We start from the raw sequence: 57,671 nt of genomic DNA on the forward strand, positions 1-57,671 counted from the left end.
ACGTACGCCGTCGACGGTGGCAGCCGCAGCGCGAGCGAGCCGCCCGCGCGCAGTCCCGCCTCCGCAAGGCGCGCCTGCCGGTGCGCGACCATCCGACGCAGCGCGGCCCGGTCGATCGGCCCGCCCGAGTGCAGGCAGACCTCGTCGCCCGCGCCGCGGAGCAGGATCTCGTCGACCCATTCGGGACTCGTTGCCAGGGCGAACCCGGTCGACGCCAGGCCTTTTGTCATCAGGTCTCCCGCCTGGTCGCGCACATTTCTCGAAACAGTTGCGCAACAGTTTCCGCTCAGTCGCGGAACGAGTGGATGAAATCGTACTTCACGGCTCGCCGGGAGCACCATCGGCCAATCGGCCGCGACCGGTGCCGGTGGCCGAACGCCGATCATTGATCAATTTCCGCAGCCGGTCCAGGCCGAGGTCGATCTGCGCACCGGAAACGGCGCTGCAGGAAAGGCGCAACGATCGGACATCGGTGACCGAGTCGTAGAAATGTCCCATTGGCGTCCACAGGACGCCGTAGTCGCGCGCGGAGCGTTCCAGGAGCCGGTCGTCCACCGCGAACCCGACGGTGACCACGACGAAGAACCCGCCCGCGGGCACGGTCCACGTGACGTCCGGATCCCGCGGGAAGCGCTCGGCCAGGCCGTCCACGATGCGCCGCAGGTTGCCCGCGTAGAGCGCCCGTTCGCGCGCGTTCGCGGTGGCGAGGCGGCAGCCGTGCGCCAGGAGCCTGCCGCCGACGACGGCCTGCGCGATCGGCGAGGTGTTCACCGTCAGCATGCTCTTGATCTTCGAGAGCTGGTCGGCGAACAGGCCCACCGCGCCGTCGGCGGCGGCCACCCGCTGGTCGGCGAGCACGTAGCCGACACGTGCGCCGGGCAACACGGTCTTGGCGAAAGAGCCCAGGTAGACGACGCGTCGTCGCCGGTCCAGGGCCTTGAGCGTCGGCACGCGGTCGGAGTCGCCGTGGAACAGGCCGTACGGGTTGTCCTCGAGCAGCAGGACGTCCTCGGCCTCGGCGACCTCCAGCAGCCGTCGCCTGGTCTCCAGGTCCATGCTCAGGCCGGACGGGTTGGCGAAGTCCGGCATCACGTAGCAGGCGCGCGGCCGGCGGCCGGCCGCGCGTTCCCGGCGGATCACGGCCACCAGGTCGTCGAGGTCGATCCCGTGCTCGCCGGTGCGCACCGGGCGCACCGGCAGGTCGACCAGCCGCGCCGCGCCGGTCAGCCCGACGTAGGTCGGCGACACGGCCAGCAGCACGTCGCGCTCGTCGGCCCGCAGCGCGCGCAGGACGAGGAACATCGCTTCCTGGCAGCCCGCGGTGACGACGACCGATTCCGGGTCGACCGCGATGCCCTCGTCCAGGAGCACATTCTTCGCGACCAGTTCGTGGATGATGCCCTTGGTCCGACCGTACTGCAATACGGTGCGCCGCACCTGTTCCCCGGTCTGGCCGAGTTCGTCCGCGAGATATCGGCAGAACGCATCCAGATATCGGGGCACGTCGGCCAGGTCGAAGAACTCCTCACTGGGCCTGCCGGCGGCCAGCGGTATCGCGTCCGGATAGCGGATCGCGACCTCGTTGAGGAAATTCATCGAGTTGAGCGCCGGGTCTTCCAGCGCACCGAACAGCGTGCCGGTGGCCAGGTCGGCGTCGTGGTCGTTCACCGGAACCGGACTTCCAGGCGGTCGTGGCCGCGGAGCATGAAGTGGTGGCGCGGGCCCGGCGGGGCGGCGAGGGCGGGGAACGGGAACCGGGCGACGAGGCGGGACAGCGCGATCCGGCCCTCCGCCCGGCCCAGGGCCGCGCCGACGCAGAAGTGCGGCCCGGCGCTGAACGCGTAGTGGTGGTTGTCGGTGCGCGAGGGGTCGAACCGGTCGGGGTCGGCGAACCGACTCGGGTCGCGGTTGGCGGCGGCGGTGAGGATGAGGACCGTGCGACCGCGCGGCACCTCCACGCCCTCGACCTCGGTGTCCTTCGTCGCGTAGCGGATCGCGAAGTGGACCGGCGGGTCGAAGCGCAGGACCTCTTCGACGCACGACGACGCGGTGGCGGGATCGGCGCGCAGGGCGTCGAGCGCGTCGGGGTGCGTGAGCAGCAGGTGCAGGCCGTTGCCGAGCAGGTTCGCCGTGGTGCGGAACCCGGCGTTGAACACCACGACCAGGTTGGCCAGCAGCACGGGTTCGCTCAGCGCGTCGGACGCGGCCAGCACGGAGATCAGGTCGTCCTCGGGTGCGGCACGGCGGGCGGCGACCAGACCGGCGAAGTAGGACGTCAGCTCCTCGGCTGCGGTGTCCGCGGCGCGCAGCTCGCGGAGGCTGCGCTGGCCCAGTTCGAGGATGGCGTCGAAGGTCCTGACCCGGTCGGGGAACGCGGCCCGGTCCCGCTCCGGGACGCCCAGCACCTCGCCGATGACGTCGCTGGGCAGGCGCAGCGCGAACCGGGTCATGAAGTCCACCGGCGCCCCGCCCGCGTCGGCGAGCCGGTCCAGCAGGTGGTCGGTGATGCGGGTGATCATCGGTTCCAACGCGGACACGCGGGTGGAGCCGAACGCCTGGCCGAACACGCGCCGGGTGCGGGCGAGGTGGTCGCCGCTGTCGTTGAACAGCGAGTGCTGCATCGTCCGCACGGCCGGGTGCGCCCGCCACCGGGTGCTGCCGCGGTCGAGGTACTCGGCGTCGAGCACGTGGAAGTCGGGGTCGCGCAGGACCCGGCCGACCGCCGCGTGGCCGTGCACGATCGCCGCGTGCTTGCTGCCGTGCGGCAGCCCCACCACGGGTCCGTGCTCGTGCAGCCGGGCGTAGACCGGGTACGGGTCGCGGCGGCCGTCCTCGCTGAGCAGCTCACCCAGCCACGTCGTGCTCACCGCTGGTCCCCTCCCCCGGTCCGCCGGCGGTCCCGCGCCGCCATGACCGCGTGCAGCAGGTCGTCCAGCTCGTCGTCGGACAGCCCCGCCAACCCGGCTTCGACGTCGGGCGCGAGCTGCGCCGCCACGACCTCGGCGAGGGCCGCGACGGTGGGCGAGGTGAAGATCCGGTCCAACGGCAGCGTGACGCCGTAGGTCTCGGCGACCCGGGCGGCGAACCGCACCGCGGTCAACGACCCACCGCCGAGGCCGAACAGGTTGTCGTGCACCCCGACCGGCCCGGAAGCGTGGACCAGCTCGGCCCACATCAACGCCATGGTCCGCTCGATCTCCACCTGCGTGGGCAAGCCGCCGGCAGCCGGATCGGGAACGGAAGTCCGCACGAACCCGCGATCGGCAGCCCCGCCGTCCGCGGCCGGTTCCGAAGCGGTCGACCGCGCGAACCCGCCACTCGCAGGTTCGACCCGATCCCCGGCCGGTCCCGCGGCGGCCTGCCGCACGAGCCCTCGCCCCACCGGCCCGACCCGATCCGCGGCCGGTCCCGTCGTCGGCGCGGCAGGCGGTGGGGGCAGGGTGCGGGCCGGGGTCAGGTCGGCGTGCTCCAAGGTGGCCACCAGTGACGTCAGCAGCCAGTCGGCGACGTGCGGCGCGACGCGGTGCACCAGGGTCAGCTCGCCGCCCTCTCCCCTGATCAGGTCGAGGTCGGCCGCGGTGCTCGGGAAGCGCACGGCTCGGCTGCGCACCCCGGGCAGCTCCGGCACCGGCGTCACGGGCGGCTCGGGGGTGAACCTCACCGCGTGGCCGGGCAGGTGCGCACCGAGCCCTTCGGCGAGCACGTCGAGCGGCACCTCGTCGTGCGCCAGGGCGGTCGCCATGGCGTCCCCCGCCCGGGCCACCAGCTCGGCGAACGTCGGCGAGCCCGCCGGCGACACCCGGACGGGCACCACGTCGGCGAACGGGCCGACGACGGGCTCCAGCTCCACCCGGATGCGCCCGCTCACCGGCACGCCCACCACGACGTCCGCCTGCCCGCCGTACCACGACAGCACCACCGCGTACCCGGCCAGCACCGCCGCGGCCGAGGGCGCGCCCGGCACGACCGCCGAGACCGACGCGACCGGCCCGCCGGCGAAGGACGGCATCGCGGGCACGTCCGGGAACACCTCGCGCCAGTGGCCCAGCCGGCGGTCCAGCTCCTCGCCGCGCAACCGTTCCCGCTGCCACACCGCGTAGTCCCCGTAGTCCATCCACGGCGAGGTGACCACGTCACCGCGGTAAGCCGCCGACAGCTCGGCGAGCACGATCCCCAGCGCCCCGCCATCGGCCACCACCGGGTGCGCCACCAGCACGAACAGCGCCAGCTCCGCGCGCACCCGGATCAGCGCGACCCGCACCAGCGGCGGGTGTTCCAGGTCGAACGGCCGCGCGACGAGGTCGGCGGCGACCGCTTCCGCCCGGGCCACGTCGTCGGGAACGGCGATGTGCTCGACCACCACACCACCCACCGGCGACACGACCTGCTCGGCGGCGACGATCCCCGTCCGCAGGACCGCGTGCCGGGCCACCACGTCGTCCACGGCGCGTTGCAGCGCCACCGGGTCCACCGGCCCGTCGAGCCACGCCGCGACCGCCAGGCGCGACGACGACGCCAGGAACCGCCGCTGCGCGAACGACAACGGATACCGCACGAGCTACCTCCCGCGGGTCGCGTCCGCCAGAACCCGTTGACGCATCAGGAACTTGCGCACCTTCCCGGTCGGGCCGACCGTCAACTGCCCGTCCGGCACCACGGCGACCCGCCGCACGGTGCGCGCCACCGCCTCGCCCAGCGCGGCCCGCACGGCGTCACCCCGGTCGAGCGCGGGGTCCGCGCCCTCGTGCAACACCAGCAGCACGTCGGTGACCGGGGGACCGTCCTCCTGCCGGGTCGCGATGACCGCGCAGTCGCGGACGTCCGGGCACCGGGCCAGGACGCGCTCCTCGGACAACGCCGTGTACAGCCAGTCGCCGCCGCCGAGGTCCACCGCGTCGTTGGCCCGGTCGAGGTGGTAGTAGTAGCCCTCCTCGTCCCGGTACATCAGGTCGCCGGTGAGGTAGTAGCCGTTGAGCCGGTTGCGGTAGGTGGCGGTCGAGTCGTTCCAGTAGCCGGGGGCCAGCGTCGGCGACTTGAGCCCGCACTGGCCCACCTGGCCGACCGGCACCTCCTCGCCGGTCGTCACGTCCAGCAGCGCCACCTCGGCGAACGGGTACGGCTTGCCGACGCACCGGTCGTAGCGGTCGCTGCCGGGCCGGTGGGTGATCGCGAACGCGCTGTGGCCCATCTCGGTGGAGCCGAGCGTGTCGATGAACTTCGAGCCGGGCGCGTCGACCACGCCGTCCGGGGTCCAGACCGGGTGGCTGCCGACCGCGACCAGCCGCCGGATGTGCGCCTCGTGCGCGCAGTCACCGGTGCTGGACCAGTTGCGGACCGAGCCCAGGTCGCGGCGGGACAGGTCGAACCGCGCCAGCTCCGCCCACGTGACGGCGAAGCCGAACACCCCGGTCGGCCGCCACCGCTCGATGGCGTCCAGCACCACCTCACCGCTGCGCTCGAACGGCCCGCCCTGCGCGGACAGGCACAGCAGCTCGTAGCCGTTGCAGAGCGCCTGGTTCACCACGATGATCCCGGCGGCGTGCGCGGCGGGCAGCACGGACATCTCGCGCACCTGCCCGTGCGGCCTGGCTTCGGTGAGCCGCACCGCGCGCACGGCGGCGAACAGGCTGTGGTGCGAGTGCACGACCGGCGTCGGCGTCCGGGTCGTGCCGGAGGAGTGCGTGATCGCCACGGGGTCGTCGTCGTGGTGGCGGTAGGGCGGCGGGGCCTGGCGCGGGTCGCCGGAGCCGATCTCGGCCGCGTCGCCCAGCACCGGCACGCCCAGTTCGTGCTCCCGCAGCGCCGCGTGGTCGGCGTCGAGCACCACGCCCACCCCGCGCAGCCGGCGCACGAACTCGGCGGCGACCTCGATCGGCATGCCGCCGTTCATCAGCGCCGGGATCGCGCCGAGGTGGTTGAGCGCGAAGAAGGTGAGGAAGACGTCGGCGGCCGAGGTGACGAACACCGCGACCGGGTCGCGTCGGCCGATCCCCTTGCGGGCGAACCACTCCGCGCGTGCGGCGACCCGTTCGGTGAGATCGCGCAGCGACAGCGGGGTCCACGCGGGTATGCCGTCCACGTCGACGTCGAACGTCATCCGGGGCGCGTCGAGGTCCGCGCCGTGCTCCAGCAGCATGGGCAGCACGTTGCCCGCGCCGACCCGCATGTCCTGCGCCAACGCGGTGCGCAGGTTGGCCCGACTCATGGGACCTCCCGGTCGAGGAAGAGGGGTGCCGCCGGCGGTCTCGGCGGGCCGGGGTTCCGCGTCGGCGGCGGTGCGGGGGGTGGACGGTGCGCGCGGCCCGTCGGCTGCGAAGGGGACCACCGGTCTCGTGAACCGTCCGGTCGCGGGCTCACCACCGACACTAGGTAAGCGTTTCCCCGCCGGCAATCGGGCTTTCGGACGCTTTTGGACGGTCAGGGCCGCGGTGGTGGCGCGGCCAGGTGGGCGGTGAGCCCCGCGCCGATCCGCGCGGCCGGCGCGGGCAGCAACATGTGCTCGTGCTTGCAGTCCACCGTGACCACGTCGATCGGTCGGCTCACGTGGTCCTGCCACGCCGCCAGCTTCACCTCGGTGCTGCGCGGGCTGTCGGTGGCGGCGAAGAACAGCACCGGGCAGCGGACCCGGCCGGGCCGGTGCCGTTGCGCCACCGCCACGTTGTTGCGGATCACCCTCGGCAGGGCGAGCAGCTGCCGGTCCGGCCACTCGTGCAGGCCCAGGCCCGGCCGCGCCCTGATCACCGCCAGCATCCGGCCCACCGGGTCCGGGTCGTCCGGCTCGATCACCGGCTGGTAGCCGAACTCCCGCAGCACGAAGTCGCACAGCAGCCACAGGTTGTCGTCGGCGACGCTGAGGGTGTTCGGCAGGTCCGGGATCGCGTCGGCGATGGCGAGCAGGCCCACCTCGTGGCCGCGCCGCTCCAGCTCCTCGGCCACGGCGTGTGCCGTGTTGCCCCCGTTCGACCACCCGAACAGGTGATACGGACCGTGCGGCTGGGTGATCCTGATCTGGTCGGCGAAGTCGCGGGCCAGCTCCGCCATGTCGACCGGGAGGGGTTCCGGTCTGCGCAACCCCCGCGACTGCAGGCCGTACACCGGGTGGTCGGCCACGAGGTGCGGCAACAACGCCAGGTAGCACCAGCTCGCGCCGACCAACGGCGGCGCGCAGAACAAGGCCGGCCCGGACCCGCCCTCCCGCAACGGCAGCACGAGGTCCAGCACCCCGCCCGCGGCGCGGATGTCGGCCCGGCGCTGCCTGGCCCACGCGAACTCCTCAGCCGCCGGTAACGCGCTCACCGTCGACCCGTCCACCCGACCACCCTCCCCGGTCACGCCTCGGCCGCCAACGCGACGAGGTGGGCGGCGGCCGAGGCCGCTCCCCCGGCGGCGGCGAACTCCGCCGCGATGCGACGCGCGTTGTCCCGGTAGACGGGCTCGTCCAGGACCGCCCGGACGGCCGCGTCCAGCTCGGCCACGGTCACGTCGAGGATCGGCACCTCGATGCCGGCCTTCGACCGCGCCACCTGCCGCGCCAACGCCACCTGCTCGGCCCGCACCGGCGCGACGACCATCGGTACCCCGAAGGTGAGCGCCTCGTTCACCGCGCCGCCCGCGTGGCACACCAACGCGTCCAGCTTCGGCATCAGGTCCAGCATCGGCACCAGCTCGGCGGTGATCGCGTTGTCCGGGAACGACTCCGCGGCCACGCCGGAGGTGACGAACACCGCCTGCACCTCGTCCGCCATGGGCGCCAGCACGGCCGCCGCGCGCTCGTAGAAGTCGCCGATCATGTGCCCGACCAGCGTGCCGACCGTCACCAGCACGTGGCGGCGGTCGGGATCCCACCGGTGCCAGGGGAAGTCGGGCGCGTTCGGCCGGGGACCGAGCGCCGCGCCCGTGAGCACCGTGCGTTCCGGCAGCTCCACGTCACCCACCAGGCCGCGGGTCATCAACGCGATCACCAGGTGCGGCGAGAACCTCGGGTCGACGGGCGCGTCGGCGGGCAGTCCGGCCATCGCCACCACCCGCGCCACCCGGTCGGCGACGAAGGCGTCGAACTCCGGCAGGTCCGCGGGCGGGGTCAGTTCGAGCGTCCCGGTGCACAGGGTCGCCCACCGCACGCCGCGGCGGTGCGCGACGAGCCCACCGGCCAAGGCGTACTGCTCGGTCACGACGACGTCCGGCCGGTGCGCGAGCACCGCCTCGTCGACGGGACCGATCGTGAAGCGCGCGAACGGGATCAGGTAACCGTCCCAGAGGGCGCGCAGCCCGGCCATGCCCACCTCGTCGTAACGGCGGTAGGCGCGCACGCCGGTGGGGTGCACCGTCGCATCCGGACCGACCAGCGGGCGCAGCACGTTCTCCGGGCCGCACCAGACGACGTCGTGCCCGGCGCGGGCGAGTTCCTGCCCGATCGCGAGCATGGGGTAGAGGTGGCCTTGCAGCGGCAGCACGACGAGCAGGAACCGCGACACCACAACATGGTGGCACACATTGACGTTCACCGGAACGACGTGGTGGGATCCCGAAGTGTGACCGCTCTCGACGCGGTGTCGGTGTACACGCCGGCTTTTCGCGTTCCCCTCGAAGACCTGGCCGAACCGCTCGGTCTCACCGACATCCAGGTCCGGCTCTTCCGGCGGTTCCACGGGCTCGACCGGATCCGGTTCGACCCGGACCGGTCGCTGGGCGAGCTGCTGCGCGCCGCGGTCGACGGGCTGACCGCCTTGCGCGGCCGGGAAGACCGCGTGCGATACGTCGTCCACGGCCGCGCGATGCCCGTCGTGGCCCCGTACCCGCACAACCCGCTGCACGACCTGTGCCGCGAGCTGGGGCTCGGTCACGCCCTGGCTTTCACCGTCACGCAACAGAGTTGCGCAAGTGGCCTGCTCGCGGTCGAGCTGGCCGGGCGGCTGCTGGCCGCCGACCCGACCGAGGGCGCGCTGGCGCTGGTGCTGACGGGCGAGAAGGCGTTCACCCGCGACGCCCAGCTGCTGCCCGGCACGTCGTTGTTCGGCGAGGGTTCGGCCGCGTGCCTGGTCAGCGCCGACGGTCCGCGTGACCGGTTGCTCTCCTACGCCTGCGCCCAGCGCGGCGAGTTCGACGCGGAGTTCGGCGAGCAGTCCGAGCGGTTCCAGCGCGAGTACCGCTCGTCGCTGGCCGAGGTCATGCGCCGGGCGGTGGCCGAGGCCGGTCTGGCGCTGGACGACATCCGGCTGGTCCTGCCGCACAACGTGAACGTCGTGACGTGGCAACGCCTGTGCCTGCTGATGGACTTCCCGGTCCAGCGCGTGCTGCTGTCGAACGTGCCCGACCACGGCCACCTGTTCTGCGCCGACGCGTTCGCCAACCACCGCACGGCCACCGAAGGCGGCCTGCTGCGCGAGGGCGACCACTACCTCGTCGCGACCGTCGGCGCCGGAGCCGGGGCGACGTTCTCCGCGATGGTGTTCCAGCACTGATCCCCGAAGTCACGTCCAGGAGGCCGACATGACCGCACCCGACGCCCAGCTCGACGTGGAACTACGGCACCGCGTGGTCGAGGCCATGACGACCGTGCTCAAGCGGTTGGTGGGGCACGAGGGGCCCATCACCGAGGACCTGGACATGGCCGACGGGCTGGGCGTCAGCTCCTCGATGGGCTTGGAGCTGCTGTTGGAGGTCGAGGAGCAGGTGGGCATCCAGATCGACGTCGAGAAGATGCGCCCGGACGAGCTGCGCACCGTCGGCGAGCTGGCCACGTTCATCACCGGCCACAGCCGGCCCTGGTGACCGGGGATGCGCCTGATCCGCGCCCGGCGCAGGAGTTTCGCCGGTGACGCCGAAGTCCTCGCCGACGACGATCACCGCGCCGAGGTGACCGCGTACTTCGCGGACATGGCACGTCCCTTCGGGACCGAAGCCGTTCCCGGGCTGTCCGGCCACTCCTACGGCGAGATGGCCCGGGCGTTGGTGGGCGCGGTCGTGTCCGCGGCGGAACCGGTCGACCTGCTGGTGCTGGCGTTCTCCGTGCACGACGTGTGGCCGGGCCGGGCCACGGCGACCTACCTCAGCCACCTGTGCCCCGGCACACCGCTGTCGTTCGCCGTGTGTGACCAGGGCACCGCGTCGCCGTTCACCGGTCTTCGCCTCATCCGCGACTACAACGTGCGGCGGGCGTTGCTGGTCGTGGTGGAGCAGGCGTGCCTTCCTTATCCCGCGGTGGCTCCGCTGCCGGCCGAGCACCGCGGGGTCGCCATGCTGTACGGCGACGGCACGGGCGCGCGGGCGACCGACCTGCGCCAGCACACCGATGTGGACGCCGGAGCCGTGCCGGACCTCGCCGCACGGGCGGTGGCCGAGCTGTCGGCCGGTCGCGACGCCCGGGTCGTGCTGAGCGACGCGCTCGCGGCCGTGTGGCCGGAGCACCCGGCCGTGCCGGCGGGCCAGCCCATCACCGGTGTCTGGTGGCACCTGGCGGAGGCGTTCGACGGTCCGGCCGACCTCGTGGTGGTCGGCGATTACGACCCCGACCTGCGCTACCTGAGCTTCGCGGCGGTCGCGGGGCTCGGCTGACCCGCGTCACGCCCCAGTCGTCGAGTCGACAGTGGACGGTCGGGCCGTGACCCCGGTGGGCACGCCGGGGTCGAAGGCGGCCCGCACCGCCACCTCCTCCACCGTGCGCAACAAGGTCTCCGCCTGCACGGCGGTGAACGCGGTCGCGTCGTAGACCAGTTGCAGGTACACGGTCTCCGGTCGGTCCTCGACCGCGACGAACAGCTGCTCGGCCACGTCGTAGCGGTGCCCGTCCCACTTCACGAACGTCTCCGGCAGCTTGGCCCGGATCGCCGCCGGCGTCACGTCGGCGTCCTTGGCCATCGCGTCCGTTCGCGGCCGCGTGCTGAACCTGCGGTCGCTGATCCGGCAGGCGACCGCCGCCGGGTGACCGCGTTCGGCGTCGAGGCGGGCGACCAGCTCGTCCAGTTGGTCGGGGTCGTAGTACGCGTGCAGCCACGCGACCGTCGCCGCCTGGCGCGCCCGGCCGACCACGTCGTCCACCGTGCCGTCGAGGTCGAGGGTGAGCACGGCGTTCTGGCTCAACGACCCGATGACGTCGGCCAGGCCGGGCCGGAACCTGTTGCCGGTGACGAGGTTCGCGGTGAGCGGGGTGACGCCGGTGACGGACCCGATCGCGACGGCGATCAGCGCGAGCAGCACCGCCGAGGTGTCGGCCCGGGTCCGTCGGGCGATCGCGAGCACGGCCAGGTGCGCGGCGGGCGAGTGGAACCGCGCGATGCGGCACCGTTCGCCCGGCCGGGTCTGCTTCGGGCCGCCGAACCCGGTCGGCGGCAGGCGTCGCAGGTGTCCCTCCCAGTACCGCATGGCCCGGTCGCTGATCCGCCGCGCCCGCGGCGACTGCTCGCGCCGGGCCAGGTCCGCGGTCCACGGCGCGTGCGGGTCCACCCGGCGGCCGACCAGCTCGCCGAGCCCGAGGTCGGCCATCACCAGCAGGGCGGCCGTGCCGTCGGCGACCAGGTGGTTCATCGCGAGCACGAGGTAGGCGGCCTCGCCGCGGTGCCGCATCACGGCCAACCGCACCGGCCACGGCTCGACCGGCTCCACCAGCCAGTCGACCCAGAGCCGGTTGCCGTAGTCGATCGCCTCACCGCGGTCCAGTTCGTCGGCGAACGTCACGACCTCCACGTCGACCTCGCCGGAACCGGCCACGACCTGGCACGGCCTGCCGTCGGCGTCCACGCCGAGCCGGGTCCGCAGCGCGGGGTGCTTGCCCATCGCGCGGCCGAGGCGTTCGGCCAGGCCGTCGACGGTCGCGCCGTCGGGCACGGGGTGGGCGCCGCTGATGTTGTTCGACCAGCCGCTGGCCCGCACGTCCCGCAGGATCGCCTTCTGCCCCCAGGTCAGCGGCGCCACGCCTGCGCCGGGCCCGGAGAACCGGACCGCGATCCGGTCGAAGGTGACCCGCTCAGCCACCGGCGCGCCCGAGGATCACGCTCACGTTGTGGCCGCCGAAGCCGAACGAGTTCGACATGACCGCGGCCACGTCGGTGGTGCGCGGCTCGCCGCGCACGTGGTCGAGGTCGCACGCCGGGTCCGGGTCGTCCAGGTTGTGCGTCGGCGGCAGCACGCCCTTGCGCAGGGCCATGATCGCGATGGACGCCTCCACGACCCCGGACGCGCCGAGCATGTGCCCGGTGACGCCCTTGGTGGAGCTGACCGGCGGCATGTCGTCGCCGTACACGCCCCGGATCGCCATCGTCTCGGCTGCGTCGCCCGCTTTCGTGCCGGTGCCGTGCGCGTTGAGGTAGCCGATGTCGGCTGTGGACAGTCCGGCATCCCGAAGTGCCAGCCGCATGCTCTCCGCCGCGCTGGAGCCGTCCGGGCGGGGCGTGGTCGGGTGGTAGCCGTCGCTCGTCGCGCCCCAACCGAGCACCTGCGCGTGGACGGTCGCGCCCCGCGCGCGGGCGAACTCGGCCCGTTCGAGCACCAGTACGCCGGCGCCCTCGCCGAGCACGAAACCGTTGCGGCGGCGGTCGAACGGTCGGCTGGCGGCGGTCGGGTCGGCCCATCCGCGCGCGAGGGCGAGCGCGTTGCCGAACGCGTCGGCGAAGGTCGGGAACAGCGGGGCCTCGGTGCACCCGCACACCACCACGTCCGCCTCACCGGACCGCAGGATGCGCACGGCTTCGCCGATCGACTGCCCGCCGGCCGCGCACGCCGTGCCGGAGGAGGACGTGTACCCGCGGACCCCGAACTTGATGGCGACCCGGGCCGCCGCCATGTTCGGCAGCACGCCGGGCAGCATGAACGGGCTGATGCCCAGGCGACCCCGTGTCGAGCGCTCGACGGCTTGCCGCGCCAGGGTTTCCAGGCCGCCCACGCCGGAGAGCACGATCGCGACGCGGTACGGGTCGACGTCCCGCCCCACCTCGATCGCGGCGTCGGCCAAGGCGTCTTCGGCAGCCCGCACCGCCATCACGATCGAGCGGTCGACTACCCGGGCGTCCTTCGGCGGGATCACGCTCTCCGGGTCGATGGCCGGGCCGATCGCGGCCACGTCCACCACACCGTGCAGCGCGTGGCCCTCCGGCGGGCGCACGAGCGCGGACCGGCCGGCGCAGACCGCGTCGAACACCTCCTCCACCACCGTGCCGACCGGGCTGACCAGCCCGATCCCCGTCACGGCAACGCCGCGGCTCACGTCGCGGAGGCGGTCTGCACGCGCCGCGCGACCTCGGCGCAGAACTCGCCGACCGTCATGGCCGCGAACATCTCGGCCTCGTCCTCCTCGAACCGGACGCCGAAGTGGTCCTCGACCCGCAGGGAGAGCTCGGCCAGGGCCAGTGATTCGAGGTCGGCTCCGGCCGGGCCCAACACCGTGTCGTCGTCCATGTCGGCGGTGCTGTACTTCATGACCGTCAACGATTCGAAAAGGAACTGGCGGATCTCTGAAGTCATGGCGAGCGCTTCCCTTCTCCGGGAGGTCAACGGGAATGTGCCCGACCGGGGTCGAGGCCGTCAAGCACGACTTCCGCCCCGCATACGGGCTATGGACCGCGGTTCGGCGCAGACCGCAGAATGTGCCCATGCCGCCGGCGACGCTCGATCTCGTGACGCACGAACAGGCGCCGCCGCGGGCGCCGGCCGTGCACCTCGTCGGCGGTCGGACGCTGTCTTACGGCGATTTGGCGGAACTGGTCCGTCAGGCCGAAAGGGCGTTGCGCCACGACGGCAAAGCGTTGGTGCTGTGCGCGGGCGACCGTGACCTGCCGACGCTGGTGACCTATCTCGCGGCACTGCGACTAGGCCACACGGTCGCATTCCTGCCCAGTTCTTCCGAAATTGTTTCGAAGTACCGACCGGAGTTCGTCGTGCCCGCCGCGGACGGTGCGGAAAATCTGCCCGACCTCGGTTACGAACCCGTCGGCCGGTTGTTCGACGGTTCGAAAATGTTTCGCCGCCGGGCGGCGGGGCCGGCCGACGACATCTTCGCGGACACGGCGTTGTTGCTGGCCACCTCGGGCACGACGGGCAGCCCGAAAGCGGTGCGCCTGTCCTACGGCGGGCTGGCGGGCAACTCGGCCGCGGTCGTCCGCGCACTGGGCATCACCGCCGCCGAGCGCGCGCCGACCACGTTGCCGATCACCCGCGCCTACGGCCTGTCGATCGTGAACAGCCACCTGCTGGCGGGCGCGAGCATCGTGCTCACCGACCGGTCACCGCTGTCGCTGGCCACGTGGGACCACTTGACCAGGGCGGGCGCCACGTCGTTCGCCGCCGTGCCGACGACCTACGCGGCGTTCGGCCCGGCGCACGAGAACCTGTTGGCGCGCACACGGATCCGCACGATGACGCAGGCGGGCGCATGGCTGGGCGACGAGCTCACGTTGCGGTTCGCGGAGCTGATGCGACGGCGGCAGGGCCGGTTCTTCCCGATGTACGGCCAGACCGAGGCGACCTCGCGGATCGCCTGCCTGGACCCGGCCGACCTGCCGGACCGCCTCGGTTCGGTCGGGGTCGCGGTGCCCGGCGGCACCATCACGGTCGAGCAGACGCGGGTGCACGACCGCGCGCGGCCCGGCGAGGGCGCGGTCCACTACCGGGGACCGGGGGTCATGCTGGGGTACGCGACCGGGCGCGAGGACCTGGCCCGGGGCGCGGAGGTGGACGTCCTGGACACCGGTGACCTCGGCTACCTGCGTGACGGCTACCTGTACCTGACCGGCCGCACCAAGCGCATCGTGAAGGTGCTCGGCGTCCGCACGAGCCTGGACGACCTGGAGCGGCTGGTGGAGCGGCCGGACCACCCCGCCGCGGTGGTGGGTGGTGAGGACGACGTGGTGTACCTGTTCGGTGCGGGCGACCCGGCCGTGCACGAGGGGCAGCGCCGGCGGCTGGCCGAGGCGCTGGGCGTGCCGGCCAAGCACGTCGTGGTCCGCCACGTCGACCGCCTGCCCCAGACAGCAGGCGGCAAGGTCGACTACCGGGCGCTGACGGCGGCCGTGCGGACGCGGGAGGTCGGACCGTGGAACTGACCCACTGGCGGCTGTTGGCCGAGCGGGGTGCCGACCTCGTGCTGTGCCTGGACTTCCCGGGCGGGCGGGCCGCGGCGGGCTTCGCCGAGCTGGCGGCCGGCGTCACGGCGGACGCCTGCTTCCTGCACATAACCCAGCCGGGCGAGGGTGCGCTGGGCGCGTGCGTCGACCGCTGGGTGGCGGAGGTGTCGTCGACCGGCCGCCCGGTCCGCGCCGTGCTGGGCTACTGCGCCGGGGCCGCCCTGGTGCCCGCGGTCGCCGACGCGGTCGCCGAGTCCGGCCCGACGCCCGCGACCGTGCTGTTCGACGCCGTGACGACCAGCGCCGGCTCGATCGCCCACGAGTTCACCAACGCGCTCGCGACCTCGGCCGACCACCTGACCGCCGACGAGCTGGACGGCGCGCGGTCGTTGGCCGACGGTCTGGTCGAGGCGCACCCGGACGACCTACCCCGCATCGCCGCCGCGCTGGTCGAGCACTACGACGGGTTGATGGGCGAGGTGGCCCGCAGGCTCTCGCTCAACGAGTTCTTCCGGCGGCAGCTCACCGGCGGGTTCACCGCGTACGTGGAGTTCCTGCTCCTGGCGGGCCAGGGCGGTTTCGACGCCCGCCGCGGCACACCGCTGTTCGTGTCCTCGAAGGACCGCCAGCCACCCGCCGACGCCACCCGCACGCTCGCGCTGGACGTGTCGCACACCGACCTGCTGCGCGAGGCCGAGGTGCACGGCCTCGTCGCCGAACTGCTGATGGGAGAGCGCACATGGTGAGCATGGCCGAGATAGCCGCCGTGCTGTCGGCGCATCCGGGCGTCGGCCGGGCCGAGGTCGCGGTCGTGCCCCATGACGGGCGGGACGTCACCGTCGCCGCCGTGGAGCTGATGGAGTACCTGAGCGGGCCGGTGCTGCGCAACCACGTGCGGCGGCAGCTCGGCGAGGACTGCGGGCTCAACGGCGTGCTGGTCGTGGATCGGGTGCCGTTGGCGGGCGGCGCGGTGGACGTGGAGGAGCTGGCGGCGGCGGTCGCGGACGGTCGGTGCGCGCTGTTCGAGGACCCGCGCGACGACGTGGAGCGGCGGGTCGCGGAGATCTGGTCGGCGCAGATGGACGTGCGGCCGGTCGGCGCGACCGACGACTTCCTGGAGCTGGGCGGTGATTCGCTGTCCGCGCTCGGCATCATCGCCGCCATCGAGGCGGAGTTCGACCGCCCGCTGGACGTGTACGAGTTCATGAGCGCGTCCAGCGTCCGCCGGCTGGCCGAGATGCTGCGGTAGCGATGAGCCTCTCCGTGCAGGAGCGGATCACCGCGATCGCCCGCGCCGAGCCCGAGCGGACGGCGCTCGTCGGGTTCGACGCGGACCTGGCCGAGCAGTCCGTGACGTGGCGGGAACTGGCCGAGTCCGTCGCGGACGGGGTGGCGGCGCTGCGGGCGGCGCTCGACCCGGGCGTCGAGTCGTGCGTCGTCGTGGAGGCGGCCAACACGGTGGCCGCGGCCACCGCCATCGCGGCGGCGCTGGCGGCCGAGGTCGCCGTCTTCCCCCTCAACCCGGCCACGCCGCAGGCCGAACGGGACGTCCTGTTCGGACTGCTCGGGCGCAGGTTCGGCCACGTGCACGTGGTGGGCGGCCCGTCACCGGTCGCGACCGCGCCGGTGCCGCACGGCGAGCCGGTCGCGTACCTGCTGGCGACCGGCGCGAGCACGGGCGTGCCGAAGATCTCGGCGAAACCCGGTCCCCTGCGCTACGACCCGGCCCGCACACCGTCGCTGGTGATCCGGCAAACCGGCTGGCGGACCGGTCAGCGGCAGCTCATCGTCGGCCCGCTGTACCACGCCGTGCCGTTCACGGTGTTCGTGGACGCGTTGCTGGACATGAACACCGTCGTGCTGCAACCGTTCTTCGCTCCCCAGTGGACGGTGGAGCTGCTGCGGCGGCACCGGGTCGAGTGGGTGCAGTTGACGCCGACGCACATGCGCGAGATCCTCAAGCTCGCGCGCCCGGACCGGGAGAGCTTCGAGAGCCTGCGGGCGCTGCTGCACACCGCGGCCCGTTGCGACGACGACACCAAGCGCGGGTGGATCGACCTGCTGGGCCCGGAACGGGTCTTCGAGCTGTACGGGGCGACCGAGGGCATCGGCGTGACGCTGGCCCGCGGTGACGAGTGGCTGGCCCGGCCGGGCACGGTCGGGCGTGGCGTGCTGACCCAGTTGCGCGTCCTGGACGACTCCGGCCGGCCGGTGCCGCCGGGCGCGTCCGGCACCGTGTTCATGCGCACGCCGCAGCGCGTCGGCCGGTCCGACTACGTCAACGACCAGGTGGTCCGCGCCACCCCGGACGGGTTCGCCACCGTCGGCGACCGCGGCCGGGTCGACCCCGACGGCTACCTGTACCTCGAACCCCGCGCGCACGGCACGATCAACGTGGGCGGGGAGAAGGTCGACCCGGACGAGGTCGAGGCCGCGCTGCTGGCCCACCCGGCGGTGGTCGACGCCGTCGCCGTCGCCGTGCCCCACCCGGCGCTCGGGTCGGTCGTCGGCGTGCACGTGGTGCTGCGGCCGGAGGCGAACGTCCGCAAGGCCGACCTCGCCGCGCACTGCGGTCGGCGGCTGGCCGGCTACAAGATCCCGAAGCACTTCACGTTCGTCGACCGGCTCCCCCGGTCGGCGGCCGGGAAGGTCCAACGCTGGCGGCTCGCCGCCGGCCACGAGGGCGGTGCACCCACACGATGAACCCGACCGCGGACGACGTGCTCGACACCGGCTACCGGCACCCCCGCACGCCGGTGGAGCTGTGGCTGGCCCGGCAGTGGCAGGAGGTGATCGGGTTCGCCGTCGGCGTCGGGGAGAACTTCTTCGAGCTGGGCGGCAACTCGCTGGACGCGGCCCGCGTGGTCAACGCGGTGTTCGAGGAGTTCGGCGTCCAACTGCCGTTGAACGTGATGGCCGAGCACCCGACCATCGAGGGTCTCGCCACGCGGTTGCGCGACCGCAACGCGCTCCTGGCCGACCCGCTGGTCCTGCTCCAGCGCGGTGACGGCACCCGGCCGCCGCTGTTCCTGGTCCACCCGGCCAACGGGCAGGTCGGTGCGTACTGCCAGGTGGCCCAGGCGCTGGGCGAGGAGTTCACCGTGTTCGGGTTGCAGGCGACCGGCCTGCACGCGGACGCGGACCCGTTGCGCGCGGTCCCGGCCCTGGCCCGCGCATACCTCGACGCGGTCCGGTCGGTGCGGCCCACCGGCCCCTACTTCCTCGGCGGCTGCTCGACCGGCGCGGCGATCGCCCACGACATGGCCGCGCGGCTCGACGACGTCCGGCTGCTGGCGGTGATCGACGACGACCTGGTGGACGGGGTCGACGAGCCGGGGTTCACCGGGCCCGTGCCGGACCCGGCCGAGGTCGTGGACCGGTGGCGGGCGCGCGGGCTCGTGCCGCCGGACGAGACGCCGGCGTTCGTGACGCGGGCGTGGCGCGTGTGGCAGGCCAACCAGGACGCCCTCCGCGACTGGCGGCCACAGCCGTACCGGGGTCCGCTGGACGTGGTCCGGTCGGACGGGCGGTCGCCGATCGCGGGCTGGCCGGAGTCCTCGGTGGGCGCGGTGCGCGAGCACGCCGGCGTGGCCGCCCTGCGCGAGCTGATCGGCTGACCGGCGATGACGACCTCCTTCGACACCGACCGGCCCCGCCGGCGGCGGGTGCGGCTGACCCGGGTCGGCTCGCTCCCGGTGGCGTTCACCGGGCACCGGGCGGGCGCGGGTCCGCTGACCCTCGGCCAGCTCAACACCGTGCAGTGGCTCAAGCTCACGCCCGACCACGTCGCGGCGGTGCTGTGCGTCGAGCTGCCCGTGCCCGACGGCGTGTCCACCGAGGACGTGGCCGAGGCGGTCGCCGTGCTGGTGGCCAGGCACGAGGGGCTGCGGACCACGTACGAGTTCGGCGAGCACCCGCGCCAGGTGGTCGCGGCGACCGGCGTGCTGACGGTCGAGGTGTGCTCGCTCGGCGAAGGGGCGTGGGGGCCGGCCGACCGTTCCACCGTCGCCGGGAAGCTCGTGGCGTGGCTGCGGGAGCGGCGCGGCACGGTGGCCACGGCGGTGCGGCTCGCGGTGGCCACGGGCGAGGACGGGGTGGTCGTCGCGTGCGCCGCCGGGTTCTCGCACCTGGCCGTGGACCTCGGCGCGATCGAGGTGGTCAAGCGCGAGTTCGCCGAGCTGCTCGCCGACCCCGCGCGGCGCCAGGTGGGCCCGCCGCGCCACCAGCCGCTGGACCAGGCCGAGCTGGAGGCCACGCCGGTCGAGCGGCGCCGCACCCGGGCCGCGCTCGACTACGTGCGGGAGCAGTCGTTGCGGATACCCCGGTGCCTTTACGCGTTGCCGGGCGCACGGCCGACCGGCGAGTCACTGGCGGTGGAGCTGTCGTCCCCGGCGGCGGCGATGGCGGTGCGGCAGGTCGCGGCACGCACCCGGGCCAGCCGGTCGGCCGTCGTGCTCAGCGCCGTCTGCGCGGTGCTCGCCCGGCGCACCGGGTACCGGGAGCTGGTGTTCCCGCTGCTGTCGAGCAACCGCTTCGACCGCCGCCTGGCCGGGTACGTCGGCACGTTGGCGCAGGGCGCGCTGGTGACGGTCGAGGTCGGTGATCGCGGCTTCGACGCCTTGGCCAAGCACACGTGGACGGCGGTGCTGGAGGCCAGCAGGCACGCCAGGTACGACGGCGCGGAGCGGGCCGCGATGGGTGAGCGGATCGAGCACGAACGGGGTCTGCGGTTCCTCTACGACCCGTTGTTCAACAGCCTCGTGCCGGAGTCCTGGTCCGGCGCCAACGCGGGGGTGAAGCACCGCCCGGAGCAGATCACCGCCGCGTTGGCGCGGACCGAGCTGACCCGGCGCCCGGTGCACCGCAACGGCACGCCGGTGAGGTTCGGCCTGACCGGCGTGGACGACCGCCTGCGGCTCGACCTGTGGAGCGCGGACACCGGCCTCGTGCCGCAGGCGGAGGTGGAGTCGTTGTTGCTGGCGGTCGAACGCCTCCTCGTCGGTGCCGCCGGCGGTGACCTGACCGCCGACCGCATCCGCGACCTGGTCGGCCTGGAGCCGATCGCCCGCACCCCGGACTGGGTGCTGGTCGACAACTGCTGGGTCGACCTGGCCGAGACGCAACGACTCCTGGACGAGGCCCTCGCGCCCTCGACGGCCCGGATCTTCCGCTCGGCCGGGGACCACGACCTGGTCGCCTACCTGACCGCCACCGACGCGATCACCACCCCGGAGCAGGCCCACGCCCGCTGCCTGGCCGCGTTGCCGGACCACCTGAACACCCTGACCCCTCGCCACTACGTCCTGTGCCCCACCGCCCCGGAGGACCCGGCGGACGTCGCCGCCTGGCCGGCACCGCTGAGCAGCGGCACCGGGCGGATCCCGGCCGAGTGATCCGGGGCGACGGGCCCACCCCGAGGGGGACGCCGGGCCCGGCGTCCCCCTCCGCTCACAGGGCCAGGCGGGGCCAGGACTCCGTGTCGCGCAAGAGTTGCCGGTCGTGGGTGGCGATCACCACGGCGGCCGGGGTGGAGTCCAGGGCGGCGGTCAGTTCGTCGACCAGCGCCGCCGACAGGTGGTTGGTCGGCTCGTCCAGCAGCAGCACGTGCGGCCGGGAGGCCAGGACCAGCGCCAGGTCCAGCCGCCTCCGCGCGCCGACCGACAGCTCCGCCACCGGCCGGTCCCGGTCGTGGGAGGCGAGCAGGCCCAGGTCGGCCAGGCCCGGTCCGGCCGTCCCGCAGCGGGCCAGTCGTTCGTCGTGCAGCTCGGCCGCCGTGCGTCGGCCGGGCGGGTCGGATTCCTGGCCCAACCACCCGACCCGCCCAGACCGCGTGCACGTGCCCGTGCTCGCCCCCACCCGGCCGGCCAGCACGGCCAGCAACGTCGACTTGCCCGCGCCGTTCGGGCCGGTGACCACGAGCCGGTCGCCCGAGCGCACGGCCAGGTCGACCGGGCGGGTGAGCCTGCCGGCCACGGTGACGCCCTGCGCCCGCAGCAACGTCGCGCCGGGGTGCTCGGGCAGCTCCGGCATGGCGAACCGGGTCGGCGGCGGCGGGACCTCCACCACGTGCGCGTCCAGCTCTTCCTGCCGCCGGTGCACCGCGCGCACCAGGCCCGGCGCCCGCGTCGCGCGGGTGTGCCTGCCGTGGCCCTTGTCGGGCCGCCAGTTGTCGCGCAGCCGGTTCCGCGCCGCGGACAGGTCGTCGGCCAGCCGCTGCCGCTCGGCGACCTGCTCGGCGTGCAGTGCCTCCCACCGGGCGCGTTCGGCCCGCCGGGCCTCCAGGTAGCCGGCGTAACCGCCGCCGTGGACGCGCGGCCGGCCGTCGCTGGACGGGTCGAGGTCGACCACCGCGGTGGCCACGTCGGCCAGCAGCGCCCGGTCGTGGCTGACCAGCACGACCACGCCCGGGTGGGCGCGCAGCCGTTCGGTGAGGTGGTCCAGCCCGGCCGCGTCGAGGTGGTTGGTCGGCTCGTCCAGCAGCAGCACGGCGTGGCCCGCGCCGAGCAGGCACGCCAGCCGCACCCGGTGGCGCTGCCCGACCGACAGGGTGCCGAGCGTCCGCGCCCGGTCGGCCACGGCGTCCAGCGCCGCCAGCGACACCTCGACCCGCCGGTCGGCGTCCCACGCGTCGAGCGCCTCGGCCTCCGCGAGCACGGCGGCGTAGGCGTCGTCCGCGCCGGGGCGTCCGGCGGCGAGCGCGTCGGTGGCGCGTTCCAAGCGGGCCAGGACGTCGCGCACGCCGGCCAGTTCGAGGTCGATCAGGTCGCCGACGGTGTGCGTGGCGTCGAGCGGGATCTGCTGGTCGGCGACGCCGACCGAGCCCGCGCGGCGCACCTCGCCGCGGTCGGCGGGCAGGTCACCCGCGAGCACGCGCAGCAGGGAGGTCTTGCCGCGGCCGTTCTCGCCGACCACGGCGAGCCGGTCACCGGCCGCGGCGACGAGGTCGACGCCGGCGAGCACGGGCCGGCCGCCGAAGGAGAGGTGCACGTCGGACGCGCGGACGTGCGCCGCGCGCACGAGCGCGGGCGAAAGCTGGGACGCCATGAAGGAACTGCCTCCGGTGAAGGTGATGAGCGGGAAGGACGAAGGCCGGTAGCGCGAACCGCGGTACCGGTGGAGGCGTCGTCCCTCAGAGGAAGAACAGGTGCTGCATCACGTGCCCGAGGGTAGGGCGGGCCGTGGCCGTGGCGCACCCGGATTTCGCCGGGCGGCGGGTGCGTCCGGCCACCGGGTGCCCGGCGTCACGCGGGGCGGAACGCGCGCAGCACGGCGTCGACCAGCGCGTCGGCGAACCCGTCGTCCAGCGGGCCGGAACGCAGCAGCCAGCGCTGGGCCAGCGGCGCGTACAGCAGGTCGAGCACGAGGTCGAGGTCGGCGTCGGCGGCGAGCTGGCCCGCGTCCTGAGCGCTGCGCAGCAGCCGCAGCTTCGCCGCGCGCATCGGCTGCTCCATCTTCTCCCGGTAGAGCGCGGCGAGGTCGGGGTCGTTGATGATCTCGGTGTTCAACGCCCGGATCGGGGCTTCGAACGCGGGGTCGGCGAACTCGGCCGCGGTCGCGCGCAGGACGGCTTTGAGGTCGGCTTCGACGTCGCCGGTGTCCGGCAGCTCGATGCCGCCGTCGGGGTGCTCGCTCAACGCCAGCAGCGAGTCGAACACCACCGCGCCCTTGGACGGCCACCAGCGGTAGATCGTCTGCTTGCCGACGCCGGCGCGCGCGGCGATGGCCTCGATGGTCAGCTTGGCGTACCCGAGCTCGCCGATGAGCTCGCGCGTCGCGGTCAGGATCGCGACGCGGGACCGTTCGCTGCGGCGGGTGCGGTTCGGCGTGGGGCTGGCCATGGCGGCACTCTACTGGAACGAGACGGTTCGTCTTGACTCGTGCCCGAGCGTGTGCCTACAGTACGCGTCGACCGAGACGAGACGTCTCGTCTAGATACTGGGGAGCTGTCATGACGCGCGACCACACCGACCCTCGCACCTGGTTCATCACCGGCGCGTCCCGCGGCCTGGGCCGTGCGTTCACCGAGGCCGCGCTCGCGGCGGGCGACCGGGTCGTCGGCGTCGCCCGCGACGTCACACCGCTGGCCGACCTGGTCTCCGCCTCCGGCGGCCGGCTCGTCGCCTTCCCGTTGGACGTCGCCGACCGGCAGGCGGTCGTCGCCGGGGTGCGGCGTGCCTTCGCCGAGTTCGGCCGGCTCGACGTCGTCGTCAACAACGCGGGCGGCGTGGTGCTGGGCATGGTCGAGGAGGTCACCGAGGAACAGGCCCGCGCCCACTTGGACACCAACTTCTTCGGTGCCCTGTGGGTGGACCAGGCGGTGGTCCCGCTGCTGCGCGAGCAGGGCTCGGGTCACATCGTGCAGGTCTCCTCCATGGGCTCGGCGGGCGGCTTCGCGGCGACCGGCCTGTACAGCGCGGGCAAGGCGGCGCTGGACGCGGTGAGCGAGGCGTTGGCGATGGAGGTCGAGCGCTTCGGGATCAAGGTGACGATCCTGCAACCGGGCGGCTACCGAACCGACCTGTTCACCCGCGGCCTGACGATGACCGACGAGAACCCCGCCTACGCGCCGCTGCGCACCTGGCTGCACGGGTTGTGGGCCGAGTCGGAGGACTGCGACCCGCGGCTCGCCGCGGCCGTGCTGATGCGGGTGGTCGACCTGCCCGAGCCGCCGAAGCGGCTGGTGCTGGGCGGCACCGCCTACGACATGGTCGGGCAGCTGGCGCAGTCGCGCGCGGACGAGCTGGCCAAGTGGGAGCACCTGAGCCGCGAGGCGGGCTGAGGCGTCCGGCGGGTTCCGCCGCCGCCGCGGAGGAGGATGATTCACCTGGCGGCGGTCGTGGGAACGGGGTGTGCCGGTGGTGGGGCGGACGGCTCGGCGGGTGTTCGTCAGCCACACGTCCGAGCTGCGCCGCCAGCCGTCCGGCCGGTCGTTCGTCGACGCCGTCGAGTCGGCGGTGGCGAAGGCCCGGGACGCCGTGGTGGACATGGCGTACTTCCCGGCCCGGGACCGGCCGCCTGCCGCGGTGTGCGTCGAGGCCGTGGCGGCGGCGGACGTCTACGTCCTGGTGGCGGGCTTCCGGTACGGCTCGCCGGTGCGCGACCGGCCGGAGGTGTCCTACACCGAGCTGGAGTTCGAGGCGGCCGGCGAGTCGCGCTTGCCGCGCCTGGTGTTCCTGCTCGGTGACGACACCGAAGGACCGGCCGAGCTGATGCGGGACCTGGAGCACGGCCCCCGGCAGGAGCGGTTCCGGCAGCGGTTGCGCGACAGCGGGCTGACCGTCGCCACGGTGTCCTCACCCGGTGAGCTGGAAGCGGCCGTGCTGCACGCGTTGCTGGAGTTGCCGCGGCCCGGTGCCGCCGGCGTGCGCGTGGGCGTGCCGGCGATGCTCGCCGACGGGTTCCAGGCACGGGAGCAGGTCGAACGGCTGGACCGTCACGGCGGCGCGACGCTGGTGCTGTCCGGCAACGGCGGCATGGGCAAGACGCAACTGGCCGCGCACCACGCCGCCCGGCGGTGGGCCGACCCGGACCTGCGCCTGGCGATGTGGGTGTCGGCGAGCACGCGCGAGTCGGTCCTGTCGTCCTACGCGGAGGCCGCGAGCCGGGTGCTGGGCACGGCGTTCCCGAACCCGGAGGTGGCCGCGCTGCGGCTGCGCGAGTGGCTGGCCGGCTCCGGTGAGCGGTGGCTGGTCGTCCTGGACGACCTGCGCAGCCCCGAGCACCTGCACGACCTGTGGCCGCCGACCTCCCCGCACGGGCAGGTGCTGATCACCACGCGTCGCCGCGACCCCAGCCTGCTGCGGGCGGACCGCGAGCTGGTCGAGGTCGAGGTGTTCACCGCCGACGAGGCCGCGGCCTACCTGGCGGCGAAGCTCGCCCCGACACCGCACCTGTCACCGGGCGCGGCGGAGCTGGCCGAGGACTTGGAGCGCATACCGCTGGCCCTGGCGCAGGCCGTGGCCTACCTGGTCAACCGCGACCTGACGTGCGCGCGGTACCGCGACCGGCTCGCGGATCGACGCCGCACGCTGCGCGAGGTCCTGCCCGGACCCGACGAGTTCACCGACGACCACCGCGACGTCCTCGCCGCGACCTGGACGTTGTCGGTGGAGCTGGCCGACGGGCTCGACCCGGTCGGCGTGGCGGGTCACGTGATGCGGGTGGCGTCGCTGCTGGACCCGGCGGGCATCCCGGCCGAGGTGTTCGCCACCGGGGCGGTGACCGCGCACCTGAGCCGTGCGACGGGCCGTGAGGTGGACGCGGACGACACCAGGGACGCGTTGTGGTGCCTGCACCGGTTGAACCTGCTCACCTGGGACCGGGCGGCGCGGCACCGGGAGGTGCGGATGCACGCCTTGGTGCAGCGCGCCGCGCGTGAGGCGTTCGCGGCGGACGGGGGCGTGCTGGACGAGGTCGTGGACGCCGCCGCTCAGGCCCTCGACGAGGTGTGGCCGGAGTTCACCCGGGACGCGGACCTGGTGTCGGCCCTGCGCGCCAACACGGCCGCGTTGCGGGCGGTCGCGGAGTCCGAGTTGTGGGCGGTGGGCGCGCACGGGGTGCTGTGCCGGGCCGCCGACAGCCTCGGTGCGGCGGGCGCGGTCGATGACGCGCGGGTGCAGTTCGAAGCGTTGCGGGAACAAGCGGAGCGCCACCTGGGTTCGCGGCACGTCGAGACGCTCGTGATCCGCGCGAAGGCCGCGCAGTGGCTCGGCGAGACCGGTGACTTCGCCGGCGCGGCGGCCGCGACCGAGCAGGTGCTGCGGGACTGCGTCGACGTGCTGGGCCCCGATCACCCGCACACCCTCACGGCACGGGCCAACCTCGCGGTGTGGCTCGGCCAGAACGGCGACCTCGCCGGCGCCACCGCGACCACCGAGGAGCTGGTGCGGCGGGTCGGCCAGGCGGTCGGGCCGGACCACCCGGACGCGTTGATGGCGCGAGCCAACCTGGCCACCTGGCATGGCGAGGCGGGCGACACCGCGGCCGCGGTGACCGAGCTGGAGCAGTTGGTGGCCGACGCGACGCGGGCGCTGGGGCCCGACCACCCGCACACCCTCGTCAGCCGGGTCAAGCTGACCCGCTGGCTGGGCCAGGCCGGGCACGAGACCGCCGCCGCCCGGACCGAACAGCTGTTGGAGGACTTGATCAGGGTGTCCGGTCCGGACCACCCCGACACCCTCGTCACCCGCAGCAACCTCGCCCAGTGGCGGGGCGAGAGCAGCAGGGACGCGGCGGGCGCGGCCACCGAGCTGGCAGGGGTGGTGCGGGACATGACGAGGGTGTTGGGCCCCGGACACCCCGACACCCTCACCGCGCGCGACCACCTCGCCCACTGGCGGGGCCGTTCCGGTGACTCGGCCGGCGCGGTGGCGGCGTACGACGCGCTGGTGGAGGACTGCACCCGCCTCCTGGGCGCGGATCACCCGGCCACGCTGAGGGCACGCCACAACCGGGCGGGGCACCTGGGCGACGCCGGTGACGTGGCCGGCGCGCGAGCGGCCGCCGAACAGGTGCTGGCCGACAAGCTCAGGGTGCTGGGCCCGGACCACGTGCACACGCTGAGAGGACGGCACGTGCTCCTCTGGTGGCAGGCCAACGCGGGCGACCGGCCCGGCGCGGAGGCCGCCTGCGAACGACTGGTGGCCGACCTGACGCGGGTGTTGGGGCCGGACCACCACGACACGCTGTACGTCCGAGCGTCGGGCGCGAGGCTGCGGGCCGATGGCGGCGACCCGACCGCCGCGATCACCCTCGCGGAACCGCTGCTGGAGGACATGATCCGGGTGCTGGGCCTGCGCCACCACGACACCGTCGCGGTGCGCCGCCTGCTCGCCCACTGGCGAGGTCTCGCCGCGCGCCCCCGCCTCGACGACCGGTCCGGGCTCACCGACCGCTTCTGGCCCGGCGACCGATCCGGACTCACCAACCGGCTCGGGCACGGCGACAGGCCCCGGCGCAACCGATCCCGACCCGGCGACCAGCCTGGACTGACCGACTGATCCCGGCTCGACAACCACGCCGCGCGCCGCCACCCCTCCCAGCTCCGCAACCCGCCCCAACTCGGCGGCCAATCCGAGCGCGGCCACCAAACCGGCTCCGCGACCGGCCCGGGCTCAGCGGCCGATCCGGGCCTGACCACCGATCCCCGCGCTCCGCGACCGGTCCCCCGGCCGAATCCCGGGTCGGCGACCAGTCCGGGTTCGGCGATCAGCCCGGCTTGGCCGATCCCGGCCCGACACCCGCCCCCGCTCCGCGACCGATCCGAGCCCGACGACCAACCGCAGCCCGGCGACCAGTCCGGCGCGGCGACCGAACTGGCTCGGCGACCAGTCCGGGCTCAGCGGCCGATCCGGGCCTGACCACCGATCCCCGCGCTCCGCGACCGGTCCCCCGGCCGAATCCCGGGTCGGCGACCAGTCCGGGTTCGGCGATCAGCCCGGCTTGGCCGATCCCGGCCCGACACCCGCCCCCGCTCCGCGACCGATCCGAGCCCGACGACCAGCCCCAGCCCGGCGACCAGTCCGGCGCGGCGACCGAACTGGCTCGGCGACCAGTCCGGGATCGAGGGTTCCGGTGGGTTGCCGGTGGACGGTTCCGCGCACGTCGGCGGTGAGCCGTTCGGCGTAACGGTTGGTATACCGTGGGCCGCGAGGTCGTGTCGAGAGCGAGGAGTTCCACCGGTGTCGCGGTTGCTGCTCGTGGAGGACGACGCGACGCTGGCCGAAGCGCTGTCGCGCGCGTTGCGCGGGCTCGGCCACGAGGTGGAGGTGGCGGACACCGGCGAGCGGGCGCTGGAGGCCCTAGGCGACCGGCGCACGTCGACGGACCTGGTGCTGCTGGACGTGATGCTGCCCGGCGTGGACGGGTTCGAGGTGTGCCGTCGCATCCGCGCGACCGACACCGTCCCGGTGATCCTGCTGACCGCGCGCGGTGACGCCGTGGACGTCGTGGTGGGGTTGGAGTGCGGTGCCGACGACTACGTCGTGAAGCCGGTCGAGCCGCGGGTGCTCGACGCGCGGGTGAAGGCGATCCTGCGCCGGGCCGCGCCCGCGCCGTCGCCGAAGCCGCACGTGCACACCGTCGGCGACCTCGAACTGGACACCGTCGCGATGGTGGTGACCCGTGCCGGGGTCGAGCTGAACCTCACCTCCACGGAGCTGCGCCTGCTGATCGAGTTCGTGCAGCACGCGGGCCAGGTGCTGAGCAGGCAGGTGCTGCTGAAGCGGGTGTGGGACTACGGGTTCGCGGGCGACTCGCGCCTGGTGGACGCCGCCGTGGCCCGCCTGCGGGCGAAGATCGAGCCCGAACCGGCCAACCCCGTGCTGCTGCGCACCGTGCGGGGGTTCGGCTACCGCCTGGTCAAGCCGTGACGTGGCGGCCGGGGCTGCGGGCCGCCATCGTGCTCACCGTCGCGGTTGTCACGCTGGTCACGACGGTCGCCATGGCGTTGACGACCTACCAGTTGCAAGCGGGGGCCGCGCGGGAGCGCTTCGCCTCCTCGGCACAGGCCGCGTTCGACTCCGACGCCCAGCAGGCGCACCAGTTCCTCGTCCGCAGCACCGCGTTCGAGTCCGCCGTGGGCGGGGTGGCCGAGTACATGCGGGCCAGGCTCGGCCTGACGTGGGCGTTGGTCAACTTCACGCCGACATCCGGCCCCGTCTCCACCTCCGACGACGGTGGGTACGCGCCGGTGGCCGGCACGGGCGGGACGTTCCCCGGCCAGTTGCCCGCGCCCGAGGTGGACCGGGCTCGGCAGCAACGCGGTTCGGTGCGCTACCACGCGGACACCCCGGACGGGCCGCAGCTGGTGATCGTCGGCGAGGTGGAGCCGGGGTTGCTGCTGGCCGAGTTCTACAACACCCGCGGCCTCGACCGCGAGCTGGCCACCCTGCGCGACCGGTTGGCCGTCGTGGCGGCCGTGGTGGCGCTGCTCGGGGGCGCGTTGGGCGTGCTCGCGGCCCGCGTCGTCCAGCGCCGGGTGCGGACCGCGGCCGAGGCCGCCCGGCGCTTCGGGGACGGCGCGCTGGACACCCGGCTGCCGGTGCGGGGGCGTGACGAGCTGGCCGACCTCGCCGGGTCGTTCAACGCGATGGCGCAGCGGCTCGGCGAGTCCATCGAGCAACTGCGGCGCAAGGACCGGCAGCAGCGGCGGTTCGTCGCCGACGTGGCGCACGACCTGCGCACGCCGCTGGCGTCGATGATCGCGGCGGCGGACGGGCTGGGCAGCCCGGACGCCGCCGACCGCGCGCGGTCGGCGGAACTGCTCGGCGCGCAGGCCCGGCGGCTCGGGGCGCTGGTCGAGGACCTGCTGGAGGTGTCGCGGTTCGACGCGGGCGCGGCCGAGCTGCGGCCCGACGTCGTGGACCTGGCCGCGCTGGCCGAGGACGCCGTCCGGCTGAGCGCGCCGGACGTGGACGTCCCGGTCCGGCGCACGGGTGACGTGGTGCTGTTCGGCGACCCGCGCCGCCTGCACACGATCGTGCGCAACCTCGTGACCAACGCGGTCCGGCACGGCGAACCGCCGGTCGAGGTGATCGTCGACGGCACGCGGCCCGACGAGGTGCGCGTGGTCGTCGCCGACTCCGGACCGGGTCTGCCCGCCGACCTGGTCCCGGTGGTCTTCGACCGCTTCGTGCGCGGCGACCGCGCCCGCAGCCGCACGGAGGGCAGTGGTCTGGGGCTGGCCATCGCCCAGGAGAACGCCCGGTTGCACGGCGGCCGGCTGGACGTGCGCAACGACGGTGGAGCGGTGTTCACGCTGACCGTGCCGCGCGGTGAGCCGCCGCGCTGATCGCCGTTGTCACACAACGCGCACACAACACGCATGGCACGGGGACATCCCGCGGGCAGTGTCGGACCGGTCCGGACCGGCACGACAGTGAGGATGTCCATGTTCTGCCCTTCGGTGAGCGCACGTGCGGACGGTGACCGGCGATCGGGCCGACAGGCCCTGGCGGCGGTGGCCGGCGTGCTCGTGGTGGCGCTGTCGGCCTGCTCCCCCGAGTCCCCGATCGGGGCCCCCTGGCACGCCAAGGGGCGCGCGGCCGAGGACGGCAGCATCCCGGCCGACTCCAGCATCTCCCCCTACGACTCCGATCACCCCGCCATCGCCCGGCTGGACCCGGAGCTGCTGTCGGCGGTGCGGACGGCGGCGCAGGACGCTCGCGCGGCCGGCGTGGAGTTGCGGGTCACGTCGGGGTGGCGCAGCAAGGCCTACCAGCAACGCCTGCTCGACGACGCGGTCACCCGGTACGGCAGCCTGGAGGAGGCGCGGCGGCTGGTCAGCACGCCGGAGAAGTCGGCGCACGTGACCGGTGACGCCATCGACATCGGCCCGACCGACGCCGCCGACTGGCTGATCCGCCACGGTCGGGACTACGGCCTGTGCCAGACCTACGCCAACGAGATGTGGCACTTCGAGCTGTCGACCGCGCCGGGCGGCGAGTGCCCGGTCCCCCGCGACGACGCCGCCGGCTGACCGACACCCGTCACGAGCCGTCCGACGCGGCTTCCGGGCCGCATGGCTTCTCCAGCGGTCCGAGGTCGCGCCAGTTGAGCGACCACACCGCGACCTCGCCGCCCCGGACGTGCACCTGCGGGGGCACGCCGGCCAAACCGGCGGTCGGGTCGACCGGCGGCGCGGGCAGGGCGCCGAGGGTGGCTTCCAGCGCCGGGCCGAACTCCGGCGGGACGTCCCGCTTCGGCAGGGACGGCGGCGTGGTCGGGGTGGCGTCGCCTGGGCACGTGACGCGGACCGGGTCGCCCACCGCACCGTGCGCGTCGACGTGGATCCGCCAGACCGGGCGCGTCATCGGGCTCTCGGGTCCGTCGTGCGGCAGGCCGGCCGAACGCGACCAGCAAGCCCGTGCAAGGGGCGTAGACGCGCAGTGCCCAAGATCCGTCCAAGGTATTCCTTGACACGAATATTCTGCCTGGTGAATACTTCGAGCCATGGAACGGATCGCATCAGCACTGGGGGACGCGGCGCGGTGGCGCATCGTGCAACTCCTCGCCGAGCGGCCCCGTTCGGTCGGCGAGCTGGCCGAGCTGACCGGCTCCCGCCAACCGCAGACGACCAAGCACCTCCAGACGCTCGCCCGCGCCGGCCTGGTCACGGTCACGCCGCTCGGGCAGCGCCGGGTCTACGCGCTGGAGACCGAACCCCTGTCGGAGCTGGCGCGGCGGTTGCTGGCGCTGGTCGAGACCGGTGAGGCGCACGCGGGCGAGCGGGATGTCATCGCGCGCTACCGCGCCGCCATCGAGGCGGAGACCGCGGCGGCCGACCGGGACCGGTGGGCCGATGGGCGCACGTTCTCGTTCGAGCGCCTGCTGGCCGCGGACCGGGACGTCGTGTGGCGGCACTGGGTCGACCCGGCCCTGCTGGCGTCCTGGTGGGCGCCGCCGTCGATGACGATCACCGACTGCGTCGTGGAGCCGAGGACGGGCGGACGGGCCGTGCTGGACTTCCGCGACGCCGAGGGTCGGTACCGCTCCGAGGGCGTCGTGCACGCTGCGGAGGAACCGGCACGGCTCGTGTTCGACCTCTCGGTGCTGGACGCGGCGGGTGCGGTGTCGTTCACCGGCCACTACGACGTGGCACTCACCCAGGACGACGGCGGCACCCTGCTGCGGCTCGACCTGCGCATCACCGAGACGACCGTCGAGGCCGCTCCCCACATCGCCGGGATCGGCACCGGCTGGGGCCAGGTCCTCGACAACCTCGCCGCCGCTGTCGGCGCGTCGAAGCACACCACCTGAACACCACGCACGAACGGACAAGGAAAAGCGATCATGACGAACCCCACCGGCCGCAAGGTCACCGCGAACATCAGCCTCACCCTCGACGGGCGCTACCACGGCCCCGGCGGGCCCGGCGACCTCGGCGCGATCGTGCCGTACGCGGTCACCGAGGTCGCGCGCCGCCACCTCGCCCGCATCTGGGAGAACGCGACCACGGCCGTGCTGGGCCGCCGCAACGCCGAGGGCTTCCTGGGCTTCTGGCCTTCGGTCGCCGACGACGACAACGCCGACCCGCGTGACCGCGGCTACGCGAAGTGGCTGGTCGACGTGGAGAAGGTGGTCCTGTCGAGCAGCCTGGACCAGGCGCCGTGGGAACGCGCCCGCGTGGTGAACGCCCCCGCCGCGGAGGTCGTCACCCGGCTCAAGGCCGACGACGGGGGCGAGATCCTGGTGAACAGCAGCGCGAGCGTCATCAAGCCGCTGCTGGCGGCGGACCTGGTCGACCGGCTGTACCTCATGATCTGCCCCGAGATCGCCGGCGGCGGGCCGCGGCTGTTCGACGACGGCCTGCCGGGTTCGAAGTGGACGGTCACCCACCAGGAGATCGGCGAGCTGGGTGAGCTGGCCCTGGTCTACGACCGCGTGCGCTGACGGTCGACCCTCAGGTCAGCTCGAACGTGGGGTGCACCCAGTAGTTGCTGTCGTGCCACGTCTCGGTGGGGAATCCGCCGCCGTAGGAGTAGACACCGGCAGCCCGCCCCATCGTGTAGGGCGCGATCACCATCGCCGCGCTGAAGTAGTCCTCCGTCGAGGCGTACCCGCCCACCGGGGCGAAGTAGGAGACGACGTACTCCTGCCCCGCCGCCACCGGGACGCGGTTCGGGAACCGCACGTAGCTCACCGCCGTGTCCGACCCGGACACGGTCTCGGCGAGCAACGTCCCGGTCGCCGACCACAGGTGCACGGTCAACGGCCCGGTGTACGTGCCGCGGTGGACCATCGCGCCGGCGACGTACCCGGCGCGGTCGAAGCTCAGCCGCAGGCCCAGTTCCACCGCGGCCTGGTCCGGGTCGTCGCGCTCGGGCCGGTTCGGCAGCCAGGGCAGGGACAGCGTGCAGTACGGGCAGCGCAGGGCCGGCGGCGCGGCCGTGCCGCCGGCGAAGAACTCGTACGGGCCGTAAGCCTCGCTGACGTCCCGCGAGCTGGACGCACGCAGGTGGTAGGTGACCGGGCCCGGCTCCACCGGGGTGTAGTGGTGCAGCCAGCTCTCGTTGTGGTGCTCGGTCGGCAGCCACGTCCGGCCGTCGTCGAAGCTGATCTCGACGCCGGTGACGTCACCGGACTCGCCGTTGACGGCCGTGCCGGCGATCAGCACCGGCACGCCCACGGCGACCGTGGAGCCGTGCGTGGGCGTGTAGACCGCGGTCACGGGCGCGGCCTGGGCCGTTCCGGTCAGCAGCGGGCCGATCAGGAGCAGGGCGGCCGCCACGGCGAGGATTCGCTTCACGTCCCGGGGATCGATCACCCTCGGCCGCCCGTTACAGCGTCGGAGGTGTCCCGGGCGGGATTGCGCCGGACGGCCGCGCCCGTTCAGCCGTCGAGCAACCGGCCGTCCTGCGCGTCGTAGAACAGCAGGCGGCCCGGGGCAGCGGTGACGGTGAGCGACCGGCCCAGGGCGGGTTCGTCCTGTTCGGGCACGGTCAGGCTGATCAGCGTGCCGTCCGGGCAGTCGAGCGTCACCAGGGAGGACACCCCGAGGTTCTCCACCGCGGCCACGCGGCCGGTGATGCCGTCGTCGGCCACGGACAGGTATTCCGGCCGCACGCCCACCACGACCGGCGTGCCCTCGGCCAGGCCCGGCGGGCACGGCAGCCGCGCCCCGGCGCACTCGACGCGACCGTCACGGACCCTGCCGTCGACCAGGTTCATCGGGGTCGAGCCGATGAAGTTGGCCACGAACGTGTCGCCGGGCCGCTGGAACACCTCTCGCGGCGTGCCGAGCTGGCGGATCCGGCCCGCCTCCATCACCGCGATCCGGTCGGCCAGCGCCAACGCCTCGGCCTGGTCGTGCGTCACGAAGACGGTCGTGAGCGCCAGGTCGTGCTGCAACCGCTTGAGGAACGTCCTGGCCTCCAACCTCAGCCGGGCGTCCAGGTTGGACAGCGGCTCGTCGAGCAGCAGCACGTCGGCGCCGGCCGCGACGGCCCGGCCCAGCGCCGCGCGTTGTTGCTGGCCGCCGGACAGCTGCCCCGGCCTGCGGTCCAGCAGCGCCGACAGGCTCAGCCCTCGGGCCACGTCGGCGGCGGCTTCCCGTTGCCGCTCCTTGGGGGCGCGGCGCACGCGCAGCGGGTAGGCGATGTTCTCGGCCACGGTCATGTGCGGGAACAACGCGTAGTCCTGGAACACCATCGCCACCCCGCGCCGTCCCGGTGGCAGCGCCGTCACGTCCCGCGACCCGATCGCGACCGTGCCCGTCGCGGGCGGCTCCAGCCCGGCGATCGTGCGCAGCAACGTGGTCTTGCCGCAGCCCGACGGGCCGAGCAGCGCGAACAGCTCCCCGTCGGTCACCCGCAGGTCCAGTGCGTCCACCGCGCGCACCCCGTTCGGGTACACAGTGGACAGTCCCGTGACGTCGATGCCGGCCATCAGCTCTTGATCCCCCCGTGGAACCGGAACCCGTAGCGCTTGCTGACGACCAGGTACAGCACGACGACCGGGATCGAGTACAGCAGCGAGAACACCGGGATCACGGTCAGGTCGGCGCTGCCGCCCTCGTCCTGCAACGTCCGCATGAGCACCGCCGCGGGCTGTTTGCCGACGTCACGCAGCAGCAGGAACGGCAACAGGAAGTTGCCCCACGCGTTGACGAACGACCACACCAGGATCGTGGCGATGCCGGGCCGGGCGATCGGCAGCACGACGTGGCCCAGCACCTGCCGCGGTGACGCGCCGAACACCCGCGCGGACTCCTCGTACGAGCGCGGCACGGCGTCCACGAAGTCCTTCAGGATGAAGATGGCGGCGGGCAGCATCCCGCCCGCGATGGCCAGCGCCGTGCCGAACCGCGAGTCGATGAGCCCGAGCTGGAGCATCAGCACGAACAGCGGCACCATGGCCGCGGTGCCGGTCACCACGCTGGACAGCAACAGCAGCAGGTACAGCAGCGCGTCCCGGCCGGGGATGCGCACGCGGGACAACGCGTAGGCCGCCAGCGCGGCGAACGCCGTGGTCACCGCCGTCGCGACCAGGCACAGCACCAGCGAGTTGACCAGCGACCGCAGCGCGAACGGGTGGCGCAGGGTCGCGTGCACGTTCGACAACGTCCACTCCGGCCAGCGCAGGCCGAACCCCGGCCGCGCGTCGAACGGCGCACCCGCCAGCCACAGCATCGGCACCGCGAAGAACGCCAGCACCACCGCGACCAGCACGGAGAAGCCGATGCGGCGCACCACCCACCCCGGCGTCACGCGCGCCCGCGCAACAGCCGCAGGTACACCAGCGCCACCACCAGGTTCCCCACCAGCAGCAACGACGACATCGCCGACGCGTACCCGAGCCGACCGCTCTCCAGCGCCTGCCGGTAGATCAGCACGGGCAGCACCTCCGACTCGTGGTTGGGGCCGCCCGCGGTGAGCAGGAACGGCGTGAAGTCGTTGGCCGTCCACAGGCTGATCAGCAGCGTGTTGGTCAGCACGTGCCCGCGGATGTGCGGGAACACCGCGTCCCGGACGGTCTGCCACCCGCTCGCGCCGGCGAGCCGGGCGGTCTCCAGGTGCGACGGCGGCACGGCGGCCAGCGCTGAGGTGTACAGCAGCAGCGAGAACGCCGTGCCGCGCCAGGTGTTGAACACGATCAGGCTCGCCATCGGGTACTGCACCAGCCACGCCGTCCCCGGTCGGTCGAGCAGCAGGCCGAGCGTGCCGCCGTCCCGGCTCAGCACCGCGAACCACAGGTAGGCCACGACCGGGCCGGGCAGGATCCACGCCAGCAGCACGAACCCCTCGACGGTGCGGCGCAGCCCGGTCCGCACCCGGCGCAGCAGCCAGGCGAGCGCGAAGCCCAGCGCGTTCTGCCCGACGACCGCGGAGCCGAGCACGAACAGCGCGGTCAGCCACAGCGAGTTGCCGAACAGCGGGTCGCGCAGCGCGGTGGTGAAGTTGTCCGCGCCGACCACCCTCGGGTCGGCGGCGGCCGGTCCGGTCAGCCGGTAGTCGGTGATCCCGATGTAGAGCGTCCACAGCGCCGGGAACACCAGGAACACGCCGATCAGCAGCAGCGCCGGCGCGACGAACCCGATGGCCCGGGCCGTGCCGATCCCGGCGGGGTCGCGTTCAGCCGCCCGTGACGGCATCTTCGCCGACCGCCTCGACCAGCGCCTCGTGGTAGGAGCGCGCCGCCTCGTCCGGGCTGCGGCCGGACACCACGTCGGCGGTCGCCTGCTGCAACGCGGCCGACACCTTCGGGTAGTCCGCGAGGCCCGGCCGGTAGCGGGTGATCGGCAGCACGCGTTCGGCGACGAAGCGCAGCATCGGGTCGCCCGCCAGCACCTCGTCGTTCACGTCGGTGCGCTGGGTGACCTGCGCGCCGCCCGCCAGCGCGGACTTGACCGCCTCGGCCGAGTTGAGGAACTCCACCAGCTCCCACGCCTGGCGGGGGTACTCCGTGTTCGGGTTGACCACCCGGACACCGCCGCCGGACGTGCTCACGAAGTCCTGGCCGCCGACGCCCGCGCCCGGCACCCGCGCGGGGATCAGCGCCCAGCCGACCGCCGTGTCCCGGTCGGCCATCTTGGCCACGCCGGTGCGCGGCTCCACGACCGAGCGCCAGAAGTAGTCGCTCTCCAGCAGGATGCCGATCTTGTCGGCGGCGAACAGCGCGAACGACCGGTCGCGGCCCTTGGCCTCCTGCTGGAGGACCGGGTCGCCGAGCCCCTCGCGGTAGATGCGCTGGTAGAGCGACAGGACTTCCTTGACGCCCGCGGTCGCGCCCTGCCACTTGCCGTTCTCGTGCACGGTCGTGCCGGTGCCCGCCAGCGCGGGCAGCACGCCCTGCATGGTGGTGGCCTCGCCCATCGCGGTGCCGGCGTCGAGCTGGATCGGCCAGACGCCGGGCAGCGCCTTGAGCTTCGCGGCGGTGTCGAGCAGGTCGTCCCAGCTGCGAGGCTGCCAGTCGGTGGGCAGACCTGCCCGTGCGAACAGCTTCTTGTTGTAGAACAGCACCCGCCCGTCGGTGCCCATCGGCACGCCGTAGCGCTTGCCGTCGAACTCGCCGAGCCCTTGCACGGCGTCGGGGATCCGCCGCCAGCCGTCCCACGCGTCGACCTCGGCCGCGCCGACGACCTCGGCCAGCGGTCGGATGTGGCCCGCCTGGGCGAACTCGCCGAGCCAGATGCCGTCCAGCTCGACGACGTCGCCGCCACCGCCGGTCTGGAAGTCCAGCGCGACCTTCGTCTTGAAGTCCTCGTCGCCCGCGCCGTTCTGCTCGAACCGCACGGTGGCGTTGACGCCCTTGGCCCGCTGCGCCTCGGTGAACCGCGGGATGACCCAGTTCGCGATCCAGTCCGCGCCACGCGCGTTCTTGCCGCCCGCCACGGCGTTGGCGGTGATCGTGAGCGTGACGTCCTTGGCGTCGGCGTTGCGCGCGGGGTCGGCCTGCCTGCTCTGGCCGAGGCACCCGGCGAGCAGGCCCGCCACCGACAGCAGCACGATCGTGGTCCGCCTCATCGCGTCCCCCACGGGAGTTCACGCCATCACGTCACCCCCTCAACATGGCACTCCGACCGCCCGGCCGCAGCACGTCCGGCCCACATCACCCGTTTGACGGCCCACCCGGGCCTTGTGATGGTCAGGTGATCGGTATATACCGAACGCATGACCGACGCGGCGTTGCGGGAACCGACGTTCCTGATCCTCACGGCGCTGGCCGCCCGCCCGCAGCACGGTTACGGCATCCTGCTCGACGTCGAGGAGATCTCCGGCGGCCGCGTCAAGCTGCGCGCCGGCACGCTCTACACCGCGTTGGACCGGATGACCGCGGACGGCTGGGTGCGGGTCGACCGGGAGCAGGTCGTGGACGGCAGGCTCCGCCGCTACTACCGGCTGACCGACGAGGGGGCAGCCAGGCTGGAGGTCGAGGTGCGCAGGATGCGGGCACACACCCGGGCGGCCGAGCGCCGCTTGCGGCTCAGGCCGGCCGGTGGCACGGCGTGAGCGGGCTGGAACGGCGCTACCGGCGGCTGTTGTCGTGGTTCCCGCGCGATCACCGCGAGCGGCACGGCGAGGAGATGCTCGTGGTGCTGATGTCGGGCGCGGGTGAGCGGGAGCGACCGACCGCGCGGGACTTCGCCGACCTGCTGTGGGCCGCGGTGCGGCTGCACGCGCGGCGGGTGGTGGCGGCCGACGGCGGCGTCGACCCGCGGGACGTGCTGGCGGTCGTGAGCCTGCTCGGGCCGTTGGCGCTGGTGACCGGCGCGACCACCGGGCTGCACGAGGTCGCGTGGTGGGTCAGGGCGGGCGCGTTGACGCAAATGCCGTGGTCGACCCAGTTCCCGGACGCGCCGGTGTGGCTGCTGTGGGGCGTGGTGGCCGTGTTGGTGCTATGGGGATCGCGCCGTGCCGCCGCGGTCGTGGCGTGGGTGGCCACGGCCGGTTTCGTGCTCCTGGCGGCGTTCTACCCGGCCCAGCACTGGTGGCTCGGCGTGGACGCGGGGTGGGTGTTGGTCGGCCTGCTGACCGCGGCCGCGCTGACGTGGTCGCCGGGGCCGGTGCGCGGCCGTGAGCTGGTCGGCGGGCGGGCCGTCGTGGTGCTGGCCGTGACGGTCGCGGTGGCGGTGGGCTTGGGCGTGCTGGGACACCGGCTCTTGCCCGCCGAGTTGCTGCGGGTCGTCGTGCTGGTCGGCGGCACGCTGGCGGCGTGCGGCTCGCGGTCGCGCGTCGGCCGCCGGTCCGCGCTGGTCCTGCTGCTGCCGGTGGTGACCGCGGCGCTGGGCGTGGCGCAGTGGCTGGTGTTGGGCCGGATCCCGGTCGCGGCGGAGGTCGCGCTGTTCTACGGCCTGCCGGTCGTGGCGCTGCTGGCGCTGGGCGGGCTGCCGCGCCGCATCAGGCGTCGCCCCGACCAACCGGTCACGTGAGCGGCTGACGCGCGCGGCCGCTCGGCTAGGCTCTTCGCCCATGCCAGGCCGCGCGCTCGCCGAGGTGTACCGCAGGTTCGGCGAGGTCGGAACCTCTGCGTTGCACGGGCGCGTCGCCGTCGCCGTGAGCCGGTCCGCGGAGGCGCTGCGCGCCATCGAGGCCGCGCCCGCGCGCAAGCGGAGCCCCGCGGTGATCCTCGCCGCGCTGCACGACCTCGCGCTCGCCGGACGTGCGCCGGCGCTGGCCGCGGCCTACGCCGCCGGGGACGGCGACGCGGCCGCCGACGCGGCGATCGACACCCTGCTGGGGCTGACCGACTCCGTCGTGGCCGTCGCGGTGCGCCGGTCGCCGCGGACCGACGAGACCGGGCGGTGCGCCGTGCTGTACCCGGCGATCGCCGAGGCGGCACGCCGGGTGGGCGCGAGCGCGGTCGGCCTGGTCGACGTGGGGTGCGGGGCCGGGTTCAACCTCGCCGTCGACCGGGTCGGCATCACCTACGACCGCGGCGGACCGCTGGGCGACCCGTCGTCCCCGGTGCGGCTGACGTGCTCGGTCGTGGGCGACCGGCCCGTGCCGGTGGTGGCGGTGCCGCGGGTCGCCGCCCGGATCGGGATCGACCGCGACCCGCTGGACGTGACCGACCCCCGGGACGCCCGGTGGTTGCGCGCCTGCGTGCCGCCGGATCACGCGGAGCGCCGGGCACGGCTCGACGCGGAGATCGCGGTGACGGCGGCGGCCCCTCCCCTGCTGTTGCGCGGTGACGCCGTGGACCTGGTGCCCGACGCCCTCGCCCGGGTGCCGGCGGACACCCTGCCCGTCGTCACCACGACGTGGGCGCTGTCGAGCCTGACCCCCGAGCACCGGCTGCGCTTCGTGCACCGCCTCCACGACCTGGCGGCAGACCGGGTGGTGGCGTGGGTGTCGGCGGAAGGGGTCGGGGTGGCGCCGTCGGTGCCGACGCTGGGCGACCGACCCGCCTCCGGCCACAGCCTCGTCGGACTGGCGGTGTGCGACGGGTCGGCGCGGCACGTCGAGGTCGTCGGCCGCTGCTGGTCGCGGGGCCGCTTGCTGGCGTGGTTGGCGGGCTCCTAGTCTCGGACGGGGGTGGGCCACCGCCGGGTGTCCTCCGGATCGGACGGCGGACGGGGAGTCGCGGGTGGGACAGCACGATCGGCCGGCGGCCTGGAACCAGGTCGGCGGTGACGTCCACGGGCCGAGCGTGCAGGCCGGGGTGATCGAGGGCGACGTCCACATCCACGTCGGCGGGCCGCCGGTCGCCGCGCCGGGCGGGCTGCCGGGCAGCGTGCTGTCGCTGATGAGCGCGCAGGTGCGCGCGGCGGTGGAGCTGCCGTACCGATTACCGGGAGCGCGACGGCCGTCGTTGGCCGCGGTGTACGTGCGGCAGGACTTGAGCGCGGGCGGGGAGGAGCCGCACGCCGGGCCGTCGCGGCCCACGCCGATCCTGGACGGGCACGGGCGGCTGGTGGAGGTGCCGCGCCCGCCCGCCCCGCGGGTGGCCGTGCGGCCGCCGGCGCGGGCCGTGGAGGACGCGCTGGACGGTGACGAGCACCTGGTGATCACCGGCGGCGCGGGCCAGGGCAAGTCGACGTTGTCGCTGCGGCTGGCCGCGGACCTGGCCGCGCGGTGGTGCGGCGAGCCGGACGGCCTGCCGTCGGTCGAACCGCTGGTGCCGTTGCGGTTGACCGCCCGCGAGCTGGCGGCCCGGCTGGACCTGCCGTTCTCCCAGGCGTTGGCGGACAGCGCGCAGGCCGAGTACGGGGCGTTGTTGCGCGGGCCGGTCAGCGCGGACCTGCTCGGCGACCGGGTGGCGGGCCGGCGGTGGCTGCTGCTGGTGGACGCGCTGGACGAGGTCGCGGTCGGCGCGGACCGGGACCGCTTGGCGTCGGTGCTGGCGGCGTGGGCGTCGGGCGGGCCGTACCGGATCGTGGTGACGACCCGGCCGGTGGAGGGCGCGGCGTTGGCGCCGCTGTACCGGATCGGTGCGGCGCGCTACGAGCTGCTGCCGTTCGACGGCGGGGCGCTGCGGTCGTTCGCACGCCACTGGTTCGCCGAGGAGGGCGAGGAGACCGCGGACCGGTTCCTGCGCCAGATCCGCGAGGCGCACCTGGACGAGTTGGTGCGGGTGCCGTTGCTGGCGACGATCGCGGCGATCGTGTTCGCCCGCGGGGGTGACCGGCCGCTGCCGGACAACCAGTACGAGCTGTACGAGGCTTACCTGGCGTTCCTGCGGTCGGCGCGGGCGTCGAGCGGGCCGTTCGAGCCGTGGCAGGACGGCTTGCTGGAGCACCTGGGCCGCACGCGGTCGGAGACCGACACGTCGTTGGTGTCGGCGGCCCGGTCGTGGGTGGCCGAGCACGTGCCGGCGGACGCGCTGCCCGCCGACTGGCCCGAGGCGCTGACCGCGTTCCTGGTCTCGGTCGGCCCGCTCGTGATGCGCGGCGAGGACCTGCGGTTCCTGCACCACAGCTTCGCCGAGCACCTGGCGGCGACGTCGCTGGCCCGCGAGTTCCCCGCGCGGTTCACCCCCGAGGACGACGGGTTCGCGCGGACCGTGCACGCGGCCCGGCCCAAGGAGCGCGGCCGGTTCGCCCGGTCGGTGCTGCTGCACTACACCCGGCTGCGCCCCACCGAGGCCGACCCGCTGGTGCGGTGGCTGCACGGCGGTGACGCGGAAGCCCACCTGCTGGCCGCCCGCCTGCTCGCCAAGCGCGTGCCGGCCGGCGGTGACGTGGTGGACGCGTTCCTGACCACGGTGTGGGGCTGGGCGATGACCACCCAGTACCCCGGCTCGGACATCCTCGCCCAGGCGGGCCGCGCCACCCACCACCCCGGTCTGGCGGACTGGCTGGTCGCGCTCATGCGCGCCGACCACGCGCCCGCCGACTCCCGCATCGAGGCGGCGTCGGCCCTGGCGACCCGGTTGGGCGGCCCGCACACGGCCGAAGCCGTCGCCCTCCTGACCGGGATGGTGGACGACCCGGCCGCGTCGGTGCCCGAACGCCTGGCCGCCGCCGAGGCGTTGGCGGAGTGCGGCGCGGCCGAACGGGACGCCTCCGCCCGCGGCCTGCGGTCCGTGCTGGCCAACCCCCTGGCCTCCGGCTACGCCTGCCGCACCGCCGCCGTCGTGCTGGCCGCGTTCGGCCCGCAGGAGCGGGCGTTCGCGGTCGCCGCGCTGTCCCGGTTGACCACCGACGACGAGACCCCGCCGGACGACCTGGTCGAAGCCGCCACGGGACTGGTCGAGATCGGCGCGGAGTTCCACGAGCACGGGGCCGAGGTGTTCCGCGCCGTGCTGCGCGACCCCGTCGACAGCACAGCCGGTCGCCGTGACGCGGCGCTCGGCCTGGCCTCGCTCGGCCCGGACCTGGCCGCCGAAGCCGCCGACGCGCTCACCTCCCTGATGACCGACCCACGTCGTTCGATCTTCGACCGCGGCGTGCTCGCCCACGCGCTGGGCGAACTGGGGCCGCAACACCGCGGCGTCGCCGCCACGTGGCTGACGACGACGCTGGAGCAATCCGGGCTGGCGATCGAGGACCGTTGGCACGGCGCCACCAAGTTGGGCGACTTCGGGCCGGAAGCCGCGGAGATCGCCGCCGCGCACCTGCGCCGGGTGATCGCCGACGGCCGAGCGAACACGAACATCGCCACCTGGTGCGCCAAGGAGCTGGCCGACCTCGGCCCGCGGCACCGCGAGGAAGCCGCCCGTGAACTGTGGCGGGTGGTCACGGAGTCGCACGGCTCCCAGCTGGACCGCACGATCGCGTTGTCCATCCTCGCGGACCTCGGCGAGCCGCACCGGGCACGGGCGGTGGAGCTGCTGCGGCAGCGGTGCGCCGACCGGAGCCTGCCGCCGGAGGACCGGCACTTCGCCGGCGAACGGCTGGTGCGGGTGGGACCGCAGTTCCACGCCGAGGCGAAGGCCGCGCTCCTGACGCTGGCCCGGACGTCGTTGGACACGGCCGTGGCGCTGCGGGCGTGGCACACCGTGCGCGACCTCGACACGGCGCTCCAGCGGGAGGCGATGGACGCGTTCCTGGCCGCCACGCGGTCGGTGGACCCCGACGTGGTCGGTCAGTTCACCAATGCCTCGTCGTTCGCGACCTCCGACGCGGACCACCAGCGACTCGCCCGCGCCCTGGTGCCCGTGCTGGGCAACGCCGCCCACAGCTACCGGACCCGCACCAGCGCCGCCGAAGCCCTGATCCGCCTCGGTCGACCGTTCCACCGGGCCGCGGTGGAGGGTCTGCGCGAGCTGATCCGCTCGACCGGGGTTCCCGCCTTCGACTTCCCGTTCATGGTCATGCGCGGGCGCGATCTCGGTGTGGCGCACCGCGCCGCTCTCGCCCGAACGCTGCGGGAGGTGCTGTCCCGGGAGTACCGCACCGCGGCGGGTACCTGGCGCGTGGTCAAGGCCCTCGACCGGCTCGGCCACGCCGACGGGGAGGACGTGGTGGCCGCGCTGCGGTCCATCGTCTTCACCGGCCTGGACGACGTGCGGGCTCGCGGTGAGGCCTTCGTCATGCTGGCGCGGCCGGCTCCCGGCGACCGCGCGCGCATCGTCGCGGAGATGCCCCTGACCCGCGATGCGGTGCTGGGGCTCACCCGGGAAGGGGTCGACGTCCTGCCGCGGCTCAGGGAGGTGGTGTCGGACCGCGATGCGCTCGGCGAGGAGCGGCAAGCCGCCGCGGCCTTGCTCCACGACCTCGCGGTCGCCGACCGGGACCGCGCGCTCGACGTGATCCGAGGCCGTGCCGACGACGTGTTCCTCGACGCGGCCTCGCGCTGCGACGCGCACCAGGCCCTGGCGGGGTGCGACCGGGGAGCGGTGGAGCGTGCCGTGGCCTTCTACCGGCGAACGGTCGAGTCGGACGACGAGCTGCCCTGGCGGCGGCACCACGCCGCCGGGCGGCTCGCCACGGCCGACCGCCACCTCGCGGGCACCGCGCTCGGGTTCCTGCGCGGGCGCGCCCACGACCCGGAACTGACAGCGGCAGAGCGCGCGTCCGGCGCGGAATGGTTCGCTTGGGCCGGGCGGTCGGTGCACGGCCGGCTCGCCCTCGTGGTCGGTGCCCTGACCCGGCGGTTCCGGGTCGGCGAACCCGCACAGCGACTCATGGCCTGGCTGCCCAGGCGGGAGCGGACGGAAGCCGAGCGCGTGCTCTTGGCCGATCGCTCGCTGCCGGTGGAGGAGCGCGTGCCCGTGGCGGACGTCTGGGACGACCTGCCGTTGGCCGCCGAGGCGGAGGCCGAGGTCCGTGACGCGCTCGCCGCGCCGGAGACCTCGGCCGAGGACCGGGTGGCGGCGGCCGTGGCGCTGGCCGGGTTGTCGACCGACTTCCTGCCGGAGGCCGTGCGGGCTCTGGAGGCCATGTCGTCACCACGTGCGCGGAAAGCCCTGGCCGGGTTGACGCCCGTGACGTGGCAGCGGGTGGTGGACCGGGCGTTGGCGGAGGTGGCCGACGACGCCCTCCCGGTCCGGGATCGGGTGCGCGCGGCCCGCCTCCTCACTGAGGTCACGACCACGCTCCCCGTGCCCGTGGCGGAGTTCCTGCGTGCCGTGGTCCGCGACCCGCGCACGTCGGGTCGCGACCGGGTGGAGTTCCGGTACGCGTTGCGGCACCACGACGGCCTCGGTCCCGTGCGGGCGATGCGGGACGACGAGCAGGCACCGACCGCGATCAGGTTGCAGGCGGCCGTCAAGCTCGTGCCGCACGACGTGGACGACCGCGCGGCGGCGGCCCGGGTGGTGCACGCGATCGCCACCGACCCGACCGTGCGGCCGGTGCTGCGGCGTCGGGCGGCGTACGAGTTGGCGCAGCTCGGGGTGGCGGGACGGGACCGTGCCACCGAGGTGTTGCTCGCGCTGATGGCCGACGCGACCGTGCCGGCCACCGTGCGGATCCGGTCGGGGCGCACGCTGATCGAGCAAGCGCCGGCGGCACGTCGCACGGCGTTGGCGGCCCTGCGCGGCCTGCTCGGCACGCCGGACCCGCTGCCGCGCCGCCAGGCCCTGGAGGCGATCGGGCTGCTGGAGCCGACCGGAGCGGCGGTCGCCCTCGTCGCCCTGGCGCGGGACGAGGCGTTGTCGGCGGTGGCGCGGACGCGGTGCGCGGAAGCGGCGGTGGGGCTGTCGCCGGACGCCCGGGAGGGCGCGGCGGTGGCGGCACGGGCCGTGGCGCTGGACGAGTCCGCGCCCCGGCACGTCCGCGGGCGCGCCGCGGCGAACCTCGCCCGGTGGAGCGAGCTGTGCCGGGCGGACGCCCGGTCGGTGCTCGCGGGGTAGCCTCGGGCATCGGCACGGCGAACGGAGCGGGGCGATGAGCGGTGAGCGGGAACCGGTGATCGACGCCGAGGTCGTGGAGCACGAGCCGGTGCGGCCGGTGGTGCCGGGCGACTACACCGAGGACGGCGTGCCCACGTTCGAGCACGTCCGGGACCGGATCGAGAACCGGTTCGCCACCAGCGCGGGCGCGGGCGAGCTGGCCGAGGCCATCCCGGAGGCCAAGGCGGTCGAGGACGAGTTCGAGGCACGTCGCCAGGCCGGCCTCGACAAGCTGGACCAGATCCGCCGGTCGATGCGCGGCAACACCTGACCGATCCCGCAACCGGATCTTCCGCGCCCCGCGCACCGGCCGGGCTCGTGTCCGCGGCGCGGCCGGCCGAGCTGCGCGCGACCGTGCCGAGGCCCGTCATCGGCCTGGCGGCCCGATGCACCTGCCGCTGTCGGGGGGCTGCACCGCGCCGGACAGCCGGGCGCTGAGCGGCGCGGTCCCGCCCGGCGGGCGACGCTTCAGCAGGTCACGTCCCGCGCGGGCGCGGTGTCGAGCAGGTAGGAGTCCGCGGCGGTCCGGGTGCAGTCGTTCGCGTGGTAGACGCCGTGGCCCGGGCCGTCGAACGTGACCAGGTGCGAGCCCTTCGCCTGCCGCTGCACGTCGCGCGCCCACCGGTAGGGCGTGGCCACGTCGTAGCGGCTGGTCAGCAGCAGCAACGGCGGGGCCGCGTCGACGTCGAGGCGGTGCGGCGGGTTCGAGGGGCGGTCGGTGAACCCGATGCACGTGGTGGCTTCCTCGTGGCCGAGCAGCGTGCCGCGCAGCGTGGGGGCGGCACGCAGCTCGGCCCGGCGCAACGCCCGGTACTCGCCGAAGTCGGCGAACCGCAGCGCGAAGTCCTGGCACACCACGGCGTAGCGCAAGGACTCGTAGTTCGGCTCGAACGCCGCCCGCGCGCCGCCGACGTCCGCGATGAGCGTGGCCAGGCTCTCCCACGTACCGCCGCGGACCTCGTAGTACGCCCACGTGAGCAGCCCACGCCGTCCCAGCCCGATCTCGTCGGCCTTGTCCAGCGCCTCCTCCCACGCCGCGTGGACGTCCCGGCCGTGCAGGGCGCACGTCGTGTTCTCGGCGCACCACGAGACGAACTCGCCGAACGCCTCCTCCACGGCCCGCGCCCGGTCCAGCACGAACGCGCGCAGGTCGACGCTGTGGTCGATCACGCCATCCAGCACCATCGACCGCACCCGCGAGCCGAACAGCTCCGCGTACTGCTGGCCGAGCAGCGTGCCGTAGGAGATGCCGAAGAAGCTGATCCGCCGCTCGCCCAACGCCCGGCGCACCGCGTCCAGGTCCCGTGCCGACCGGGCCGTGTCGACGTGGTCGAACACCGGGTGACGGGCACGGCAGTCGTCGCGCACCGCGCGGTTGTGCGCGGCCAGCGCGGCGAACGCGGCCTCGTCCGCCGGGTCGTCGCCCGGGTGGCGCGCCATCAGCTCGGCCGAGCAGCGGATCGCCGAGCTGTTGTTCGTGCCCAGCTGGTCGAAGCCGACGACGTCGAACCTGGCCCGCACCTCGGCGCTGAGGTAGGGCGCGCGGGCGAACTCCGCGCCCGAGCCGCCGGGACCGCCCGCGTCGACGACCACCACGCCGATGCGACGCGCCGGGTCGGTGGCGCGCACCCGTGACACCGCCAGGTCGACCTGCGGGCCGCGCGGGTCGGCCCAGTCCAGTGGCACGGACACCGTGCCGCACTCGGCTGCCGGTTGGTCCGGGCACGGCTGCCAGGAGATCGCGGCGGCACGCGCCTCGGGTGCGACCACGAGCAGGCTCGCGGCCAGCGCGGTGACGAGCAACGTCCGCATGGAGTCCCCCAACCGTGAGCGGAGGCGTGCAGTCTGGCGAGATCGGCACGCCGGGCGCAACCCCGCGTCTCGACCGGTCGAATTCACATATCTGCGCGGCGACCACCCGAATGCACGCCACCGGTTCACGAGTATGACCATTTTGTTCACCCACGTGACCGGGCGCCAATTTCCGCACGGGTCCGTTGACCTGCGGTGGTCGACCTCATAGCATCCGACGGGAAAGGGTTTTCCCAGTCCTGCGGCGCAATGAAGCACCAGGGACATCGTGTCTTCCACTGCGTCGGAATCGTTGTGCCTACGCCACGGAGACGAATTATGCGCGTGAAACCCATGATTGCCTGCGTCGGCTTGTTGGCCGGTGCGTTGGTCGCGGTGGCGTCGTCCACCGCCCAGGCCGCGCCCACCCGCTACGAGGCGGAGAGCTCGCCCGCGGTCTGCTCGGGCTCGATCGACACCGACTGGACCGGCTACTCCGGCAGCGGCTTCTGCAACGGCGCGAACTCCACGAGCGGCCACCTCCAGTTCACCGTGACCGCGCCGGCGGCCGGCACGGCGACGGTGGGCGTCCGGTTCGCCAACGGCACCACCACCGCCCGACCGGCCAACCTGGTCGTGAACGGCGCGACCGCCCAGTCACCGTCGTTCGAGGGCACGGGCGCCTGGTCGACCTGGGTGACCAAGACGTTCAGCGTGGCGGTCACCGCGGGCAGCAACACGATCCGGCTGAACCCGACCACCTCGGCCGGCCTGCCCAACGTCGACTACCTCGACGTCGAGACCGGCGGCGGCCCGCAGCCGCAGCCGCCCGGCGGGCTGGTCGGCTGGGCCGCGCAGGCGGGCGGCACCACCGGCGGCGCGGGCGGCGCCACGGTCACCGTGAGCACGTTCGCCGACTTCCGCGCGCAAGCACAGGCCGCGGGTGCCAGGACGATCCTGGTCAACGGCATGCTCAGCGGCACCGGCACGGTCGAGATCAGCGCCGACAAGACGATCCGGGGCGTCGGCGCGAGCTCGGGCATCTCCGGCACCACCCTCAACATCGAGGACATGAGCCCGGCCAACGTGATCATCCAGAACCTGAACATCCGCGGGAAGGTCGGCGGCGACGCGATCCAGATCGAGAGCGCCACGCACGTCTGGATCGACCACAACACCATGTCCAGCACCATCGAGGACGACCCCGACCACTACGACGGCATGCTGGACATCACCCACGCGGCCGACTACATCACCGTGTCGTGGAACGTCATCCGCAACCACTGGAAGACCTCGCTGGTCGGCCACTCCGACGGCAACGGCGGTGAGGACCGCGGCCACCTGCGGGTCACCTACCACCACAACTGGTTCGACCGCACCTTCGAGCGCAGCCCGCGCGTGCGCTTCGGCGAGACCGTCCACGTGTTCAACAACTACTACACCGACATCGACCACAACGCGGACTCCTACGCCATCGCCTCGCTCGAGGACGCCGGTCTCCTGGTGGAGGGCAACGTCTTCGAGAACGTGCGGCAGGCGTGCTGGTCGGCCAGCGGGTACGCGGATTCCGGCCCCGGGCGGCTGGTGGCGCGGGGCAACTCGCTGACCGCCTCCGGCCCGTGCGAGGTCAACGGCACCGTGGCCGCGATCCCGTACAGCTACACCGCCGAGGACGCCGGCTCGGTGAAGGCGTCGGTCACGGCGGGCTCCGGCGCGGGCAAGCTCTGACCGCGCGCGCCAGGCGGCGACCGGCCCCCGACCGGTCGCCGCCTGTGCGCTCACGAAGTCGAGGAGCGGGCCTCGGCCAGGCACAGCTCCCGTTGGCGGTGCAGCTCGGCGACGTCGGCGTCGGGCAGCGCCAGCGCGCGGTCGAAGTCGCGCACCGCCGCCTCGGGGTCGTGGCGGGCCGCGTGCGCGATCCCCCGGTTCAGCAGCACGTCCGGGTCGTCGCCGACGATCTCCAGCGCGCGGGTCAGGTCGTCGACGGCCGCGTCGGGCCGCCCGCCGCGGAAGTGGGCGACGGCGCGGTTCACCAACGCCCCCGGGAAGCGCGGATCGGCGGCCAACGCCGCGTCGAGGTGCGCCAACGCCTCGTCCACGCGGTCGCGTTCCAACGCCACGGTGCCGCGCAGGGCGCGCAGCCGCGGTTCGCCGGGCCGCAGCCGCAACCCGGCTTCGGCGTCCGCGTCGGCGGCGTCGAGGTCGCCCGCCGCCAGCACCAGCTCGGCCCGGCTGAGCCGGGTGTCCACGTCGTCGGGCTCCATCTCCAGCACGTGGTCGAAGTCGGCCAGCGCGCCGTCGACGTCGCCGACCTCCAGCCGGGCCGTGCCGCGGTTGTAGTACAGCTCGGGAAACGGCGGGCCGAGGCGCACCGCGCGGTCGTAGTCGGCCAGGGCCGCCTCGAAGTCGCCGCCGCGGCGGTGCAGCTTGGCGCGTTCGCTGAGGTAGTCGGTGTAGTGCGGGTCCAGCTCGATCAGCCGGGTGAAGCCCTCGCGCGCCTCGTCCACGCGGCCCAGCGCGGCCAGCAGGCGGGTGCGGTTGTAGAGCAGCTGGGACCGGTGCAGCACCCAGTCGCCGTCGCCGAGCTCCTCGTCCAGCCGCGCCATGCCGTCCTCGACCAGGCGCAACGCGCGGTCGAGGTTGCCGCGGTGCATCTCCACCAGCGCCAACCCGTTGGCCTGGAACACCTCGTACGTGCGGCGCTCGGCGGGGTCGGGCAGCTGGGAGGCCAGCGCGTGGGCGTTGTTCTGCCAGCCGATCGCGGCCTCGTGGTCGCGCGGCTCGAAGAACCTCGTGTGCAGCATGGCGATGCTGTAGCTGGCGATCATGTGCACCTTGGGGTCCAGGAAACGCGCCCGCAGGTCCAGGTACAGCGCCAGGGACTCGTCGTGCCGCCCGAGCGCGACCAGGGCGGACGCCGCGTGCTGCGCGAACCGCAGGTACTGCTTCGGGTGCGCGTCGGGGTCGGTGACCGCGCGTCCCCGTTCGCCGAGGTCCACCACGGCGGCCGAGAAGCCGGTCTCGACGCACGCGCGGAACGCCCGGTCCAACGCCTCCCGGCCCGCGCCGCCCGGGTCGCCGCCGCGCTCCCGGTGCAACGCCAGCGCGCCGATCACCGTGCCCTGGCCCGCGCCCGGCTCCAGTTCGTCGGCGCGCTCGTCGTGCAGCCGGCGCACCACGGCCGGGTCGGCGTCGCGGTAGGCGGCGAGTTCGGCCGGGTCGTCGCTGGTGCAGTCGGAGCGCACGTACGCGCGCACCAGCTCCTCCGGCGCACGCCGGTCGGGTGCGAGCGCGCCCGCCCGGTACGCCACCGCTTCCGGGAGCACGTCGGTCAGCTCGGCGTCCAGGTCGGCGTGGGCGGCGGACACGACGACGCGGGCCAGCGCGGGCGGGCAGCGGCGGGCCAGCAGGGCGATGAACTCGACCGCCGTCGGCTCGGCCTCGTGCACGTCCTCGAACACCACGCACAGCGCGGGCAACCCGGCCCGCGCGCGGGCACGGGCGTGCGCGACCAGGAACGTCACCACGCCCTGGCTCATGCACCGCACCATCTGCGCGCCGTAGAACCGGGTGCGCTGGTCGAACGGTGCCTCGTCGGCCAGCGTCGGCGGCGGCGGGCCGATCAGCTCGGCCAGCTCGGGGATGCCGTAGAGCAGCTCGCCGCGGTGCGCCTCGACCAGCTCGGGGTGGCGGGCCGAGGCGTCGGGCAACACGGCGCGCAGCAGGTCGTCCACGCCGGTGTACGGGCCGCGCAGCCGTCGGTGGCACCCCACCACGACCGGGTCCGCGCCGTCGAGGGCGTGCGCCAGGAACCGCTGCCGGTCGGCACGCCGACCGCCGTGGACCAACAGGTGCCCGGTCATACTCGTTCCCCTTCCGGGATCGGCGCGGGTGACGCGGTGGCGCGGGTGCGCCGCTTGCGCCGGGCCAGGTGCGCCACCAGCGCGAGCTGGCCGACGTTGATCGCCAGCGAGACCACCGCGTCCCAGAAGTACAGGTCGTGCCGCCCGCCGGTGAGGTTGCGGGCGATGATCTCCACGTAGGCCACGACGACGGGCAGCGAGCCGAAGGCGGTCAGGGCGAGCATCACCGCCACGCCCAGCACGACGAACGGCCCGTACCAGCGGCCCGCGCGGCGGTCGTGCTCGGTCCAGCGGTCCTCGTCCACCAGCCGGTCGGGCCGGTCCAGCAGCCGCCACAGCCGGTTGCGCAGCAGGCCCACGCTCGCGTCGTGCAGGTCGTGGCAGCGCAGCGCGGTCGCGAACACGTAGTACAGGTCGGTCCTGAGGTAGAGCTGGAACTGCCAGACCAGCCGCATCACCACGGTGAAGCCCAGCGCCACGCACATGGCGCCGAACCACGACAGCCCGCCGCCCGCGGCACGCGTGACGTGGGCCAGCAGGCCGAGGGCGGCCAGCACCACCACGTCGATCGCCATGCCGGACAGGAAGGGCAGGTAGCGCTTGGCCGCGGGCACGCTGAACAGACCGTTCATGCTGGTCTCGAAGACCACGTACAGGTACCGGTTGCTCATGCCCAGCTTGCTCGGCAGGCCCAGCCTGCGCCCGGCCAGCGTGTGGTAGCCCTCGTGCAGGAAGATCAGCGGCAACTGGCCGAACGTGATCACCAGCTGCACCACCAGGGTCGAGCCGGTGAAGAAGAACTGGCCCGGGTCGGGCACCACGTCGGCGTGCTCCGCGCCCACGACCAGCCACGCCACCGTGACGCCCGCGTAGAGCAGCCAGGCCAACGGCGAGAACACCGCCCGGCCGAGCCACCCGAAGCGCACCGGCCGGGTCACCACCGCCTCGTCGCCCTCGCGCACGAAACCCAGTTCGCGCATGGCTTCGAGGAAGTCGTCCACGTCCACGGCCTCGCCGAACTCGGCCTCGTACCAGTCGGCCGCCGCCGTGGGGCTGTGGCCCTCGGTCATCCGCCGCAGCAGCGCCGCGCCGTCCGCGGGCAGCACGGCGTACGCGCCGGTGTCCAGCCGGCCGACCACGACGTCCTCGCCCTCGGGGACGAAGCTCAAGTCGTGGAACGGCACCGGTGTCCCGCCCATGAAGCCCCCTTCCCGCCGGAAGGGCCGCGCGCACGCGGCGCGCGGCCCCGGTCCGTCAGACCTCGACGCTGTACGGGCACTTGCAGGTGGCGGTGGTCAGGCGCACGTCGCCCGTCCGCCGGACGGTGATCTTCTTCATCTTCGTGGTCGTCTTCACGGGTCCTCCTCGGCTCCGGTGGCGCCGCCATGGCTGCGCGGCAGGGAATTCCTAACACCCGCGCGCGGTCGGTCCGCGGTGTTCAGAACGACTCCGGAACAACCGCAGAACAGTGGTGCCGAGGCAGTCGGTGAAATGCCGGTACGCCACCCGGACGACCCGGGGAGCGCCCACGGCGCACAGCGGCGCGAACGCAATCCTCCGTTCGCCGAAGCGCTATTCCGGTGGACACCCGTTCAGCCGATGTACCCCTCCGGCCCCCGTGTCAGGATCTGTTCCTCGTTCCGCCGGTGAATGGAGGGTCACTCGTGCCGAACGCCCACAGACCGAGCGCGGGCGGCGACCCCGCGACCCAGCTCGGCCGGGAGCTGCTGCGCCTGCGCACGGCCCGCGGCCTGTCGCTGCGACGCCTGGCCCGGCTGCTGGGCATGACCGCCCACAGCGGCCTGGTCGACTACGAGCGGGGCCTGCGGATTCCCCCGCGCGACCTGATGTCGGCCTACATCCGGGTGCTGTCGCCGCACGACGACGGGCTGCTGGAGGTCTACCGCGCCGCCCTCGACAGCCGCGCCGCCCGCCGCGTGGCCGCGTTCCGCCCCCTCGCGCCCGTGCCGGCCGAGGGCCGGGTCGCGCCGGACCACCTGGCCGAGCACCACGTGCTCACCGGTCTCGCCCAAACGTTGGAGAACGTGGCCGACCAATTGCGCGTGCTGGCCGCCGCCTGGGTCGCACCCGGTCCCGAAGTGGCCGAAGGAACCGGTTCCTGAAGTCGGTTTCCCCATCCCCGGAAACCGGATCACGCATTTTTCGGGAACATTGCGCGGAAATGTTCTTCCCACCGCTCCCGACGGCCGATCGCCCGGCCGGTGGACGTGATCGGCCACCGGCCGGGCATCGCGGTTTCAGCCCAGGAGCGAGGCGAAGCGGGCCAGGCCGAACCAGGCGACCCGCCGACCGAGCACCACTCCCTGCTCGTCCGCCGTGCGCGTGTGGATGCCGGACCAGACGCGGGCGTCGACGTTGTCCCGGGTGAGGTCGGCCCACCGCTGGTAGGTCCGGGTGACGCCGGGCGCGGTCGGGCTGGTCGCGCGGAACGGCTCCCGCGCGGACGGGCCGGCGAACGCGGTCAGCACCGCTTCGGCGGCGCCCGAGTAGGTGTTGTGGCCGCTCGGGTAGTCCGGGTGCGCGGGGGTGGCGTGCAGCGGGGTCCACTGCGGGTCGGCGGTGGCCCGGATCGCGGTGACCGGCCGCCAGCGCAGGTGGGCGTACTTCGAGTCCGAGGTCGCGATCTGGGTGTCCACCAGGATGACGTGGAAGGCGGCGACCAGCGCGGCCCGGCGGGCGGGCGGCCCGGACAGCCCGGTGACGGCCGCGCGCAGCGGCTCGGTGTAGCCGACCAGCGAGCTCTGGAGCCAGAACTGCGCGGTCTCGGTCTGCGCCGCCGTGCGCGCGGTGCTGTTCGCGGCACCGTAGGCGCGCACCTCGGCCACGTCCGCCCGGTCGCGCGGCGAGTCGAGCGCGGGCGGCGGCGGTAGGCGGAACTGGTCGGCGCGCGCCAGCAGGAACGGCCGGGCGAAGCGGTTGCCCGCCTGCTGGGGCGGCGTGAACGACGGCGGCGTCGGCTGCCACACGCCCGGCGCGGGCGGCGGCACGTCGAACGGCGCGTTGACCGACGCCGGGTCCAGGCCGTCGCCCCGGCGCTCGGCCAACAGGTCCTCGGCCTCGCGGACGCCTTCGCTGACGCCCAGGTCGCGCTGTCCGCCGGGCGGGAGGCGGTCCAGCGTCGTGCGCAACGCCGCGTCCAGCTCCGCCCGGCGGGCCGGCGCCAGCGCCACCAGCGCGGCGTGCACCGCCGAGGCCACCGCCGCGTCGGCGCGGTCGCGCTGGGCGGTGGGGATCGCGCGCGCCGCGCGTGCGGCGGCGAGCCAGCTGATCGCCCACGTGCGGCTGTTGGTCGACTGCGTGGGCGCGCCGGCCGCGGCGACCGTCGCCGCGGTCACGTCGAACCACTCGGCCACCACGTCCGCCCGGCGTTGCGGCGAGCCGGCGGCCGGGGACGCGCCCACCACCGCGAAGATCCCGACGAGCGCCAGGACAAGAACTCTTCTCATGCCACAGAGCATCGGGACACCGGGGAAGGGCTGTCCACGCCGCCCACATGGCGGGAGTGCCTTGCCACGCACCGCTACCGTCCTGGGGGTTCCCGCGTCACCGGAAAGTGTCGGTGTCTGACGTTCAGGGAACGGCAGGTTCCTGCCTCGGCGGCCGCTCCCGTGGTGGACACCACCGACCCGCGACAGCCTGGCGGACGTACCGACGCGGCCTGGACGAGGTGTACTCGGCGATCGGCGCGGGCGACCTGGCGCCGGGGCCGGACGTGCCCGCCGGCGTGCCGGCCACCGCGGGCGGGGAGGTCGTCGGTGGCGTCCTGGTGCGCGACCACGCCGAGGTGCCCGAGCAGACCGGCCCGCCGTTCCTCGCCGCCGCCGTCGCCGAACGCGAGCCGGAGTGCGTCGACGAGATCGGCGGGTACCGGGTCGTGCCCGGCCACGGGGGGCGGCACCTCGCTCGCCGCGGCGGCGCTGCCGCTCCCGACGGGGCGAGGCCGGTGAACCGTCACGCTCGCCAACCAGCTCAGCTTCGGCACCGCCCTCCGCGTCGGGTTCGAGCGGTTGCGCGACAGACGCACCAACCAAGCGGCATCGGGGCTAATCCCCGACGCGGGCCAGCAGGTCGTCGGTCAACGTGGCCAGCCGATCCGCGTCCCGCGGCGAGAACAACGCGCTGCGCACGTCGATCTCTTGGTCCGCGGTGAACGCGGTGAGCGGTGCGGCGGGAGGGTCGTCCAGCAGGCCCAGGATCGGGGGCACGACCGCGGTCGCCGGTTTCGCCGACGCCTTCTGCTGCTCGACGAACCGCGCGGTCGCCGGGTCGAACTCGCCCACGAACCCCGTGGACGTCGTGCCGGGGTGGAACAGCACGTAGCGCACCGGCCCGTCGCCGTGCCGCTGGGCGAACGCCACGCCGTGCAGGTCGACCAACCGCCCTGACCGGAACATGGCCGTGACGCCGTCGTAGGAGCGGGTGAGCTGGAGGTCGTCCCACGGGATCGGGGTGTCGTGGCCGGGGCCGGCGACGTTGACGATCACCGGCCGCTCGGCCCGCTCCAGCGCGGGCCGCAGCCCGTAGCCGAGCAGCAGCCTGCTCAGGTAGAACAACGCGAAGTTGTCCTCGAAGCCCTCCGCGGTCTCCCGCCGGGTCGTGCGGAAGTAGCGCGCGCACAGCACCAAGCCGTCGATGCGCGGGTGCGCGTCGAGGATCCGCTCGACCACCTGCCGGGTGGTCGACACCAGGCTCAGGTCCGCGCGGACGAACTCGACCGTGCCCGGAGCGCCGTCCGCCGCCCCGACCAGCGCCTCGCCCTTCGCCGCGTTCGTGCCGAGCGCCACGACGTGGTCCCCTCGGGAGAACAACGCCCGCGCGACGGCCGCGCCGATGCCGTCGGTGGCGCCCGTGATCACGAATGTCCTGCTCAAAACCAACCCCCTGGGTGCTGTTCGCGAGTGCGGACACCACCTCCAACCGGTCGAAGATCGATCTGATTCCGGCCGCGGTCAGCGCGCGGCCGCTTCGTCGTGGAGGTCGGACAGGGTTCGGGCGGTGAGGGAGGCCAGTCGCGCCTCGGTGGCCGCCGAGAGGCCGAGCCGGTTGCACAGCAGGTGCGCGCAGCGCAGCACGACGTAGGGCACCACCGGGTCTTCGGGGCGCACGGCCCGCGCCAGGCCCGCGAACGGCGACAGCGAGTCCACCGGCGCGAAGTCGCCCCGCGCCCGCAGCCCGGTCAACGTCGCGTGCAGGGCGTGGATCGACAGCCACCAGGCCGCCAAGGGGTCGGTCGAGGCGGGGTCGGCGAGTTCTGAGGACGCCCAGGCCCACAGCCGCCGGGTCTGGTCGAGCAGGTCGTCCCGGGGTAGCGGCGCGGTCGGCTGCCGGGTGCGCACCGAGGCGAAGCGCGCGGCGGCCCGTTCGAGGTCCGGCTCGCACACCGCGACGGCGAGCGTGAGCATGGCCAGTGCCGCACCGGCGCGCCGCTCGGGCGGTGCGGCCAGCAGGCGCACGGCGAGGTGGCTGGAGTCGGTGAAGTGCCGTTCGACGGCGCGCAACGCCCGGCCTTCGCCGTAGGCGTGGTGCTCCGGCTCGTAGGCGACGAACTCCACCGTGTCGACCGGCCGCAGCCGTCGGTCCCACCGGGCCAGGCGCTCGTCCTCGGCCCGGCGGCGGGCGAGGGCCTCGTACTCGTGCTGGGACCAGCCGTCGGGCGGCGAGGGGTGCTCGGCGAGGTGCCGGGCGCACGCCCGGACCACCGCGACCCGGACGTCCCGCGGGTGCGCCTTGACCAGCAGCCGCAGCCGCACGTGCGGTCCGCCTTCCCAGTAGCGGAGGAAGAACCAGCCGCGCACGCGCCCGCCGCGGGACAGCTCCTCGCACAGCGGAGCGACCGCGCGGGTGACGAGGAGGTCCTGGTCGCCGCGGTGGAAGACGTGCGCGCCGACCCAGTCACGAACGGGCTCGGGCACGGCGCCGGCCTCCTCTCCGATCGGGCCGGCGGACCGGCGCCGGGGGTCCGCGCGGGTTCCGTGGCGCGCACGACCTCCAGTGCAGCACGGTCCGGTCGGCGTCCGAGGAGAAACCACCCGTGCGGGTAGCCCCCGTGCCACGCCGATGGGGGACGGCCGGGCACGTCGACAAGGGCCGGCGCACGCCTCCCACATGGTGAGCCTCCTTGGCCGGCGCGGGAGCCGGGTGTCAGCATCGAAGCGTGCCCACCGCAACCGCGCCCGCCACGTCCGCCGCCGGCCGGACTTGGTTCCCGAACACACGGAATTGACGGCGCACACCACCGCGACAACACCGAAGCCACTGCGGCGACAAGCCTCTGACCTGCCCAGGTCAATTTCCGCGCACCCGGAGGAAACCCGTGACCGCAACGCTCTTGGCGCACTCGGCAGGCAGCAGCAGAGCCGTCGTGCCGGGAATCGGCATTTCCCGCCCAGTGGACCGCGGCACGGTTTCCCGAATCGGGAACCCGGCGGAGGTCGACCGGTGACGGCCACGACCCGCGAGTCACGCGACCGCGCGTCCGCGGTGGACGCCGGGGAGTTCCGGCGGGTGTTCCGCCGCCACCCCGCCGGCGTCGTGGTCGTCACGGTCGACGCCGAGCGCGGCCCGGCCGGGTTCACCGCGACGTCGCTGACCTCGGTGTCGGCCGAGCCGCCGGTGGTCTGCTTCGGCATCTCCGCCGGCTCCTCCAGTTGGCCGCACGTGCGCGACGCGGCGAGCATCGTGGTGAACTTCCTGGGCGTGCACCAGGAAGACCTCGCCCGCCGGTTCG

The 57,671-nt window shown here is 74.0% G+C and carries 48 protein-coding genes (2 of these 48 running past the window's edge); 24 read left to right on the forward strand and 24 right to left on the reverse strand.

From position 1 onward, the window contains the following. The 7 genes from LZG04_RS16715 to LZG04_RS42575 all read right to left on the reverse strand — a co-directional run. Positions 1 to 230 carry the 5' portion of a class I adenylate-forming enzyme family protein gene (locus tag LZG04_RS16715; RefSeq protein ID WP_233817936.1) on the reverse strand. 1,174 nt of this gene lie to the left of the window's left edge, so 230 of the gene's 1,404 nt are visible here — the first part of the coding sequence; it begins with the start codon at positions 228 to 230; its stop codon lies off the left edge, out of view. Positions 231 to 318: 88 nt separating this feature from the next. Next, positions 319 to 1,668, reverse strand: coding sequence for a PLP-dependent aminotransferase family protein (locus LZG04_RS16720; protein WP_308199131.1), 1,350 nt, complete (start codon positions 1,666 to 1,668; stop codon positions 319 to 321). Next, positions 1,665 to 2,867: a cytochrome P450 gene (locus LZG04_RS16725; protein WP_233817938.1), complete on the reverse strand. Its 1,203-nt coding sequence runs from the start codon at positions 2,865 to 2,867 to the stop codon at positions 1,665 to 1,667. The genes LZG04_RS16720 and LZG04_RS16725 overlap by 4 nt, the downstream gene beginning before the upstream one ends. Further along, the gene (locus LZG04_RS16730; protein WP_233817940.1) at positions 2,864 to 4,555 is read right to left on the reverse strand and encodes a condensation domain-containing protein; all 1,692 of its coding nucleotides are present in this window, start codon (positions 4,553 to 4,555) and stop codon (positions 2,864 to 2,866) included. Before LZG04_RS16730 ends, LZG04_RS16725 begins: the two co-directional genes overlap by 4 nt. 3 nt (positions 4,556 to 4,558) lie before the next feature. Further along, positions 4,559 to 6,205 carry a class I adenylate-forming enzyme family protein gene (locus LZG04_RS16735; RefSeq protein WP_233817942.1) on the reverse strand — a complete coding sequence of 549 codons (1,647 nt, stop codon included), beginning with the start codon at positions 6,203 to 6,205 and terminating at the stop codon, positions 4,559 to 4,561. A gap of 212 nt (positions 6,206 to 6,417) precedes the next feature. Continuing rightward, positions 6,418 to 7,311 (reverse strand): thioesterase domain-containing protein, encoded by an 894-nt coding sequence (locus LZG04_RS16740; RefSeq protein ID WP_233817944.1) that lies wholly within the window; start codon positions 7,309 to 7,311, stop codon positions 6,418 to 6,420. Positions 7,312 to 7,328: 17 nt separating this feature from the next. Further along, positions 7,329 to 8,474, reverse strand: a complete 1,146-nt coding sequence (locus LZG04_RS42575; protein WP_233817946.1) for a glycosyltransferase — start codon at positions 8,472 to 8,474, stop codon at positions 7,329 to 7,331. Between the two features lie 57 nt (positions 8,475 to 8,531). Here LZG04_RS42575 and LZG04_RS16750 point away from each other — a divergent pair, with 57 nt between their 5' ends. The 3 genes from LZG04_RS16750 to LZG04_RS16760 are packed head-to-tail and all read left to right on the forward strand — an operon-like array spanning position 8,532 to position 10,554. Beyond that, on the forward strand, positions 8,532 to 9,461 hold the full coding sequence (locus LZG04_RS16750) for a 3-oxoacyl-[acyl-carrier-protein] synthase III C-terminal domain-containing protein (protein ID WP_233817948.1): 930 nt from the start codon (positions 8,532 to 8,534) through the stop codon (positions 9,459 to 9,461). A 28-nt stretch (positions 9,462 to 9,489) separates the two neighbouring features. Continuing rightward, positions 9,490 to 9,771 carry a phosphopantetheine-binding protein gene (locus LZG04_RS16755; RefSeq protein ID WP_233817950.1) on the forward strand — a complete coding sequence of 94 codons (282 nt, stop codon included), beginning with the start codon at positions 9,490 to 9,492 and terminating at the stop codon, positions 9,769 to 9,771. Between the two features lie 6 nt (positions 9,772 to 9,777). Then, the gene (locus tag LZG04_RS16760) at positions 9,778 to 10,554 is read left to right on the forward strand and encodes a hypothetical protein (protein ID WP_233817952.1); all 777 of its coding nucleotides are present in this window, start codon (positions 9,778 to 9,780) and stop codon (positions 10,552 to 10,554) included. A 6-nt stretch (positions 10,555 to 10,560) separates the two neighbouring features. Here the strand turns inward: LZG04_RS16760 and LZG04_RS16765 are convergent, their stop codons facing one another. From LZG04_RS16765 to LZG04_RS16775, 3 genes are read right to left on the reverse strand one after another with little or no spacing between them, the layout of a single operon-like run. Beyond that, a complete protein-coding gene (locus tag LZG04_RS16765) occupies positions 10,561 to 11,970 on the reverse strand; it encodes a condensation domain-containing protein (RefSeq protein WP_233817954.1) in 1,410 nt (469 codons plus the stop codon). Then, entirely contained in the window at positions 11,963 to 13,198 is a 1,236-nt protein-coding gene (locus LZG04_RS16770; RefSeq protein ID WP_233817956.1) for a beta-ketoacyl synthase, read from the reverse strand. Before LZG04_RS16770 ends, LZG04_RS16765 begins: the two co-directional genes overlap by 8 nt. After that, entirely contained in the window at positions 13,195 to 13,410 is a 216-nt protein-coding gene (locus tag LZG04_RS16775; protein WP_233817958.1) for an acyl carrier protein, read from the reverse strand. Before LZG04_RS16775 ends, LZG04_RS16770 begins: the two co-directional genes overlap by 4 nt. Before the next feature lie 197 nt (positions 13,411 to 13,607). On the opposite strand from LZG04_RS16775, the gene LZG04_RS16780 reads away from it, so the two are divergent. The 6 genes from LZG04_RS16780 to LZG04_RS16805 are packed head-to-tail and all read left to right on the forward strand — an operon-like array spanning position 13,608 to position 20,446. Next, positions 13,608 to 15,032 carry an AMP-binding protein gene (locus tag LZG04_RS16780; protein ID WP_233817960.1) on the forward strand — a complete coding sequence of 475 codons (1,425 nt, stop codon included), beginning with the start codon at positions 13,608 to 13,610 and terminating at the stop codon, positions 15,030 to 15,032. After that, positions 15,023 to 15,799, forward strand: coding sequence for a hypothetical protein (locus LZG04_RS16785; protein WP_233817962.1), 777 nt, complete (start codon positions 15,023 to 15,025; stop codon positions 15,797 to 15,799). Before LZG04_RS16780 ends, LZG04_RS16785 begins: the two co-directional genes overlap by 10 nt. Before the next feature lie 2 nt (positions 15,800 to 15,801). Continuing rightward, the gene (locus LZG04_RS16790; RefSeq protein WP_233817964.1) at positions 15,802 to 16,302 is read left to right on the forward strand and encodes a phosphopantetheine-binding protein; all 501 of its coding nucleotides are present in this window, start codon (positions 15,802 to 15,804) and stop codon (positions 16,300 to 16,302) included. Positions 16,303 to 16,304: 2 nt separating this feature from the next. Further along, on the forward strand, positions 16,305 to 17,756 hold the full coding sequence (locus LZG04_RS16795) for an AMP-binding protein (protein WP_233817965.1): 1,452 nt from the start codon (positions 16,305 to 16,307) through the stop codon (positions 17,754 to 17,756). Continuing rightward, positions 17,753 to 18,670: a thioesterase domain-containing protein gene (locus LZG04_RS16800; protein WP_233817967.1), complete on the forward strand. Its 918-nt coding sequence runs from the start codon at positions 17,753 to 17,755 to the stop codon at positions 18,668 to 18,670. The genes LZG04_RS16795 and LZG04_RS16800 overlap by 4 nt, the downstream gene beginning before the upstream one ends. A 6-nt stretch (positions 18,671 to 18,676) precedes the next feature. Next, positions 18,677 to 20,446, forward strand: a complete 1,770-nt coding sequence (locus LZG04_RS16805) for a hypothetical protein (protein WP_233817970.1) — start codon at positions 18,677 to 18,679, stop codon at positions 20,444 to 20,446. Positions 20,447 to 20,501: 55 nt separating this feature from the next. On the opposite strand, the gene LZG04_RS16810 is transcribed toward LZG04_RS16805, so the two are convergent. Then, positions 20,502 to 22,097, reverse strand: a complete 1,596-nt coding sequence (locus LZG04_RS16810; RefSeq protein ID WP_233817971.1) for an ABC-F family ATP-binding cassette domain-containing protein — start codon at positions 22,095 to 22,097, stop codon at positions 20,502 to 20,504. Between the two features lie 197 nt (positions 22,098 to 22,294). Beyond that, positions 22,295 to 22,891, reverse strand: a complete 597-nt coding sequence (locus tag LZG04_RS16815; RefSeq protein ID WP_233817973.1) for a TetR/AcrR family transcriptional regulator — start codon at positions 22,889 to 22,891, stop codon at positions 22,295 to 22,297. 110 nt (positions 22,892 to 23,001) lie between these two features. On the opposite strand from LZG04_RS16815, the gene LZG04_RS16820 reads away from it, so the two are divergent. From LZG04_RS16820 to LZG04_RS16840, 5 genes are all read left to right on the forward strand, one after another. Further along, positions 23,002 to 23,832 (forward strand): SDR family NAD(P)-dependent oxidoreductase, encoded by an 831-nt coding sequence (locus LZG04_RS16820; RefSeq protein ID WP_233817975.1) that lies wholly within the window; start codon positions 23,002 to 23,004, stop codon positions 23,830 to 23,832. Between the two features lie 79 nt (positions 23,833 to 23,911). Then, positions 23,912 to 27,052, forward strand: a complete 3,141-nt coding sequence (locus LZG04_RS16825; protein ID WP_233817977.1) for a tetratricopeptide repeat protein — start codon at positions 23,912 to 23,914, stop codon at positions 27,050 to 27,052. Positions 27,053 to 27,733: 681 nt separating this feature from the next. Further along, complete coding sequence (locus LZG04_RS16830; protein WP_233817979.1) at positions 27,734 to 28,423, forward strand: response regulator transcription factor; 690 nt, start codon at positions 27,734 to 27,736, stop codon at positions 28,421 to 28,423. Continuing rightward, positions 28,420 to 29,844: a HAMP domain-containing sensor histidine kinase gene (locus tag LZG04_RS16835; protein ID WP_233817981.1), complete on the forward strand. Its 1,425-nt coding sequence runs from the start codon at positions 28,420 to 28,422 to the stop codon at positions 29,842 to 29,844. The genes LZG04_RS16830 and LZG04_RS16835 overlap by 4 nt, the downstream gene beginning before the upstream one ends. 114 nt (positions 29,845 to 29,958) lie before the next feature. After that, entirely contained in the window at positions 29,959 to 30,531 is a 573-nt protein-coding gene (locus LZG04_RS16840) for a M15 family metallopeptidase (RefSeq protein ID WP_233817983.1), read from the forward strand. A gap of 10 nt (positions 30,532 to 30,541) precedes the next feature. Here the strand turns inward: LZG04_RS16840 and LZG04_RS16845 are convergent, their stop codons facing one another. Next, the gene (locus tag LZG04_RS16845; RefSeq protein WP_233817985.1) at positions 30,542 to 30,865 is read right to left on the reverse strand and encodes a hypothetical protein; all 324 of its coding nucleotides are present in this window, start codon (positions 30,863 to 30,865) and stop codon (positions 30,542 to 30,544) included. A 139-nt stretch (positions 30,866 to 31,004) separates the two neighbouring features. Between LZG04_RS16845 and LZG04_RS16850 the strand changes: the two genes are divergently transcribed. Together LZG04_RS16850 and LZG04_RS16855 are read left to right on the forward strand one after the other, a co-directional pair. Then, positions 31,005 to 31,811: a metalloregulator ArsR/SmtB family transcription factor gene (locus tag LZG04_RS16850; RefSeq protein ID WP_233817986.1), complete on the forward strand. Its 807-nt coding sequence runs from the start codon at positions 31,005 to 31,007 to the stop codon at positions 31,809 to 31,811. A gap of 33 nt (positions 31,812 to 31,844) precedes the next feature. After that, the gene (locus LZG04_RS16855; RefSeq protein WP_233817989.1) at positions 31,845 to 32,444 is read left to right on the forward strand and encodes a dihydrofolate reductase family protein; all 600 of its coding nucleotides are present in this window, start codon (positions 31,845 to 31,847) and stop codon (positions 32,442 to 32,444) included. A 10-nt stretch (positions 32,445 to 32,454) separates the two neighbouring features. Here the strand turns inward: LZG04_RS16855 and LZG04_RS42580 are convergent, their stop codons facing one another. From LZG04_RS42580 to LZG04_RS16880, 5 genes are all read right to left on the reverse strand, one after another. Further along, on the reverse strand, positions 32,455 to 33,300 hold the full coding sequence (locus LZG04_RS42580; protein ID WP_233817991.1) for a DUF4082 domain-containing protein: 846 nt from the start codon (positions 33,298 to 33,300) through the stop codon (positions 32,455 to 32,457). Positions 33,301 to 33,383: 83 nt separating this feature from the next. Further along, entirely contained in the window at positions 33,384 to 34,439 is a 1,056-nt protein-coding gene (locus LZG04_RS16865; RefSeq protein WP_233817992.1) for an ABC transporter ATP-binding protein, read from the reverse strand. Then, positions 34,439 to 35,242 carry a carbohydrate ABC transporter permease gene (locus LZG04_RS16870; protein WP_233817994.1) on the reverse strand — a complete coding sequence of 268 codons (804 nt, stop codon included), beginning with the start codon at positions 35,240 to 35,242 and terminating at the stop codon, positions 34,439 to 34,441. Before LZG04_RS16870 ends, LZG04_RS16865 begins: the two co-directional genes overlap by 1 nt. Before the next feature lie 14 nt (positions 35,243 to 35,256). Beyond that, positions 35,257 to 36,144, reverse strand: a complete 888-nt coding sequence (locus tag LZG04_RS16875) for a carbohydrate ABC transporter permease (RefSeq protein WP_233817996.1) — start codon at positions 36,142 to 36,144, stop codon at positions 35,257 to 35,259. Continuing rightward, positions 36,125 to 37,516, reverse strand: coding sequence for an extracellular solute-binding protein (locus LZG04_RS16880; RefSeq protein WP_233817998.1), 1,392 nt, complete (start codon positions 37,514 to 37,516; stop codon positions 36,125 to 36,127). Before LZG04_RS16880 ends, LZG04_RS16875 begins: the two co-directional genes overlap by 20 nt. A 147-nt stretch (positions 37,517 to 37,663) precedes the next feature. Here LZG04_RS16880 and LZG04_RS16885 point away from each other — a divergent pair, with 147 nt between their 5' ends. The 5 genes from LZG04_RS16885 (at position 37,664) to LZG04_RS16905 (ending at position 45,540) form a co-directional block, all read left to right on the forward strand. Beyond that, positions 37,664 to 38,002, forward strand: a complete 339-nt coding sequence (locus tag LZG04_RS16885; protein WP_233818000.1) for a PadR family transcriptional regulator — start codon at positions 37,664 to 37,666, stop codon at positions 38,000 to 38,002. Continuing rightward, positions 37,999 to 38,922, forward strand: coding sequence for a hypothetical protein (locus LZG04_RS16890; protein WP_233818002.1), 924 nt, complete (start codon positions 37,999 to 38,001; stop codon positions 38,920 to 38,922). The genes LZG04_RS16885 and LZG04_RS16890 overlap by 4 nt, the downstream gene beginning before the upstream one ends. A gap of 40 nt (positions 38,923 to 38,962) precedes the next feature. After that, the gene (locus tag LZG04_RS16895) at positions 38,963 to 40,015 is read left to right on the forward strand and encodes a DUF2332 domain-containing protein (protein ID WP_233818004.1); all 1,053 of its coding nucleotides are present in this window, start codon (positions 38,963 to 38,965) and stop codon (positions 40,013 to 40,015) included. Positions 40,016 to 40,079: 64 nt separating this feature from the next. Continuing rightward, positions 40,080 to 45,230: a hypothetical protein gene (locus LZG04_RS16900; protein WP_233818006.1), complete on the forward strand. Its 5,151-nt coding sequence runs from the start codon at positions 40,080 to 40,082 to the stop codon at positions 45,228 to 45,230. A 34-nt stretch (positions 45,231 to 45,264) separates the two neighbouring features. After that, positions 45,265 to 45,540: a hypothetical protein gene (locus tag LZG04_RS16905; protein ID WP_233818008.1), complete on the forward strand. Its 276-nt coding sequence runs from the start codon at positions 45,265 to 45,267 to the stop codon at positions 45,538 to 45,540. 197 nt (positions 45,541 to 45,737) lie between these two features. Here the strand turns inward: LZG04_RS16905 and LZG04_RS16910 are convergent, their stop codons facing one another. Next, entirely contained in the window at positions 45,738 to 47,081 is a 1,344-nt protein-coding gene (locus LZG04_RS16910; RefSeq protein WP_233818010.1) for an alpha/beta hydrolase, read from the reverse strand. A gap of 333 nt (positions 47,082 to 47,414) precedes the next feature. Between LZG04_RS16910 and LZG04_RS16915 the strand changes: the two genes are divergently transcribed. Next, positions 47,415 to 48,788, forward strand: a complete 1,374-nt coding sequence (locus tag LZG04_RS16915) for a CBM35 domain-containing protein (RefSeq protein WP_233818109.1) — start codon at positions 47,415 to 47,417, stop codon at positions 48,786 to 48,788. A 50-nt stretch (positions 48,789 to 48,838) separates the two neighbouring features. Here LZG04_RS16915 and LZG04_RS16920 read toward each other — a convergent pair whose 3' ends face one another. Both LZG04_RS16920 and LZG04_RS16925 read right to left on the reverse strand, forming a co-directional pair. Then, positions 48,839 to 50,923 carry a tetratricopeptide repeat protein gene (locus LZG04_RS16920; RefSeq protein ID WP_233818012.1) on the reverse strand — a complete coding sequence of 695 codons (2,085 nt, stop codon included), beginning with the start codon at positions 50,921 to 50,923 and terminating at the stop codon, positions 48,839 to 48,841. Then, complete coding sequence (locus LZG04_RS16925; protein ID WP_233818014.1) at positions 50,920 to 52,122, reverse strand: hypothetical protein; 1,203 nt, start codon at positions 52,120 to 52,122, stop codon at positions 50,920 to 50,922. Before LZG04_RS16925 ends, LZG04_RS16920 begins: the two co-directional genes overlap by 4 nt. 465 nt (positions 52,123 to 52,587) lie before the next feature. On the opposite strand from LZG04_RS16925, the gene LZG04_RS16930 reads away from it, so the two are divergent. Beyond that, complete coding sequence (locus LZG04_RS16930; RefSeq protein ID WP_233818016.1) at positions 52,588 to 53,046, forward strand: helix-turn-helix domain-containing protein; 459 nt, start codon at positions 52,588 to 52,590, stop codon at positions 53,044 to 53,046. 135 nt (positions 53,047 to 53,181) lie between these two features. Here LZG04_RS16930 and LZG04_RS16935 read toward each other — a convergent pair whose 3' ends face one another. From LZG04_RS16935 to LZG04_RS16945, 3 genes are all read right to left on the reverse strand, one after another. Beyond that, entirely contained in the window at positions 53,182 to 54,390 is a 1,209-nt protein-coding gene (locus tag LZG04_RS16935; RefSeq protein WP_233818018.1) for a vanadium-dependent haloperoxidase, read from the reverse strand. 597 nt (positions 54,391 to 54,987) lie between these two features. Then, positions 54,988 to 55,800 (reverse strand): SDR family NAD(P)-dependent oxidoreductase, encoded by an 813-nt coding sequence (locus LZG04_RS16940; protein WP_233818020.1) that lies wholly within the window; start codon positions 55,798 to 55,800, stop codon positions 54,988 to 54,990. Between the two features lie 93 nt (positions 55,801 to 55,893). Beyond that, complete coding sequence (locus tag LZG04_RS16945) at positions 55,894 to 56,856, reverse strand: lantibiotic dehydratase C-terminal domain-containing protein (protein ID WP_233818022.1); 963 nt, start codon at positions 56,854 to 56,856, stop codon at positions 55,894 to 55,896. Between the two features lie 526 nt (positions 56,857 to 57,382). Here LZG04_RS16945 and LZG04_RS42585 point away from each other — a divergent pair. Beyond that, on the forward strand, positions 57,383 to 57,671 hold the 5' portion of the coding sequence (locus tag LZG04_RS42585) for a flavin reductase family protein (protein ID WP_233818024.1). 239 nt of this gene lie beyond the right edge of the window; only the first 289 of its 528 coding nucleotides appear in the window; the start codon lies at positions 57,383 to 57,385; the stop codon falls past the right edge of the window.

The sequence above is a fragment of the Saccharothrix sp. S26 genome (assembly GCF_021390395.1).
In the GTDB taxonomy this organism is placed as follows: domain Bacteria; phylum Actinomycetota; class Actinomycetes; order Mycobacteriales; family Pseudonocardiaceae; genus Actinosynnema.

Excerpts from the sequence above, each read along its gene's own strand:
- LZG04_RS16815 (WP_233817973.1), bottom strand. The coding sequence starts at position 22,891 with ATGGCCAGCCCCACGCCGAACCGCACCCGCCGCAGCGAACGGTCCCGC.
- LZG04_RS16850 (WP_233817986.1), top strand. The coding sequence starts at position 31,005 with ATGGAACGGATCGCATCAGCACTGGGGGACGCGGCGCGGTGGCGCATC.
- LZG04_RS16885 (WP_233818000.1), top strand. The coding sequence starts at position 37,664 with ATGACCGACGCGGCGTTGCGGGAACCGACGTTCCTGATCCTCACGGCG.
- LZG04_RS16875 (WP_233817996.1), bottom strand. The coding sequence starts at position 36,144 with ATGCCGTCACGGGCGGCTGAACGCGACCCCGCCGGGATCGGCACGGCC.
- LZG04_RS16790 (WP_233817964.1), top strand. The coding sequence starts at position 15,802 with ATGGCCGAGATAGCCGCCGTGCTGTCGGCGCATCCGGGCGTCGGCCGG.
- LZG04_RS16820 (WP_233817975.1), top strand. The coding sequence starts at position 23,002 with ATGACGCGCGACCACACCGACCCTCGCACCTGGTTCATCACCGGCGCG.
- LZG04_RS16855 (WP_233817989.1), top strand. The coding sequence starts at position 31,845 with ATGACGAACCCCACCGGCCGCAAGGTCACCGCGAACATCAGCCTCACC.
- LZG04_RS16735 (WP_233817942.1), bottom strand. The coding sequence starts at position 6,205 with ATGAGTCGGGCCAACCTGCGCACCGCGTTGGCGCAGGACATGCGGGTC.
- LZG04_RS16915 (WP_233818109.1), top strand. The coding sequence starts at position 47,415 with ATGATTGCCTGCGTCGGCTTGTTGGCCGGTGCGTTGGTCGCGGTGGCG.
- LZG04_RS16910 (WP_233818010.1), bottom strand. The coding sequence starts at position 47,081 with ATGCGGACGTTGCTCGTCACCGCGCTGGCCGCGAGCCTGCTCGTGGTC.
- LZG04_RS16775 (WP_233817958.1), bottom strand. The coding sequence starts at position 13,410 with ATGAAGTACAGCACCGCCGACATGGACGACGACACGGTGTTGGGCCCG.
- LZG04_RS16935 (WP_233818018.1), bottom strand. The coding sequence starts at position 54,390 with ATGAGAAGAGTTCTTGTCCTGGCGCTCGTCGGGATCTTCGCGGTGGTG.
- LZG04_RS16755 (WP_233817950.1), top strand. The coding sequence starts at position 9,490 with ATGACCGCACCCGACGCCCAGCTCGACGTGGAACTACGGCACCGCGTG.
- LZG04_RS16905 (WP_233818008.1), top strand. The coding sequence starts at position 45,265 with ATGAGCGGTGAGCGGGAACCGGTGATCGACGCCGAGGTCGTGGAGCAC.
- LZG04_RS16800 (WP_233817967.1), top strand. The coding sequence starts at position 17,753 with ATGAACCCGACCGCGGACGACGTGCTCGACACCGGCTACCGGCACCCC.
- LZG04_RS16880 (WP_233817998.1), bottom strand. The coding sequence starts at position 37,516 with ATGAGGCGGACCACGATCGTGCTGCTGTCGGTGGCGGGCCTGCTCGCC.
- LZG04_RS16895 (WP_233818004.1), top strand. The coding sequence starts at position 38,963 with ATGCCAGGCCGCGCGCTCGCCGAGGTGTACCGCAGGTTCGGCGAGGTC.
- LZG04_RS16865 (WP_233817992.1), bottom strand. The coding sequence starts at position 34,439 with ATGGCCGGCATCGACGTCACGGGACTGTCCACTGTGTACCCGAACGGG.
- LZG04_RS16805 (WP_233817970.1), top strand. The coding sequence starts at position 18,677 with ATGACGACCTCCTTCGACACCGACCGGCCCCGCCGGCGGCGGGTGCGG.
- LZG04_RS16810 (WP_233817971.1), bottom strand. The coding sequence starts at position 22,097 with ATGGCGTCCCAGCTTTCGCCCGCGCTCGTGCGCGCGGCGCACGTCCGC.
- LZG04_RS16920 (WP_233818012.1), bottom strand. The coding sequence starts at position 50,923 with ATGACCGGGCACCTGTTGGTCCACGGCGGTCGGCGTGCCGACCGGCAG.
- LZG04_RS16795 (WP_233817965.1), top strand. The coding sequence starts at position 16,305 with ATGAGCCTCTCCGTGCAGGAGCGGATCACCGCGATCGCCCGCGCCGAG.
- LZG04_RS16925 (WP_233818014.1), bottom strand. The coding sequence starts at position 52,122 with ATGGGCGGGACACCGGTGCCGTTCCACGACTTGAGCTTCGTCCCCGAG.
- LZG04_RS16845 (WP_233817985.1), bottom strand. The coding sequence starts at position 30,865 with ATGACGCGCCCGGTCTGGCGGATCCACGTCGACGCGCACGGTGCGGTG.
- LZG04_RS16760 (WP_233817952.1), top strand. The coding sequence starts at position 9,778 with ATGCGCCTGATCCGCGCCCGGCGCAGGAGTTTCGCCGGTGACGCCGAA.